The following is a 53,484-nucleotide window of genomic DNA, read 5'->3' on the forward strand; positions in this document are numbered from 1 at the left end:
ACAGCTCAGCATTCAGAAGCTCCATCAGTCCGCTTGGCAGCATCAAGGCCATGGATCTGCTCCTCAACTACAGCTACAGCTAGCCAGGGCAGGCGGACGCCCGTGCATTTGTCGCAAAGGCTACACATCTGTGTATGGAGCTTGCTGCGCGGCTGCCTGGGCCTGCTCAAGGCAAGCAGGAGTCGCGGCGGCGATGGCGAGGCCTTGGCTCCCAACCCCGCAGCTGGCCCGCCGCAGAAGCTCAGCTCTACGTTCAGTGGGTTAATCAGCCAACACTGTCAAGCACCATCTTGGCGTCAGGGAACACACATCAAAACCGCGACTCCCTGTCACGCTGAACCTGCGGTTGCTTCTCATGTTGACAATGGTTCAGGCCACGGTTGCCCCCGCGGCAGGACTGCGCATCGGTGAACTGGAAGCCCAGTACCCCATGTACTGCAAGGCGATGCGGATGTTGGTGCGTGAGGGAGCCTCTCTGGCGAAGGTCCAACGCACCCTCTGCTGGGAGCGGTTGTCCGTTCTGCATACCAGCCTGCCGCGGCACTACCGGGACCCTGCCCAACTGTTCTTCAATCTGCAGCGTGAACTGCGGGATCAACAGGCCCCTTCCGTCAATCAACCACAGCTCAACGCCGGGTCCTGATCGCAACACCGCTGCTGCCCAGGTTCCGCTCAGTCCATCCGTTGCCGCCTAGGGCCGCTCAATGGGTGGGAGCAGAGCGTCTGGAGCAGGACTCTGGGCCAGTGGCCGCAGCGAATCCGGTAGTGGCGGCCTGCGGCCGCAAGGAGGAGGCTGTGCTCGAGTGGTTCTGATCTCTCGAACGCGCTGTAGCCATGAAGCGACCTGGCCAGGCTCTGGCTTGTCTACCCCTGATTACGGTCCTGTCGATCGGCAGCGTGGGGCTCGTGCCCGCCGTGGCCCAGGAGCGGCCGTCCAGTGCACCCTCCGGTGCGGCGACAGCGCCACCCGCTGCATCGGGATTGAGCGACAAGGAGAAGGCACTACTGCAGAAGATCAACGCCCTCAAGGCACCACGCTGGCGCCCATTTGGCGCCTGCAGCTACGACTGGTCTGCCTGGAAGTTGATGGCGACTGGCGTGCGTACCACCAGCGTGCAATGCGGCGATACAACGACTGCCGGTCATTCAGCGGAGCCGGCGGCCACGAGCAACACGGCCAGCGTGGCTGTGCACTGCGACACCCTCAAGTTGAGCCTCAGAAATGGCGATCAGGCATGGAGTGCCTGGCGGCTGCCGTATTCCGTCGCTGAATCCAAAGAGCGCGGCGGAGAAGACTTGATGGTGGTGGCCTTATGTGCCAACGCCAAGCCAATCCCCACGCCCCAGCCGGCCACGCCACCTGCGGTTACCCCTACGACCAAACCCGCCATCAAGCCAGCGGCTACCCCGGCCCAGAAGCCCCCGACCTAAACGTCAGGACGCTTTCACGTACGGCGGCATAGGTGAATCCTCTCCAGCCTGACGGCCACGCAAGCCCGCAAGAGGCTTGATGCCTTGATGGATGACGTGGGCCAACGTGAGATCGCCTGGGCCCTGCGTGCAAAACAAGCACCAGAGCACAGCAAGGCGAATGGGCACGGCACCAGCTGGGTCGCGGAGGTGATCGCCCGATTCATCACCAGCCTGCGAACCACCCCACCGACGGCGACCATGTCACGGCAGGGGGGGTCAAGATTCCTATGACCCGCGTCACCGCGCCATTGTCTGGATCACAGGACTGGCATGTGCTGGGGCACTGGAGCCCGCCGGCGGATCGGCGCTCGCCGCTGGCGATCCTGCGGGAGCAAGAGCGCGATCGCATCCCCTGGCTCTTGCCCCTGCGCCACCAACGCATGGGGGCTGGGGTGTTCGAATTCTTCCGCGGTGGCGCAGCCTTCATGGCTGCCGATCTGGCCCGTTCGCCCCACTCCGGCCTGCTGGTGCAGCTTTGCGGTGACAGCCACCTGCTCAATTTCGGCTTTTATGCCTCGCCGGAGCGCTCGCTGCTGTTTGACATCGTCGACTTCACGGCTGGTCTAGAATCTTAGACCTTAACGATCTTATTGAGTAGCCTTGGGTTGACTACTGGGCGCCCATCTCGGTCCCTACTGACGAGATCCGCAAAGCGACTTCCGACGACCAGTTGATCAGTCTTGTAAACATAAGTTTGAAGGAGTTCGACGCCGGTTGTCTCATCAACCCCCTGCACCAAGGCTAAGAGAACTCCCTGACAGCGGTGCAATTCATCTAACCCAAGCTTTCGAATTGGACTAGACGCGTCAAGCCGATGGGTGAGTGTTGCTGTTTGGCTGAGCTGAGGTGTACCCGGGTTCAACAGGCTTAATGGCTTCAGTCGTCTCTGGATCAACCCTGGCTCGATCTCCTCATCAATAATCAATGTCAGGCTATAGTTGACATTAAGCCACTGACTCAGGTCGCTGGTGACAAATCGACAAAATAGGTGGCCATCATCGAGCTTGCTAATGCAGACGTGATGGCTGAATCGAAGGGGCGCCTCATGACTACTTAGGCGGGAGAACACGAGTGCCGTTAGAGTCGAGAGTGTGATCAGTCCAGCCACGAGTTCAACGACTGCTACTGCATGGGTATAGGAGGAGTCGGGATTGAGATTGGTGAATCCATTGGCAAAGAAGTTATCCACGGAGAAGGCCAGAGCCTTGGGTACACCCATGGCAGTCATCCCAACCAAATGGGGGCTATCGAACGCCAACAGCACCGCAAAGAAACCCACCTCCAAGGCATAAATCAACCCCATAGCAACAAAGAATAGAATCCATGGCATGCGGATCAAGGCCGCATGTGGTTGACGCCAGAGCTGCCACCAAGGGGTAAGCTGATGATCTTGGTGAATAAGGCGTCGTTGCAATAACATGTTGGATTGCATCATTTATCGCCATTCTAGAAGGCAAGCCAGCATTGACGCCACATGCTCTTCAGACCGTGTGGCTTCTAGGTGGCGATCTAGACAGGGAACATGGGTCACTCTCTCCACTGATCATTGACCAAGTGTTCATTTATTCAGTTGTTGCTACTTGATGGATGAACCGCTTGTCGCTATCACCCAGTCTTGGCCTGCGACTACAGAACGATTAACGCGCGGATGGGCTGGGTATTCCTATGTTGCCTTAACGCAGCACCAGTAATGATCCTGTACAAATGTCCTGAGAATTATGCAGGCTTGAGCCAGCCTGCCTCGAAGCAAATCGAGCAGACCATCTCCCTCCAATAGACCAGAAGACTGACAACGGCCTTGCACGACTCAATGCCCCTCAGGCAAAGGAAAGTGATCTTGCTAGAATACATCAACTAATTCTAATCCGCCAAGCCATGACACCCGGAGCCGGCCACAGCGATCTTCACGTCATCATCGAAAATCGACAAAGCCTTTCAGGCCAGGCTTACTTGGCCTTATTCAACAATAGCGATGATTGGATGAAGATGGATCGAGCTTGCCGTCAAGCATCGCAATCATGCTCCAAAGGGGATGGCAGCATTTTCATCACCCTCGCAGATCTACAGCATGGAACCTATGCAGCCTGCGTCCTACTTGATATCAATGGCAACCAACAGATGGACTTTAATATTATTGGCTACCCCACAGAGCCTTTCGCCTTCAGCACGCAATCCAGCATAACAACCATCATTGGCCCACCAGAATTCAACCAGGCGTCCTTCAGCCATGATGCTGAGATGAGCTTGTATCTCCAGCTATGACGAGTGTGTTCCTGCGACAGCCTGAGTTTTCTGCCTTAAAGCCTTATTGGCGAGTTATCGAGATTCTCGGCAGGTGGCCAGAGCAGCTCAACGGCCGGCTGCTGCGCAATGGACCAGCTCTATTCCGACGTGGAGATGTCTGCAAGTCACATTTATTGGACGGAGATGGCTTTGCGCAGTGCTGGACGATCTCACGGGGCAATATTGACCACAAGGGGGCATGGATTCAGACACACAAGTTTAGCGATGAACAACATGAGCAGACTTTTATCTACCCAGGCTTTTCAACAGGAGGCAGATCTTCAACCAGCTTAATCCTTCCTGACGCGTTCAACACGGCTAACACCAACCTGATCGCCTTCAACGGACAACTGCTGGCCCTATGGGAAGCTGGCTCGGCCCATGAGATCTGCCCGACCGATCTCTCCACAATTGGGCTCAAAACCTGGTCAGAAGAGACAGCAGGAGCGCCATTTGGCGCCCATCCCAAGTTCGATCGAGAAGGTAATCTCTGCAATATTGGCATCAGTGGCAATCGCTTGTTGGTGTATGTCATCAACCCCGCAGGTAGACTTCACAAGATCAGAGCACATACCGTCAGGCCGACGGCGATTGTCCATGACTTTTTGCTAACAGACCATTTCATCGGCGTCTGGCTGGCACCTCTCGAACTCGATCGACAGTGCTTGGCCGATGGCAGCACTCTGCTTGAGGCCATGGCTTGGCATGACGACAGGGGCTCGCAACTCCTCTTGATCGATCGCAAGACCCTTGACATTGAGCGGACCTTTCAGATGGGTTCTGAGCTCATCTTTCATTTCTGTAATGCCTGGGAAAGCACTAATGAGCTGATTATCCAATACATCAGGAGCCATCCCGATGCTTTGCAGCATCAACTGGAGTTCGCCGACGGGTTGCCTCAGACGGAGCTGAGATCAACAACCATTAGCCTTAACAATGGCAAGACGACGGAAGAACGTGGCCCTACATGCACCGAGTTCCCACAGATTGATCAACGATTTCGCGGTCGCACCAGCACTATCTGCTTTGGCCTTATCAGCTCATGCAGCCAACCCACAGCCATCTACGACGGACTATTCAGACACAGCTCATGCGACTCACAATGCCAACAGTGGTTTGCAGAGAGTGGTATCGAACTCGAAGAACATGTACATGTCCCCATGGATGACCATGCCCCTGAAGCATGTGGATGGCTCATCGGCACGGGTTATGATAACAAACGTGGCCAGAGTTTCTGTAGCGTGTTCGACTCAGAACACATCAGCCAAGGCCCGCTCGCCATCGCCTATTTGGATCGACCCGCTCCGCTTTGCCTACACGGCGAATTTCTAAGGGACAAATAATGGCAAGCCACCTGCAGGGAGGCCCCAGCTTCGGCGAATCTCCTCGAGTGGCAGATGGGCAATGGAGAAGTAATCGAGATCCCGAATTGGATCCACGGGACAACGATGACCTGACTGGATAGCGGTTGCAACATACTGCATGGCTTCTGGCGTTGACAAGGCGCCTGAATAGCCGATGAGACCAGCAGGGCTCTGATCGACTGATTGATCGAGATGATACTGGAGTAATGATGCTTCAAAGATACTGATCGTTCCCAAGAATGCCAGCGTCGCTTCGGGGGTTTGGCTGGATGCAGCGATGTAAGCCGCTGTAGCTATTTCTCCTAAAGGACTCACCGGTAAATTCGTGATCACATGAATCCAGTCGTGCAGAGCAAGCGTGGAGTGAGTGGCCCCAACTTCACCAGGAAAGCCAATATCCTGGGACTCCAGAAGTTGATACAGAGCCTGCCCGATCGATCGATCTGGACAATGGTTGAGATTTCGCCAACGCAGTGCCTCGGAAGGGTCTGGCTCCATGGTCAAGGCGATGGCCATGACGCCATGGTCTGCGATTTGACGCATTTGAGCTTCATTCTGCTTGGCTTTTCGACCGAACCAACTCAATCGGTACCAAGCGCGAGTTGCACGACGATGATGATGACGTGCAAGCTCACGCACGAGATCTATCGCATCATGATCGATGTCAAGAGCAAGGGCCCAGTGTTCGACGGAACGGCTCAGGCATTCCGAGATGGGATTTGATAACAACTCTAAGGAGACTAAGAACTCAACCAGCTCTTGGCGGCGCCCAACATCATGCCATTGAAAACGAAGCTCAGTCGGAACAATCCTGGATATTCGATCAAGATCAAAATCAAAATCCAAAAGCTTACCGACGATCACATCCAGCCATGTGGCCTGAATACGGGTTAGGCTTGCTCCAGATTCGCCAAAAACTGAGGCAATCGCTGATGCTGCCAAGGAGGCATCATCTTTTTTGATGTATCGAAAAAGCATTGCTGCAGAACGGTCGATTCGCGAAAAGATGGTTGTGATAGAGGGCAAATGCGCTCAATCAGGGAGACCCACACCATGCAGTTCTTCGACCTGGCAGGCATGCTTAAGCCAGTACTCCTGTCGCTTGACCATTATGTGCATCCAGTTGCACCACGGTGCCCTGCTGGGCAGCCTCGATGATGATGGTCTCGGCGAGGCGCAACGCCTCCGGCTAACCCATCACACTACCGCCACCGGGCGAAGTGTGCCCGCTGCTGCTCCTGATCAGTCCGGATCCGCACGGGGTCTGCATGCCCTGCAGCCAATGGTGTGAGGCCCCATAGCGCTCGATCATCCCCATCGGCCGCCGCCGGCTTCCACTTCGGTGAAGAACCCACGCAGCACACGGCGGTAGGCATCCGGCTGCTCGAGATGGCACAGATGAGAGGCGTTCTCCAACACCACCCACGTTGAGTGAGATTGGGCTGCCGGATTGTGCCGAGCTTTGGGGTTCCATCCCAGTGGTTGAGACTGCCGGTGCTGCCTGCCTGTTCATGGATTCAACGTTCTGACGGAAGGCGTGAACGAGCCACCGGGCAGTAGTCCAGGTGCCTGGCGGTAGCAGGGGCGCGTGAAGAGCTCGCTCTGGCTGTAACGCTGTATCTGCGGCACAGCGCCCGGTGCGGCGAAGCGGAACAGGATCAGTTGATCGAAATCCTCATTGGCGATTTCAGCCATCCCATCCCAGCCCAGACCACGGGCCAGTTCCGGCATGCGCCGGTGTTCCCAGAACAGCACCACGCGTTTGTTGGCGGCGTCTGTGGCCTGGCGCAGCCGTTGCCCCTGGTTGAACGAATCCATGCGCGAATCCTCATCGATCCGGATGTTCACCCCCGTGGCCACCGCCAGCGGAACAGCGCTCTGGTAGCTGCGGGCGTTCTTGCTGGTGATCGGATCGAGGAAGAAGGTGATGATGCGATCGGGCTTGCCAAAGCAGGCTGGGATCATGCTGGCCAGGGCAACGGAACGCTGGAAACCCAGTGGAGACAGGTTGTAATTGCCGTCGCCAACGTTCTTGTCTCCATGACGCACCAGGATCACCTCCAGGGCTGATGCTGCAGGCGTTGGCAGCAGCCCCAACACCAGCAGTGCCGCTACGCCCCTCAAACAGTTCAGACGACGGAGTGACGACACAGCTGTAGGGCGAAGCAACGGACATAGGGTGCCTCAGTCGGTGTTGATCGGCATGGCGGAAGAGGGGTTGACGTGACCCCCTTTGCTGCTCCAGTTCTCCCGCAGGCCGTAGCACCAGCCGGCGGGCCGCAGTCAGGCCGTGAGGCTTCCCAAGGACTATCGGTGCCAAGCAAGCGAGGTGGCTGTCAAGCACGTCGGCAATGGGGTGCTGCTCCTACCGGTTGATGATCCGTGCGCGGCATCCGTGAATCGACTGATCGCGGCCAGTGATCACTGGTTGAGTCAGCACAACCGCATTCCTGTGGACCTCTTGCTCTAGTCCCAGAGCCAGGTGGCGGAGAGGAGGCCCTGGCTCAGCCATGTGATTGCCCGGGCCCTGCTGCCCAAGCGGGTTCGATCCCTCAGCGATTAGTCAAACCGCCGCAGGATCGGATCGGGACGCCAGAGCGAGCCCAGCCCATGCAACAGTGCATCAGTGGTGCTCAGGCGCCGCGGCTGATGGAACCAGTGTTCGCTGCTGTAGATCAAGCCCAGCAGGGCGGCCTCGGTGTCGGCCGAGCACTCCTGGAATCGCAGCGCAAGCCGGGTGGGGCTGGCCGGCTCCACCTGGACGCGGATCGAGAGGGGAGGTTCCACCAGCTCGAGTTGTCCGGTTGTTGGCCGCAGGCCAGACCGCGGTTGCTGCAAGGTGAAGGTGGATCCCTCCTCTGAAAGGTCTGCGGTGGTTCCCCACCACTTCTGGCCAGCGACGCTGAGCGAGCCGATGCGTTGGATCGGGAAGCGATCGGTGGTGCTGCGGATGGGCTGATCCACGCACGCCAGCAGGGCGATGGCCAGAACCCCCGCGTTGTAGAGGTTCCACGTCACCATCAGGGTTTCGCCCTCGTAGGTCGGTCGCCAGTTGCCAAGGTCTGAGGCCAGTAGAGGCAGCACATACCGCATCAGGATGGCCAGGCCGAACACCGCCAGCATCAACAGGAGCGGCCAGCTCAGGGCGAGATTGAGGCGCTGCCGTGTTGTCGTGGTGCTCTTGCTCGTCACGATGCCGCCGTAGATCCAGAACGGGTGCCTGAGGATCTGCAGCAGGCGCCGTAGCCCCGGAACACAGAGCAGCGATTCGTACACCTCATTCCAGAACTGAAACTGGTGGTAGTTGCAAAGCCAGCTGGTCAGGCTGTGGAGCACCAGCACGAATGGCACGCCGTAGGCGACGTATTCCATCGGCGGCGCAGCGATCAACGTGAACCCGAACACCAGGCTGAGAAGGGGAAGCACGAGGTAGATCAGCCGCCACAGGGGCGTCAGTAGGCTGACCGCCAAGTTCACGTAGAAGCTGATCTGCTCAGGGTTGAGGCGGCTCCAGATCGGCAGCTCACGCGGCCTGAAGAAGATCTGGATGTTGCCCTGCATCCAGCGCAGGCGCTGGTCCAGAAAGTCGGCGAAGCTGCGTGGCACTTCGCCCATGCTCAACACCTCGTTGAGGTAGCGCACTGTCCAGCCCCGGGTTAGCAGCTTGGTGCTGGTCTGGTGGTCTTCAATCAGGCAGCTGCTCACATAGCCGCCGATCGATTCCAAGGCGCTGCGTCGCACCACATAGGAGGTGCCGCAGCAGATCACCGCGTTGGATCGATCGCGGATCACCTGCAGATAACGGAAGAAGTAATCCAGATCGCTCGGCATGACGACCTCAAGGCCGAGATTGCGGCTGTGGAACTCCGCCTGGAAGTAGTGCTGAGGGGTTTGCACCAGGGCCATCTTCGGATCGGCGAAGAAGCCCAGCGTGCGTTCCAGGAACCCGGCAAATGGCATGAAGTCGCAGTCGAAGACGGCGATGAACTCGGCGCTGGTGTGGGCCAGGGCATGGTTGAGGTTGCCCGCCTTGTGGTGGACGTTGTCGTCGCGGCTCAGATAGTTCACGCCAAGCTCGGCTGCCAGCGCGGCAACCTCGGGCCGGTGGCCGTCATCGAGCACGGTGATCGTGCGATGGGGATAGCGGAGGTTTCTGCAGGTGAGAATCGCCCGCCGCACCAGGCGCTTAGGCTCGTTGTAGGTGGGGATCCACACATCCACCGTTGGGGCGTTGTGCTGCACCCACGGCTCCAATTGATCCGCCTGGCGGCTGCGCATGCCCGGATCGAAGCGCAGGGCGGGCAGCAGTTGCAGGCCGGTGGTGAGGAGGTAGAGCAGCTCGGTGCCGAACAGCAGCACGCTGCAGGTGAAGCTCACTGGGTGGGCGGTGTTGAGCGTGGTAGCCCGCCAGAGGAAGTAGCGCAGCGCGAATGCCACCAGCACCAGTTCGACCACCGCATAACTCCAGCGCCGCCTTGGCAGCCAGAGGGTGGCCGCCGTGGCCATCCCGGCCAGCACCACCGGTGGAAGGGCATTCCGCCACAGATCCCCAATCTGGAACTGGCGGGGTAGCACCCGCAGGCTCAGGGGGTTGAACTGCGCTCCATCCAGCCAGCCGATGTCGGAGGTGGCCAGCACCAGGGCCCCGAGCAGCAGCGCTGTGGCCACCACCAGGAACGCCCAGGCGCCGGGGCTCACCCGGCGGGTACCCCCGCTCACTGGAAGATCACCCGGGCGGAGTAGCCCACAAAGCACAGCTTGCGCGGCGGTGCCGGAACATCGTTGTCGATCCGCACCCTCACCCGGCTTTCGCGGGCCAGATTGATCGGCAGCGGGGCGGGGTCGTCGTTCTGGCTCGAGAGACGGCCCACTCCTGAACGGATCAGATCCACCTGGCCGCGCAGATCCAGCTCTTCGCCGATCAGGTCAATGCGGGCGCGGCTGCCGATCCGCAAGCGCCTGAGATCCCGTTCCGACACATAGGTGGTGACCCAGCGGCTGGAGCAGTTCACCAGGCGCAGCAACGGTTGCTGGGGACGCAGCGAATCGCCTCGCCGCGCCTGGACCTGCCACACCACGGCCGGACCGGGCGCCTCGATCCAGACGGTGCTCTGTTTACGGAACAGGCTCTCGGCCGTCTTGAGCTGGGCCTGCAACCCCGTTACCCGGCGCTGGGCGCCGACCCGTTCGCCCTCGAGCTGGGCCAGTTTCAGGCGCACCTCCTGCAGACGCGGTAGCGGATCCGTGCCACCGCGGGTGCGCTCGAGGTTGAGATTGCGATCCGCCGCCTGCAGCCGGTTGATCTGGGCGCGGATTTTGGCCTCAATCGCCAGCCCCTGCTGCCGTTCCGACTCCAGGGTTGTCCGAGCCCGGTCGACCACGTTGGCTGCAACCGCCCCTGCCCGAAACAGTTCTTCCTGGCGCTTCAGGTTTCGTTCGCTGAATGCCAGTTCCTGCCGCTCGCGAGCCAGGTCCGCCCGAAGCTGGTCGAGGTCATTGCTGGTCCGCGCCGTTTCCAGGCGGCGTTGGTCGTCTGCATCCTGACGGAACTCCGTAGCCAGTCTGCGCTGCAGCGCCAATTGCTGGTCCACTTGCTCCAGCCTGGCCTGGGCCGTGGTGAAGGCCGTACGCACCTGCAGCACGTCGCCATTACTGGCTCTGGGATTCTCCACCAGGGCCAGGGGTTCGCCAGCCCGCACAGCCTCTCCGGCTCCCACCTTCAGATCCATCAACTGACCGCTGATGGGACTGGCCAGTTCGATGAAATCTGCATCCACCACCGCATCACGGGAACGGGTGGTGAGCACGTGCATCACGACGCCCACGGCCGCCAACAGCAAGCACCCCCCCAGACCAATCACCAGGGCATTGGCCCTGGAGCTGCGCTGCGGCGGTGGATCATTGGGCAACGGGCCCTGGTCTGCCGCAGGGGGCTGGACGAAAGGCATGGGGTCAATGGCCGTAGCGCACGTTCAGGACGCCATCACAGACTGAATCCTGCCAGGGCTGAACGGCATTGATACGGCTGCTGGTCCATGGCCGACAGGGTGCCTGCTCTAAGCCCTTCTGTCAGCCTATGGAGCGGATCAGGGGAGGGACTGCCAATGCAGCGGCCCCATGCAGTGAACCGATGAACCCCGAGCAAATTCAGAGCATTGCCGTGCTGTCCCTGGCGATGGTGCCGGTAGCCGTGCTCTGGTGGATCTGGATTCGGATGCTGCGCTGATCCGCGCCATATCACTGGGAGGCGGGGCCAGAGACTCCGGAAGCTCGGCCGAGACATTGGTTCACGCCTACGACCCTCGAAGGCCAGCCTTCGTGGTGAGATCCACAGCAAGTTCCCCAGCCCTGCGCGCGACTACATCTCAGATGGGCCTATTGACGTTCTAGCTTGTTGTTGTTTAGCGATGGCTGTCGCCAATCCGTCAATAGATTATAGGCTCACTTGGTCGATCATGAAAGTCAAGCAAGAAGAGTCGTTCTGTTGACGATCCAGGGGGATGGATGCGGTGATGTCGTAGAAGCGGCCAAGCTCCAGTTTCTCTCGATGCGCTAGCGCAAGCACCATCACCCACCAGATCGGAGTGAATGGCAGCGGGCAATCCAGAAGCACAAGTGCGGGTAACGCCGCTGCAGGCGATAGGCCCCCTCGCTAGTCATGGTGCCATGGCCTGCCAGACCCTGTGAGCGGCAGACTTCCACACAAAGGCGCAACGCCTGCGGCATGTTGACCATGAACTGGTTACTGCAAAGCCGTGTCCAGGGCGACCGCCACCACCCCCACGTCTGATCAGGCCCATGAGGTGCTTGCCGGTTCGGTGGAGCGCGTCACCTTTCACAATCCTGGCAATGGCTTCTGCGTCCTGCGGATCAAGGCCCGCGGCCATCGCGAGCTGGTCACCGTCATCGGCCATGCCGCTGAGATCAGCGCCGGCGAATGGATCACCGTCTCCGGTCACTGGCACAACGACCGCGAGCACGGCTTGCAGTTCAAAGCTGCCTTTCTGCGGGCTTCAGCGCCCACAACAGCCGAGGGCATCGAGAAGTACCTCGGCTCGGGCATGATCCGCGGCATCGGTCCGATCTATGCCGCCAAGTTGGTCGGCGCCTTCGGGGCGGAGGTGTTCGAGGTGATCGAGCAGGCCCCCGAGCGTCTGCTCGAGGTGCCGGGCATCGGCAAGGTGCGCGCCGGCCGTATCGCCCAGGCCTGGGCGGATCAGAAGGTGGTGCGCGAGATCATGGTCTTCCTGCACAGCCATGGCGTCGGCACGGCGCGGGCGGTGCGGATCTTCAAGACCTACGGCAACGACGCCGTGCAGGTGATGGCGGAGAACCCCTATCGCCTGGCGCGCGACATCCGCGGCATCGGCTTTCGCACCGCTGATGCCATTGCCAGCCGCCTCGGGATCACAGCCGATGCACCGATTCGCCTACGCGCCGGTCTCCAGTACGCGCTGCTTGAGGCCACCAACAGCGGCCACTGCGGTCTACCCACCGCCGAGCTGCTGGATCTGGCCGCTGTGCTGCTCACCCGTGAGGAGGCCGGCGGCACGGTCATCGCTCCGCAGCTGGTGCAGCTCGAGGCGGCCCTGGCGAGCGAACTGTCCGAGGCTGCATTGGTGGCGGACCAGCTCGCGGGGCAACCGGCGATCTTTCTCAGCCATCTGCACCGCGGTGAGGCGAGCATCGCTGAATCCCTGCGGGCCCTGGCTGAGGGGCAGCCACCCTGGCAGCGCAGTGACCTGGGGGCCATCGATCCCGCTAGGGCGATCCCCTGGGTGGAGCAGCGCCTGGCACTCACCCTGGCTGACAGCCAGCGGGAGGCTGTGGAGCAGGCCCTGAGCAGCAAGGTGCTGGTGATCACCGGTGGGCCCGGCGTGGGCAAGACCACCCTGATCAACGCCATCCTCCAGATCCTGGCCGCACGCCGACTGCGCATCCTGCTCTGCGCTCCCACCGGTCGGGCCGCCAAGCGCATCAGCGAAACCACAGGGCTCGAGGCCTCCACGATCCATCGCCTGCTGGAGTTCGATCCCACCGCCCATGGCTTCCGGCGTTGCGCAGATCTGCCACTGGAGTGCGATCTGCTGGTGGTGGATGAAACCTCGATGGTGGATGTGCCGTTGATGGCCTCCCTCCTGGAGGCCCTGCCCGAATCCACGGCGCTGCTGTTGGTGGGCGATGTGGATCAGCTGCCTTCCGTTGGCCCGGGTCAGGTGCTGAGCGACCTGATCACCAGTGGTGCACTGCCGGTGGCCCGGCTCACGCAGGTGTTTCGTCAGGCCGCAGCCAGTCGCATCATCACCACAGCCCACGCCGTGAATCAGGGGCGCATCCCCGATCTGCGGGCCCCTGCTGATCCGGATGGCTGCGACTTCTTCTACGCGCCGGCGGAGACAGCCGAGCAGGCCGTTGCCGTGATCCTGAAGCTGGTGAGCGAGCGGATCCCGCAGCGCTTTGGCTTGGATCCGATTCAGCAGGTGCAGGTGCTCTGTCCGATGGCCCGCGGTGGTTGCGGCAGCCGTGCCCTGAATGTGGAGCTACAACAACGGCTCAACCCCGATCCGCCCGAGCAGGTGGAGCGTTTCGGCTGGCGCTTCGCGCCGGGCGACAAGGTGATGCAGATCGCCAACGACTACGAGAAGGAGGTGTTCAATGGTGATCTGGGTACGGTGGACTCGATCGACCCCGACGCCAGTGAGCTCGGCGTTCTCTTTGACGGACGCAGCGTGATCTACGGCTGGGCCGAACTCGACAACCTCGTACCCGCCTACGCCTGCACGATTCACAAGAGCCAGGGCAGTGAGTATCCCGCCGTGGTGATTCCGCTGCTCACGCAGCACTACGCGATGTTGCAGCGCAACCTCGTCTATACCGGCATCACCCGTGGCAAGAGGCTTGTGGTGCTGGTGGGGCAGCGCAAAGCCCTGGCGATGGCGGTGAACAACCACCGCGGCAACAGCCGTCACACCAGGCTACGGGGGTTGCTCAATCCCTGATCACTCCCATCAACTTGGTCAGTGGTGGCCACAGCTCAGGACACGCCAGAGGAACGGCCAGCGTGGAACCGCACGACCAGCCGCCACATCACACAAGGCATCAGGGGCTACAGCAAGGGATGGCTTCTGTAGTCATGGCTACCAGAAAGTGGTCAGTCCGTTGCATACGGTTGGCGCAACAAGACCGGGTTGATGAGCGGCGCATTGAGCATGTCCCACAGGCCTTCATCCACGCTCCGCTGCGGGTGGTCTGATCAGGCAATCCAGCCCCTTATCCACTACCGGCAAGCCACTGCAAAAGGCGAGGCAGCAACAGTGACTCGCGCCGTCCAGATCTCTCCTGGTGGGATGGTGTCCTACAGAATCATCAACTGGTAAGCCTGCGCTGCCCGGGGCCCGGGGGGCCGCGGTCACCGCCCCGATCAGGGGTGTGTCGCAAGCCGGATGCAGCCAGCCGCTGAGGCAGAGGCTCAAACGGTGAGAGCTGCAGGGAATCCTGCCGGCTGATGGTGTTGATCGATGCGCGAGCAACAGTGTTCCAGGATTTCCTGAGCCACATTCAGGCCCGTGGCCTGCTCAAAACCAGCGAAACCGGGGGCGCTGTTCACTTCACACACGCTGTAGCCCTCGCCATCAAACAGCAGATCCACCCCAGCGATCTCCAGATTCACCGCGGCTGCACTGGCCAGTGCCAAGTCCTCGATGGCGCTGTTGAGGGGGAACGGCTCACCATCGCCGCCGCGGCTGATGTTGGCCTTGAAACTGCCATCGGTGCTGCGGCGACGCATCGCACCAAGCACGCGGCCGCCCACCACCCAGACCCGCAGATCTTCTCCGGGGCGGGTAGCGATGTATTCCTGCAGGATCAAAGGTTGCGTGCGATCAAGGCTGGAGACGAGCTCCATCAGATCGCGGAAGCTGCCTGGATCACGGCTGAGGTAAATCCCCTCGCCGTAGGAGCCCACCAGCAACTTGACCACACAGGGAAAACCGATCTGGGCCGCTACGAGCTGCGGGTCTACGGGGAAACGCACCAACATCGTGCGCGGGATCGGCAGGTTGCGCTGGGCCAGGAGCTGATGGGAATAGAGCTTGTCTTTAACCGCCTCAATCGCAGAGCTGGGGTTGATCACTGGTACCCCCAGGTGCTCCAGCTGCCGCAGGATCGCCAGTGAGAAATAGTCCGTTCCACTGCCGGTGCGCGGCAACAAACCATCAGGCAGCTCCACTTCAGCTCCGCAGCGGCGGATCGAGCGGCGCCCACAGCGACTCACCACCAGATCGATCTCCTGTGGTGCCACAGCCTCGAGCTGAATGCCGAGCGCTCTGGCCTCGTCCCGCAGCCGCGCTGATTCGTAGGGCTCCACCAGGCCGGAGGGCGGCTTCTGCAGGATCCAGAGAGGCATGGTGGCTGGTTCAGAGGCTCAGCCTGGCCTGCGTCGCGAGCGGAAAAGAGCGCTGCAGAACACAGCCGCACTCGTGCTGCGCACTGGCCAAACAGCCACCCCCGCTGCTAGGTGCCAGACAGGCCGAGACCACAGTGACAGCAGTGATCCCCAAGCCCTGACAGATGCCTCAAGCGGCGCCGCTCCCGGGCGATTATCAACCGACTGACGCAGTGCTTGGAGATGGCCGCTTCCGGAGTAGAGATGGGCGGCGGCGGCCTCTCCAATCTCGGCAGCTGGACCCTTGCCCAACTGCGTGATCTGGGCAAGCGGATCGGGCTGGGTGGCTACAGCCGCATGGATCAAACCGGGCTGCACACCGCTCCATCCGCCTCGGCGCAACAGGCTGGCTCTGGCGTTCCTGAGCTTGCCAGCCACATCACCTTCCTGCCGCGGGATCCTCAGTGGGCTTTCGTGTTCTGGGAGATCAGCACCAGCGATCAAGAGCGCGCCGCAGCGGCGGGCGGCACGCAGCTGGCGTTGCGGGTGGCGGATGTCACCGGGTTGCCCCTGGGCGCCGTGCATGCCAATTCCCTGCAGGAGCTGATGGTGGCAGCGGGAGCACGGGAGTGGCATCTGCCGATGCCGCTGAGCGATCGCGATTACCGCGTGGAACTGGGGTATCGCACCAAGAGCGGCGGTTGGTTCTCCCTCGCTACCTCGTCGGTGGCGCGGATGCCGGCGCAGGAGCCCACGGCCGTGGTGGCTGATGCCTTTGTGCCCTTCTCGCTGGAGGCGCCGATCGCGGCGATGCCTGTACCTGTGAGCAGGGGCGGCGTGGAGCATGAGCGGATGTATCAGCTCTCGAGCGCCACCAGCGCTGGACGCAGCCGCCGCGTCGGCTCCGAGGTGCTGCATGAGTGGAATCAGGATTCGGCCCGCAGCACTGGGCCGAACGACTCCGGCGCCGGTCTATGGGCCAGCGGCCGCAGTGAATCTGGGAGCGGCATGGTGAGGCCGCGTTCCTTCTGGCTGGTGGCCGATGCCGAGCTGATCGTCTACGGCGCCACAGAACCCACGGCCAGCCTCTCGATCGGTGATCAGCCGATCCCGCTGGAGGCCGATGGCACGTTCCGCCTGCATGTGCCCTTCCGTGATGGAGAACAGCTCTATCCGATCCGTGCGGTGGCGGCTGATGGAGAGCAGGAGCGCTCGATTCGCCTGGAGTTTGAGCGGCGCACACCTGAAGCACGGGTGAACCGCAAGGAGGACGCCATGCTCGAGTGGTTCTGATTCCAGGCCCTCAGCTCCTCATCGCTGGTGTAGCGATCTACGCCCTGAAGGCACTGCGCTGCCATGGCCAACGAGGGCGCCAAGTGAGCCTCGTGTCGGTCCCGATTTCCGCATTGGACACCGACATCTGACCTAGCCGATTGCCAAGATCAGGCTCAACAGACAGAGGCTTCCTCTGGTGCTCCTGCTCGAACTGAGCGAGGGTCAATCTGCTGAACATCGAATCGTTCATCTCAACACGTAAGAGAACCAGCACGTTCGCTTCGGGGCAGATCAGAGCTGCTGAGCATTCACCCACTGGGTGGCAGCCTTCTGCACCTTGCCTTTGCACGTCACTTCGCACGTTGTACAGATCTTGACCTTTGCTCTGGCTGTCTCGCTAGTTTCGCTGGGTGGCTCTTCTGGCTTAAGCCGCATCATCAATGCGGCCCTGCGGCCGGGCGCAGAACAACGCCACGGGGGAGTCGGGAGTGGAACCGCCAGAAGGTTGCTCGGGTGCTTCCGGATCGACCACTCCTCTGCGCAGATCAAACGCCAACGTGGCGCCCTGGAACCCCAGGATCCCGGTGGAGATCCAAACCACCAGCCGGCGGGACTCCATGGCGCGCATGCACGAACGACGCCAAAGGGTTCCGAGCTCAAAGCGGTAGCTACCATCGGTAGGCACCAGGTGGAAGAAAGGGTCATGGACACAGCAAAGCTGTTCTCCTCGGGCCGTAGTCAGGCCGTGAGGCTTCCCAAGGACTATCGATTTCAAGGAAGCGAGGTGGCCGTCAAGCACTTCGGCAATGGGGTGCTGCTCCTCCCCGTTGAGGATCCGTGGGCAACCCTGGAGGCTGGTCTGGCCAGCTTTGAGCCTGGCTTTGTGATCGAGCGCCACCAGCCAGAGGAGCAGCAGCGGGAAGCAATCCAGCCGTGATCCTGCTTGACACCAACATCTGCATCCACGTGATCAACGCCAGACCGCAGGCGGTTCTGGAGCGATTTCGGCAGTACCGGATGGGCGAGATCGGCATCTGCAGCGTGGTTGCCGCCGAACTGGCCTACGGCGTGGCCAAGAGCGGTTCTGCTCGCAACCGTCAGGCCCTGGAGATGGTTCTCGCTCCACTCGCGATTCTTCCCTTCGATGAGGCAGCGGTCTGGGTCTATGGCGACTTGCGGGCTGAGCTGGAGCGCAAGGGCACCCCAATCGAAGCGCTCGACACGATGATCGCGGCTCACGCCCTCAGCCAGCAGAGCACGCTTGTGACCAACAACACCCGTGAATTCGCCAGGGTGCCAGGACTGGTCCTGGAGGACTGGGTTCAGCCCTCCTGATCGGTGGGGTTCGCCTGCGCATGGCTGAGCCGGTCCGCCAACGCCAGGCACTGGTCCATCTCCTGCCAGAGGAGCTCGCACCGTTCTGCTGTGACGGAGAAGGAGCGGTGGTGCAGATCACGGCCGAGGTAGCGGAGGGCATCGCAGATGCGGCGCCAGTCGTCTGGGCTGAGCTGCGCGTTGGGAAGAGTCATCGCTCGATCCTGCCAAGGGCATCGCTCAGGGCCGGAACCCTCAGAGGTTCTCTGCTCGACTGACATGCCACTCACCCCTGAAGGCTGGACCCTGCTCAAAACCTGGGAAGGCTGCCGCCTGAGCGCCTATCCCGACCCCGCCAGTGGCGGTGCTCCCTGGACCATCGGCTATGGCCACACCGGGCCGGATGTTGTCCCTGGGCTGACGATCACGCAACAACAGGCCGATGCCTTTCTGCAGAAGGATGTGGCCTATGCCGCCAGCGCCGTGGAGCGTCTTCTGCCTGGCGTGGCGCTGCTGCCGGGCCAGCGCGATGCGCTGATCAGCTTCTGCTTCAACGTGGGGGCTGGAGCCCTGAACACCTCCACCCTGCGTAGGCGGTTGCTCGCGGGAGAGGCGCCGGCAGTGGTGATCTCCCAAGAATTGCCGCGATGGTGCAAAGGCCCCAATGGACCTGTGGAAGGTCTCATGCGCCGGCGCGCTGCAGAAGTCGCCCATGCCACTGGAGCCATCGAGCCGAAACAGGCAACACCTCCATCTCGCCAGGGAGTGATCCAGCTTCCGGTGCCCTATCTGAGCCAGAACGACAGCGCCACGAGCCAGGGCGACCGGATGTGTTTCTCCTCCACCTGCGCCATGGCTGCAGCCTTCCTGAAACCGGGCTGCCTCAAGGGCCAAGGGCAGCTGGATGATCAGTACCTGGCCCTGGTGCAAGGCCATGGCGACACCACTGAGGCCAGCGCCCAGGTGGCTGCGCTTCAGGAGCTTGGCCTGGAGGCCCGTTTCCGCACGGATGGCCGCATCGAACACCTGATCGAGCAGTTGCAGCGCGGCATTCCCTGCCCGGTGGGTTGGCTGCACAAAGGCCCTGTCTCTGCGCCGACAGGTGGCGGCCACTGGAGCCTGGTGATCGGCTGGGATCCAGCGACTCGCCAGCTATTGATGCACGACCCCAATGGCGAGGCGGATCTGGTGAACGGCGGCTACGTGAGCACGGCCATCGGCAGCGGCCAGGCCCTGCGCTATTCCGAGCGCAACTGGGGCCGCCGCTGGCAGGTGGAGGGCACCGGAACCGGCTGGTGGATGGAGATCAACCCTGCCTTCCTGCAGGTCGCTGGTCCGCAGTGACGACCCTCACCCCAACCTGGCCCAATGCTGGGCGATAGACCATCGCTCTCAGCTGAGGCGGCCGAAGCTTCCTACACCAGGGGCGCAGCACCCATCGCGCCCCTGCCCGGCTGCCTGGAGAACCCTCGGCGGATCGCCGGGGCTTCTCTGTTGGGGTCAGCATTCAGGAAATAGGGGTGGGATGCAACCGGTAGACATCAGCACCCAAGCAAACAAATAACAAGATGCGTTGTTCGACTATCGGAATCTCCGAGATGATTGGCCGGCAAGGTCGCCACCGTGAGTTGTATCGGGGCCAACAAGCGGATATCGGATCCACGTAAACTCCTGGCCGACCGCCGTTGATCGGCTGAGCCGTCAATGGCACAGCCGTTTCAAAAGAGCTGGCGAGTCAAGCCGGAGAGTCTTATGCTGAAACAGCGCTCCGACTCAAAATTGGTATCTGATCCGCCTATTCAGCGTTAGATGTACCACTGAGAGACTAGTGGCTTACTAACCGAGACTAATGGGGCGCACCCAAGGAGCTACGACACTACGAATGGGTTCCCATGGGTAAGTCCCTGAAGCTTGTTGCTTAGTTCATAATCAAATTCATCTTCTTCTGTCAATTCACCTTTTTCCCAGCAAAGTCGGAACACTACCGTCGCATCGCCATGTGCTGGGTGTGGCTTGAAATAGACCTCTATGCCCTCGTCGAGATCCTTTGAGATTGAAGGGAAATTAGCGAAATACTCACCCTCGTCAACTGATTCTTCAAGGCTAAAGTCATCAACTTCTATGAACGAGTCATGTTCACCGTAGGTCATGGCAATGCAGGAAAAAATCCTGCCGCAACGAGGTAGAAGAGGAGATTCCAGAGCTTGATCGATCGACTCGTAAACCGAAGCGGGTTCGTAATCGTTGCCTGATGAATCCTTGACCGAAACTAATGATGCAAGGCAGTCACCAAATGGATCAACGACGAAAAATACTCCCGAACATTGCGTTGAGCCCTCCCAAACAAACTCGGCAGCCCTGCAGCCACTTGTTTCGCTAACTAGCTTGACAAGATTTGATGAATTGCCAAGGAGATCATGCTTTGCGCTTTCGTAAAGCTTGCCATTCTCCTCGTCATATACGAATGTATCAGTGGCGACAATAAGCCAGCCTTTGGCGGGAGACTCTTCAAAAAGAAGCTTAGACACTGACGCAAGCAAGGCTGGGTACACGGCCACTATTGCAGTTCTCTGGTTCTAATGCAATACCAGTCTTTTCCATCTAATGACGCAATCCACCTGCCCAACCCCGCCAGAAGTATGCAGGTAACGCATATGCAGAGGGCATGGCTCATGTGGGCAGGTGATCGCTGGCGTTCACGAATACGGCAAGCGTGTCACCGACGCAGAATCAGGCCTTGAAGTGTTCGATGCTCCAACCTCTCACACGTTGATTCAGGCTGGCGGGTTGGCAGCCGCCGACGTCGTTGACACCGGGCATGGCGGCTCGCCGGGGCCCCATGAGTAGAGCCACCAGAGCGGTGGACACCTCCACTTTTTCGCACGAAAAAGGTCTTCCATCGGCCTGACATGCCAAAGGCTGGCAGGGCCGAGTGATGGCCAAGCCATTGAGCCCCAAGCCCACTGCTTACAGAACCCCGGAGCTGCTCCAGCCGATCCAGCTTCTGGATTTGTTGGAGCTGGGTGGCACCACCACCGCTGCAGCAAAGGCTCTCGGACTCTCGCAGCCCACCGTGAGCCGCCGCGCCCGGCATCTGGTGAAGGACTTGAACCTCAAATCCAATCCCGATCACCACGAACGGGCACTGCGTTACGGCGGCAGCGCCTGCCTTCAACTGCTGCGCCGTGCCTGTCAGGCCCATCGGCTGGAGGCCGGAGCCTGGCGGGTGGGGAGTTGTCCGTGGCATCAAGGTTTGCTGCAACCTCTGCAGCCATGGACTTCGCTGCCGGGGCGGTTTCGTCACCCCAGAACCTGGCGGGACTTGGTGGCCGCCCATGCCATCGATGCCGCCGTGGTGAGCGGCCTGGATCTTCGCCTCACCCTGCCAGAGCTGCAGCAGGCCGATCGCGATGGCGTCGATTGGAACGGCTGCCTGCTGCTGCCGATCAGTCGCTCACCCCTGGGACTCCTGATGCCTCCACACACATGAGGCTCTCCACAGCGCTGGAGCGAGGTGGCGGTTCCAGCGCAGCAGTTCGCCCCGGGCTTGGCCTCGGTGGTGCGGCAACAACAGTGGCAGTGTCTACACGCTGCCAGGTCCTGCCATGACGCCCATGCCTGGGGTCTCTGGCTGCATCAGCACAGCCGGCCAGTCCTGGCGACGCCAGCCTGGGCCCAGCACCTGAAACCGCACCTGCCCACATGGAACTGGCAGCCGTGGCCCCATGAGGCCAGCGAGCAGCACTGGTTGTTGGTCCTGAGCAGGATTTGGAACGAGCAGCCTTCCTTGCAGGCCTTGCTGGGCCAGGTGCGCTCAGCCATGGCCTGCAGTCATGCAGAAGCTGAATAACGCAGCCGGAAAGAAAGGGGTCAGCTCAATAAGCCGCCCCAGATCCGCAGCCGAAATGCTGCCGCACTGATGCAGTACTCACACAACACGTCACCCACGCAAGCCAATGCGCCTGATTTCAAACTCGCTGCGTCACCTGTTCGCAGCCGCCCTGATCCTGCCCTTGGTGGCCGTTGGGGCCAAGGCAGAAGAAACCACGCCAGCTCAGCCCAGCTCAGAGGCCCAGGGGTTTTACGCCACCTTGGGCGTTGGCGCAGCCTGGCCTCAGAACGTCACGGGAGATGCGACAGTGTTTGGCATTCCGGTGAACGGAAGTTACAACCTCAACGGCGGGTTTGCCGGTGAAGTTGGTGCTGGCTACGACTTCGGACCTGTACGCACTGAACTCACCTACAGCTACACCAACGCGACCTTGAGCAGCCTGTCTGTAACGGCCCTGGGCATCAATTTGGGCAGCACCTCCATCAACGATGGGGGCGTGAACACCAACTCGGTCTTGGCCTCAGCCTATGTGGACATCCCCACCCAAAGCCGCTGGGTTCCTTATCTGGGCGGTGGGGTTGGCTATACCAATGTGAGCTGGGGCTCCTATTCCGCCACTGCGTTTGGCGTAACGGTGAGCCAGGCTCCAGGCAGCCAGGGGGTGTTTGGCTATCAGGGCAAGGTGGGCGTGAGCTACCTCGCCAGCAAATCCACAGATCTCTTCGTGGAAGCCACCTATCAAGGCACAGCGGGTTTCACGGTCGACAGCGTGAACTATGACCCGCTCAGCAGCTGGGGGGCAAGGCTGGGTGCACGCTATCGGTTCTGAACAATCAGCTCAGGAACTGCCGCCGCTTGTACAAGAGAACAGGATCGTGCTGAGGAACTGTCGCTGCTCTGGGCAACGACAGTCGACTGATGCCCCGCCGTCTCCGCTGGAAGAGCGGCACATCCTCGATTTGCTCGAGCTGGCCAGTTCCCAGCCCAAGCCGGCCCCGGCAATGCCTGAGGCGGCTGTGGGTTCAGATCAGCGAGGCTCAAATGATGCAGGATCCGCATAGAAGGCAGAGCTGATTGCCGTTTCAGAGGCTTCGGATTGGCTGCGGGAGACAGCAGGTTGATGCAGACTGGATATGAGCTGCCTTGCCTACGAAGCCAGAGCGATGAGAAAGGTGGGTCAGCTGTACTGATGGACGTCTTCTCCTTTTGCAACCGGGTCGTCGAGGACTACGGGCAGTTCAGCCGCAGCTTTACCCAGATCAAGGCACCGGATCTGCAGGCGTTCGTGGACGGAAGCTATGGCAAGGGCGAGTACTGGCCCTCGCCGCTGATCCAGCTCAACCCCAGCTTCGTGAGCGGCGGGGCCATCGGCGAGCTGGTCGAGGCTGGGCTGCTGCACCCCGAGTGCAGCAGGATCTTCCGCTGGGGCAAGGACAACGGCCCGGGGCAGGAGCTGCAGCTGCACCGTCACCAGCGGGAGGCGATCGAGATTGCACGCCGAGGCGGCAGCTTTGTCGTCACATCAGGCACAGGTTCCGGTAAGTCGCTCGGTTACATCATCCCGATCGTGAATCGGGTGCTGGAGGCTCGCGAGGCGGGTGATCAGCAGAGGCGTATTCGGGCGATTGTGATCTACCCGATGAACGCGCTGTGCAACAGCCAGCTGGAGGAGTTGCAGAAGTATCTCGGCCTTGGCTATCCCGATGGCCCCAGAGTCACCTTTGCGCGTTACACGGGTCAGGAGAGTGATGAGGAACGGGAGAAGATCAAGAACGATCCTCCCGACATCCTGCTCACAAACTATGTGATGCTCGAGTACATCCTGACCCGTCAGGATCCCCTCGATCAGAAAGTCATCAGCGACGCCAAGGGCCTGGAATTTCTGGTGCTCGATGAACTGCACACCTACCGAGGCCGCCAGGGTGCGGATGTTGCGCTTCTGGTGCGGCGGGTTCGTCAACGGCTCAACGCCGATCTGCTCTGCATCGGCACCTCGGCCACGATGGCCTCTGAGGGCACAGCCAAGGAGCGCAACTCTACCGTGGCGCACGTCTCCAGCAAGTTGTTTGGCGCGGCGATCCCCAGCGAGCAGATCGTTACCGAGACACTGCAGCGCTGTACAGGCGGTGATCTTCCAAGCGCTGAGGAGTTGAAGCAAGCGTTGCAGGCTGACCTCTCCCCACCAGCAACGCAGATTTGGACAGCTGCTGATCTGCGCGAACACCCCCTGGCCCGTTGGGTTGAGCTGGAGCTGGGCCTAGAGAGAGAAGACGGCCTGGCGGATGGCAAATGGGTACGCTGCAAGCCGCACACCTTGCAACAGGCCAGCAAAACGTTGGCCGAGCAGACCGGACTCGACGATGAGCAGATCCTGGGCAGCTTGCGGGATTTCCTGCTGGCCGCCTACCAGGTGGAAGTCGGTCCGAACCGCCGCTTTTTCGCCTTTCGCCTGCATCAATTCGTCTCCGCTGGCGGAGATGTGCATGCCACCCTGCAAGCCCCTGGTCAGCGGTACCTGTCGCTGAAGGCGCAGAAGTATCAACCCAATGTGGGGCGCCAGTCCCTGCTGTATCCGGTGGTGTTCTGCCGCAGCTGCGGGCAGGAGTTTCACCCGGTTTGGGCCCATCTGAACAACCGGATCCCTGTTCAGATCGATCCCCGCGAGTTCTCGGACGAATCCAGCCTGCGCGAGCGGGACGTGGTGAATGGTTATTTCATGCCCGACGCCGAGGGCACCTACAACGTCGATGACCTGGAGAAGGCCAACTTCCCCGACGGCTGGCTGGAGCCTGACCGCAACGATGAGCTGGTGCTCAAGCGCACGTATCGGGAGTTTGCGCCGGTGCCGGCCCGCTTCCGCTCCGATGGCGGTGCCAGCAGTGATGGGTTGCCCGGCTGGTTCCTGAAGGGGAGCTTCCGTTTCTGCCCATCCTGCGGGGTGGAGCACGGGGTGCGCAGCAGCGAATTCCGCAAGCTCTGCGGACTCAATTCCGAGGGCCGCAGCTCAGCCACCACCACCTTGAGCCTTGCGGTGCTCCGGCAACTGCTGAGCTTCCCGCCGGAAGAAATCCCCGATCAGGCGCGCAAGCTGCTGGCCTTCAGCGACAACCGCCAAGACGCCTCACTGCAGGCCGGGCATTTCAACGACTTCGTGCGGGTGCTGCAGCTGCGAGCGGGATTGGTGGCCGCCCTCAACGCCCAGGGCGAGAAAGAGCTGAGCCTGGAGACGTTGGCCCAGGAAACGGAGAAGGCGCTGCGGCTGGAAGCAGAGGACTTCATCGCCATCCCCAAAGTCAAACCCAACGTGGAGCAGAGCAATCGCCGTGCCCTGCGTGGTGTGTTGGAGTATCGGCTGATCGTTGATCTACGCCGCGGCTGGCGACTCACCAATCCCAACCTCGAGCAGTTGCGGCTGCTGGAGGTGGATTACGCCGAGCTAGTGAACTGCGCGGAAGACCAGGCGGACTGGGGGCAACGCCATCCGCTGCTCGCCCAGGCCAGCAGCGAGGAACGCTTCCTGATCTGCCATCGGCTGCTGGAGGAGCTCCGGGAACGGTTGGCGATCGACTGCGATGCCCTGGTGCAGGAAGAGTTCGAGCGGCGCAAAAAAGCAGCTGCCGATCTAGAGGAGGTGTGGAGCATCGGCAGCGACGAGAAGCCTGAGTTAGCCCGCAGCATCGTCACCAGCCCAGTCCCCCAGGAACTGAAAAACCGTGGGGTCGAGGGCCTCTCGCTACGGGGTGAATTCGGCCGTTGGCTGAAAGCGCGTGAACGCTGGCGCTCGGTGGAAGACCTTTACCGAGGCTTCAAGTGGAAAGACGACCTCTACCAGGAGGTGGTGGGGCACGTCCTGGAGATGCTCACGGCTTGGGGCCTGGTGAAACAGGTGGAGGTGCGACTGGGCCGTAAAGCCAGCGAAGTGATGCAGGGCTGGCGGCTCAACAGCACGGCCCTGCGTTGGACACTGGTGGATCCCGAGGCCGAACCCCAGGACCGCTACCCCAAACGGCTGATGGAGGCTCGCCAGAGCAGCGGTCGCCGTGGGCCGGTGAACCCCTACTTCCGTCGCCTCTACGCGGATCTGGCCAATTTGATCGCCACAGAAGGGCGACCTTTCCTGCAAACGCTGTTGGCCCGGGAGCACACCGCCCAAGTGGATGCAGGGGAACGGGAGCGCCGGGAAGACGCCTTCCGGAGCGCGGCGCTGCGGCTGATGTATTGCTCGCCAACGATGGAGCTGGGCGTGGACATCTCCTCGCTCAACACCGTCTACATGCGCAATGTGCCGCCCACTCCGGCCAACTATGCGCAGCGCAGCGGCCGCGCGGGTCGTAGCGGTCAGCCTGCGCTAGTGCTCAGCTACTGCGGCGCCACTTCCCCGCACGATCAGTATTTCTTCGCGGATCCGGTGCGGATGGTGGCGGGTGCCGTCAGTGCCCCAACGCTGGAGCTGGCGAATGAGGAGTTGCTCAAGGCCCATTTCCGGGCGTTGTGGCTGGCGGCCACGCGACAACGCCTGCCTGGGAAGGTGAAGGAACTGGTGGACATCAGCGCGCCAGGGCGTCCGGTTCAAGCCGAGTTAATGGAGGCCCTCTCGAAGGATGAGGCCTATCGCACCGCCCAGGCTGACTGTCAGGCCATTGTCGACGACCTACTGGAGAAGCAGTGGCTGGGAGCCACGCCACCGCCCTGGCTGACGGGCAGCTGGCTGGAATCCCTCACCCGCGGCGCTGCCCTGGATTTCGACGCAGCACTCAGCCGCTGGCGTGAGCTGCTCGAAGCGGTGGACAGCCAGATCAACCAGGCCCTGAAGGATCTGGGCAATCACGCCCTGAGCGAACGGGAACGCCAGGCAGCGGATACACGCCTGCGGGCGGCACGGATGCAACAACAACTGCTGCTCGCCGACAAACCCGGCAGCCGCAACACCAACAACGACTTCAGCACCTACCGCTACCTGGCCAGCCAGGGCTTCATGCCTGGCTACAACTTCCCGCGACTACCGCTGATGGCCTACATCCCGGGCAGCCGCGAGCAGGTGGGCGGCGGCACCTACATCACTCGCCCCCGCTTTGTGGGCATCAGTGAGTTCGGCCCCCACTCGCTGATTTATCACGAGGGCAACACCTACAAGGTGAAGGGGGCCCTGCTCGGCCTGCAGGACAACGCCATGGCTGCCGGTACGGCAACTTTGGCCACGCAGGACGCGCTCGTATGTGGTGCCTGCGGCCATGCCCACCTCGGCGATGCCGCTGAATCAGAGTTGTGCTGCCACTGCGGCACACCGCTCAAGCTGCACCCCGAAGGCAAAGCGGTGCGGATCCCCAGGCTCTATCAAATCGAGCAGGTCACTACGAAGAGGGCTGATCGGATCACCTCTGACGACGAGGAGCGCCAACGGCTCGGCTATGAGCTGATCACCACGTACGAATTCCCCAAGGAAAACGGCGTGGTGAAGGTGGCCAAGGCCCAGGTGAGCTGTGGTGGCCAGCCCCTGCTGGAGATCAGCTATGCGCCGGCTACCCAGATCAGCCGCGTGAACCTGGGCTGGCGGCGGCGGGAAAACAAGAACGACATGGGCTTCCCGATCCACCCGATCAACGGGCAGTGGGGCGGGGAGAAGGATCTGCGCGGCGATGCAGCTGAAGACGACGGTCCTGAGGTGGGTTTCGTGAAGATCACGCCCTATGTGCAGGATCGCAAGAACGCTCTGCTGGTGCGATTCCTGGGCGAGTGGCAGCCACAGCAACTGGTGAGCATCAAGAGCGCGATCAAGCGAGGCATTGAGGTGGCCTTCCAGCTCGATGGCAGTGAGATCGCCGCCGAGCTGATGCCGAATGAGGAATCAGCCACAGCCCTGCTGCTCTACGAATCCGCCGAAGGGGGTGCCGGTGCCCTTAGCCGGCTAGTGGAGAGCGCCTCGGCATTGCAGGCTGTTGCCAAAACGGCGCTGGATATTTGCCATTGGCGCTGGGATGGGGAGATGCCGGCGTTGGAAGCCCAGCTGGTGAATGCCGATCCCGAATGCGAAGCCGGTTGCTATCGCTGCCTGCTCGGCTACCACAACCAGCGTGATCACGATCTGATCGATCGCCAGCTGCCCGAGCTCAAGCAATTGCTGCTCAACCTGGCGCGGTGTGAGCTCCTGGGCCAGGGCGGCGTGGATGGGCGCAGCGCCATCTTGGAGCGCCTCAAGGGCCTAGCTGGAAGCGGGCTCGAGAAGCTTTGGCTCGACACGCTCTACAACCACGGGCACCATCTTCCGGACAATGCCCAGCAGGAAGTGCCTGGCCACTTCGTGACGCCGGACTTCACCTACAAGCAGGCCTGCGCCGTGGTGTTCATCGATGGCCCCCATCACGAGCAGCCTCTGCAGCAACGGCTGGATCAGCAAAAGCGGCAAGCGTTGATCGATGCAGGCATCACCGTGGTGGTGTTCATGCAAGACACCACCAGCTGGCCGGCGTTGTTGAGCGAGTATGGCTGGTTGTTTGGGGAGGGGCGAAGAAGCGCAGTTGGTGAGAAGGCTCCAGATGCAACGTCCGGCAGCCTCGGTGAGGCCTTTGATGCGGTCTTTGCTCAACACAGTGATCTGCTCGGAGGTGGCCAATGACCCTCACGCCAATTCAGGCCCCCGTTGGCGACATCCCCAGCCCCGGCTCGATCGTGAAGGTGCGCGGGCGCGAGTGGATCGCCCTGCCCCAGAGCCAAAGCGAAAAGCACGAGCAGGTGCTCAAGCTGCGCCCGCTCGGCGGCGGTGACCAGAGCATCGCCACGCTGTATTGGCCGCTGGAGGGAGCGGCCGTGAAGCCGGCCAGCTTTGATCCACCAGATCCCAGTCAGAGCGGATCCCAGAGCTCGGCACTCCTGTTGCGCGATGCCCTGCTGCTCAAGCTCCGCGCCGGGGCTGGCCCCTTCCGCAGCCTGGGCAACGTGGCTCTGGAGCCAAGGCCCTATCAGCTGGTGCCGTTGCTGATGGCGCTCAAGCAACCGGTCACCCGGGTGCTGATCGCCGATGAGGTGGGCCTGGGTAAGACCGTGGAGGCGTTGTTGATTGCCCGGGAACTGCTCGACCGCGGTGAGATCCGCCAGATCACGGTGATCTGCCCGCCGCACCTGTGTGAGAAGTGGCGTGCCGACATGCAGGGACAGTTCAACCTCGCTTCTGAGGTGGTGCGGCCAGGCACAGCTCAGAAGCTGGAGCGGGGGCTACCGGCCGGAAAGTCGATCTTCGATGTGATCCCGTTCACGGTGGTGAGCCTTGATTGGATCAAGAGCGATCGCAACCGCGAGGGCTTCCTCCGCAGCTGCGGTGACTTTGTGATCGTGGATGAGGCCCACACCTGCGCGGCCCGCAAAGGGGGAGGGCGCCAGCAGCGCTACGAGCTGTTGCGGGGCCTGTCGCGGAAACCCGATCGCCACCTGGTGTTGCTCACGGCCACCCCCCATAGCGGCGACCAGGAAGCCTTCGACAACCTGTTGGGCCTGCTGGATCCCAAGTTCGAGGGGCTCAGTTCCATGCCCGATGGCGAACGGCGGCGTGAGCTGCGGTTGGATCTGGGTAACTACTTCGTGCAGCGCCGCCGCCAAGACCTCAAGGAGGAATGGGGCACGGGCGGCGCCGACTTCCCGGATCGTGAAACCCGAGAAGCCGTCTACACCCTCAGCGGCGATTGGGGTGAGCTGTTCAACGACGTGCTCGCTTATGCGCGCGAGCTGATCCGACGCACTGCTGGCGACACCAAGCGGCGCCAACGCATGAGCTGGTGGGCGGCACTCGCCCTGTTGCGCTGCGTCAGCAGCAGCCCTGCAGCTGCCTCTGCCTCCCTGCGTACCAAGTTGTTCAACCTCCAGAACACCAGCGGCGACGAAGCCGAGCAAGGCGGCGACGACTTCGATGATGACCTCGAAGCCATGGCCCAGCTCTCGGTTCTCGATGGCGCCGAAGAAGAGTTCAGCGGAGAAGAAGCGGCCCCTGGCGCCGATCTCGCCATCGCAGAAGACGCTGAGCACCTGCAGGATCTGATTGCCCGGGCCAACCTGCTGCGCGGCAAGGCTCATGATCCCAAGCTCAAGCAGCTGATCAAGGATCTCAAGGCGCTGCTGGCAGAAGGCTTCCGGCCCGTGGTGTTCTGCCGCTTCCGCCCTACCGCTCACTACCTGGCCGAGCAGCTCGCCGAGGAACTGCCCAAGCGGAGCCACGTGGTGATGGCCGTCACCGGCGACCTGCCTCCCGAGGAGCGGGTGCTGCGCATCCGCGAGCTGCAGGACGAACTCGCCAGCGGCAAGGTGCCGGTGTTGGTGGCCACCGACTGTCTGTCAGAGGGCATCGACCTGCAGCACACCTTCGATGCGGTGGTGCACTACGACCTCTGCTGGAACCCCACCCGTCACGAACAACGGGAAGGCCGGGTTGATCGCTTTGGTCAGGCCCGCAGCGCCGTGCGTGCACTGATGTTGCACGGCGGCAGCTCCAACCCGGTGGACGATCGGGTGCGCACGGTGATCCTTGAGAAAGAGAAAACGATCCGCAAGGAGCTGGGGGTGAGCGTGCCGATTCCCGGCAACGCCAACACGATCACCCAGGCGGTGCTCAGCAGCATCCTCGGCGAAGTGGCCCAGGAGCAGCAGCTGGGGCTGGATCTAGGGCTCGTCGAGCTGGATGGCGATCAGCAGCTGGGGCTGGAAGCCGTGATCGATGCGCAGTGGCAGAGCGCCAAGGAGAACGCCAAGGAAACGCGCACGATCTTTGCCCAGCGCAGCCTCAAGCCAGAAGAAGCGCTGAGCGAATGGGAGCGCACCCGCGAATCCCTCGGTAGCGATGCCGCCGTGGAGCGCCTGGTGGTGAATGCGTGCCGGCGGTTGAACCTGCCGATCGGGGCCCTGGGAGCTAACAGCGGCTGTTGGGAGCTCGACCTCACGCGGCTGGAGGACAAACACCTCCCGTTGCTGGAGCGACTACGCAACCATGACCTCGACGGCCGCCTGCGCCTGTGCTTCCGCTCACCCGCCCGCGATGGCGCCCAGCTCCTGAGCCGCTCCCACCCCCTGGTGGTGGAGCTGGCTGATTTTGTGGCCGAGCGGGCGCTCAGTGGCCTGGAGCCTGAACTGGCGGCGCGCGCCTCGGCCATCCGTACCAAGGCGGTGCCATCCCGCACCCAGCTGCTTGTGTTGCGGCTCCGCCACCAGCTGCATCAAGACCGCTGGACTGGCAGTGGCTACGAGGCACTGCCCGATCTGTTGGTGGAGGAGTGCCTCACCGTGCGGGTGAACGGCGATCAGGTGGAGCCGCTGGAGGGATCCGCTGCGCTGGAGCTGCTGGAGGCGCCACCCGCGCGCAACGTTGCGACTGGAGAACGAACGCGCTGGCTCACGGAAGCCGTGGCTGGTCTTGATGCGCTGCAGCCTGCGTTGCAAGCACTGGCAGAACGCCGAGCCCAGCTGGCAGAAGACGATCACCGCCGCGTACGCGAGGCCTCGCTGCGCAGCAGGGAAACCCTTCGGATGCGCTTCAAGTGCGAACCCGCCCCTGCCGTGGATGTGATCGGCCTGTTTCTGCTGCTACCAGCTCCAGTCCTATGAACTTGGTTTTACCGCCACATCCGGAAACAGCTCCAGCAGCTTGCGATCAAACGTCAACAGCGGGCACTCCAATTGCTGGGCGAGCAGCACGAATTCAGCGTCGTAGCTGGAGCAGCCGTAGCTGTGGGCCAGCTCAAGGGCCTCTGCACTCTCGATGGCCATGGTTTGCGGCAGAAACCGCTGTTCCGCATCGCGGAGATGGAGAAGGGCCTGATCAAGATCCAGCAGGCCTGCCCTCAGGTATTTCAAGTGAATATGGCGAAACTCGTAGACCCATAACCCCGGCAGCCGCCACTCGGGATCGGCGATCCACCAATACGCAACGGCTTCGGCGTGGGAGCTGGGCAGAAACAGCTCGATCAGCACGTTGGTGTCGACAACAACGCTCAGGGCTGCGGCCTCTGCACGGGGGCCACTGGTTCGAGCTCACGTGGATGGCTATCTCGACCGATCGCCGCAATGATCTCCTCGCTGGTCAGTGGCGGCCCCTTGAAATGGCTGCGCAGTTCAGCGAAGTGGTCGAGTTCAGCCTGAATCTCTTCTGGGGTGCGTTGGTCGAGCTGCGCAGCGCGGGCAGCCCCCGGGAAGCGGGCCTGAATCTCGCGGATCCGTGCCAATGCCGCCTCCTGATCAACGGCGGCGGGCACGACGGCCGCATCCGCCAGCTCCAGGGCGGCGATGGTTTCGTTGTTGAGGCTGCGGCGGTGCCGTTTGGCGCGCTCTTTCAGGCGCGCCACCAGGTCGTCGGGCACGTTGCGCAGCGTGAGCGTGGCCATCGGCCCAGGCCTCCAGGAGCAAAGACAACAAGCTGACAGCAGTCTGACAGCACTTCGCCTTCTCTGAGCCCCTGCCTCGCTTCCTCCCATGGCCCGCGCCACCGCCACCGTCACCTTTCAGGCCCTGGAGCTCAAGGGCAGCTTGCTGCCGGCCTCACTGCTCGAAGAGGTGTCCAAGTTCAACCGCCCCAAAGAGCTGTTGCTGGACCCCCACGACTACGGCTTGAGCCGCGGGGAACGCCTGCGGGATCGCATCGATGCGGCCTGGGTGCTCACCAAGGAGCTCTGGGAGGACTACGGCAACCTGAAGGAACGGGCCGGTGCGAGTACTGCTGGGCTGCATTTCGGGCTGCGGCTGCTGCGCGAGGTGTTCGGATGGAGCGGTGTGGAGCCTTGCAGCGGGTGGCAGCAGGGCGAGTCGCGCTATCCGATCACCCACCGGGCCTTTGATGGCGCCGTGCCCTTGATCCTGCGGGGCATCGACGCGGGCGATCTGGATCGCGGCAGCAAGCAGTTCGGCCAAGACGACCGCAAACGCTCACCCCACAGCTGCCTGCAGGAATGCCTCAATGCCGACGACACCGCCAACTGGGGCGTGCTGCTCAGCGGCGATGGGCTGCGTCTGCTGCATGACAACCCCTCGCTGGTGAAACCCGCCTACCTGGCGGCCGACCTGGAATTAATGATCGAGGGCGAGCGCTTCGATGAGTTCTCGGTGCTCTGGCTGGTGCTGCATGCCAGCCGCTTCCAACACCCCAACACGGGCAGCTGCGTGCTCGATGACTGGAAGCAGAAGGCAGAGGAATCAGGCGAGCGGGTTCTAGGCGCCCTGCGCAGCGGGGTGCAGAGCGCATTGGAGTCGCTGGGTTCGGGATTCCTCAACCACCCCGCCAATGGGGATCTGCGCGATGCACTGTTCAAGAACCACACCCTGAACAACCAGCAGTTCCATGAGCAACTGCTGCGGCTGGTGTATCGGTTCCTGTTCCTGTTCACCGCAGAAGATCGGGATCTGCTGTTCCCTCGCGAGGTCGACAAGGGTGACCCGCGCCGCCGGATTTATCGCGAGGGCTACAGCGTTAGCCGGCTGCGGGAGCTCGCGATCAAGCGCAGCGCCTATGAGGGCGACTACGGCGATCTGTGGGAGCTGCAGCGGCTGGTGTTCCAGCAACTGAGCATCGGCAACTCCCCGCTGGGGCTGCCCGGCTTGGGCGGCCTGTTCAGCCTGGAGCAGTGCCAAGACCTGCAAGGTGCTGAGCTGTGCAACGGGCCATTGCTAGAGGCGATCAAGGCAATCGGCTGGTTCGACGCTGGCGGCACCTTCACCCGGGTGCGCTACCGCGACCTCAACACCGAAGAACTCGGCAGTGTGTACGAGGGATTGCTGGAGCTTCACCCTCAGCCCGAGCCCAAAGGAGTGTCATGGGAATGGCGTTATTCGGGAGGAGCAGGCAGCGACCGCAAAACCACCGGCAGCTACTACACCCCGGATGCCCTGGTGCAAGAGCTGATCAAGAGCGCCCTGGTGCCCGTGATCGACGACCGGCTCAGCAAAGCCGTTGGGGCAGCTGAGCAGGAAAAGGCCCTGCTCAACATCAAGGTGATCGACCCCGCCTGCGGCAGCGGACACTTTTTGCTGGCCGCCGCACGGCGACTGGCGGTAGCCCTGGCCCAGGTGCGCGCCGGCGACGATCAACCCAGCGAAGACGACCGCCAGCACGCCCTACGCGATGTGGTGGCCCACTGCATCTATGCGGTGGACAAGAACCCGATGGCGGTGGAGCTCTGCAAGGTGGCGCTGTGGATCGAAGCGATTGATCCGGGCAAACCGCTCAGCTTTCTCGATGCCCACATCCAGTGCGGCGATTCGTTGGTGGGTGTGTTTGACCCTGAGGTGCTGGATGAGGGCATCCCCGATGAGGCCTACAAGCAGCTGACGGGTGATGACAAAACGGTGTGCTCCAGCCTGAAGAAAGAAAACGCGGCAGCGCGCAAAACCAGCAGCCGAGGGGGATCCAACCGAGGCATTCAGGGCAGCTTTGATCTCAGTGGAGCCAAGCCACGTAGCCGCAGTCAGGAAGCACTACAAGCCATTGAGGCGATGCCGGAGACAACGCTGGCTGAGAGCGCTGCCAAGCAAGCGGCTTATGCGAACTGGCTCGAGCACAGCGGGCAAGATCCAGAGGCCTTGGCGGCGGATCTGTTCACCGCCGCGTTCTTTCTGGCTAAAACAAGTAGCTCACGCGCCACGGTGCCGACGACAGAGCACTTGCTGAGGCTTTTGGGCGGACAACTTGTTGAAGAGGCAATGGAAGAGGCCGTTGTGCAAGCTTCCCAGAACTTCCGCTTCTTCCATTGGCACCTGCGCTTTGGCGATGTGATGGCGCGAGGTGGTTTCGATTGCGTGCTGGGCAATCCGCCATGGGAGCGGATCAAGCTGCAGGAGAAAGAATTCTTTGCGGCGCGCTCTGAGGCCATCGCCACGGCGCCCAACAAGGCTGCGCGAGAGCGGTTGATCAAAGCCCTCAGCAGCTCAGATGCCAGTGAGGCTGATCGGCAGATGGTTGAGGAGTTTGGGCTGGCCAAACGCGAGGCTGAAGGCAGCGGAATGTTCATTCGAGGGAGTGGTCGCTACGCACTCACAGCAGTCGGAGATTTGAACACCTACGCGCTATTTGCCGAGCACTTTCTAAGCCTAATTGGTCCTCGTGGGCGCTCGGGTTTTATTGTGCCATCGGGGGTGGCCACGGATTACTCTTGCCGAAACTTCTTTCAGGCCCTTTCTCTCGGCAAAAGAATTATTTCATTCCTCGCCTTTGACAATACTCTTAGAATATTTCCATCGGTTCATATTGACACGCCCTTTTCTTTGGTAACACTAGGCCTCTCCGACTCAGACCCTGACTTTACTCACTATATCCTTCGCGTAGATCAACTTGCCGATCAGAGGCGGCATTTCAAACTGGGGAGTAATGAAATCAAACTAATCAACCCCAATACTCGCACTTGCCCAGTGTTCCGCAGCAAGATGGACGCGGAGCTGACCAAGAAAATTTATAATCACCTACCTGTTCTCATGGACGAAGGACTGGGTGAGCAGGGGAATCCGTGGGGCATCAAGTTTATGCGAATGTTCGATATGTCAATGGATAGCCATCTTTTCTTCAGTGAGCCAGCTGCAAGCCGGCTGCCACTTTACGAAGCCAAGCTTATCCATCACTTCGATCATCGCTGGGCCACCTACGACGCCAATGGCTCCAGCCGGGATGTGACGCTGGCTGAAAAGCAGAATCCAGATTCCGAGGTATTTCCACGCTATTGGGTGGAAAGGGGAGAAGTGGGCGCCAGGCTCAAGGCTCAGGGGTGGGATCGCCAGTGGTTAATGGGGTGGAGAGGCATTACTAATGCTACGAATGAAAGAAGCGTAATTGGATCAGTTTTTCCGATTAGCGGAGTTGGCAACAGCTGCCACCTAGTCATTCCAAGCCACTCGGTAGAAGCCAAAAGAATCACATGCCTCGTTGCAAACATCTCGGCACTGCCTTTCGACTATGTCGCCAGGCAGAAGATAGGAGGCACAAACTTTAACTTCTTTATACCAATGCAGCTTCCGGTCCTGCCGCCAGCTCAATATGATGCCAAGTCATTGGAATACATCCAATCTCGCGTACTTGAGCTGACCTATACCAGTCAGGCCCTCAGGCCCTGGGCCAAAGATCTGGGCTTCGAAGGTCAACCATTTGCCTTCGATCCTGAGCGTCGCGCCCTGCTTCGCGCCGAACTCGATGCCTATTACGCCCATCTCTACGGTCTATCCCGTGATGAGCTGCGGTACGTCCTGGATCCGGCTGATGTGATGGGGCCCGACTACCCCAGCGAAACCTTCCGTGTACTGAAGAGCAATGAGATCCGGGAGTTTGGTGAATACCGCACCCAGCGACTGGTGCTGGGAGCGTGGGATCGGTTGTTCGGAGGATGAGCCATGCCTGATTCCTCCCCGTGCGATTTCTGGGTGAAAGGATATGAGCGTCTCGTTAAGCAGGGATGGTTCGCATCGCTCACGGCATTGGCCTACAGCCAACGGGGCGACGTCCTTGCAGTAGCAGGGGGTTGTGGCCAGTTGCTACTCGTGAATCTCCAGACCCTAGAAAAATATGAGCCCAAGAAGCTGGAATCGGGCATCCGTTGTTTGTGCTTTACGCCGCGAGGGCAATTGTTTGTCGGACTTGACAACGGCAGTGTTGTTTCCCTGTCCACCCGAGGGGCACAACTGCTCTCTAGCAAGATCAGCCGCAAGCCCATTACATCGATCCTCTGGTCTGCCGACTATGGACTGTTCGTGGCGGCAGAGGATCGTCAGCTGCGCCGCTTGGCTCCGTCCACACTGGAAGAGATCGCGATATCGAAAAAACTTCGCTGGGTGAGTCATGATCTGGCACTGATTGAACAGGATCATCAGTTGGTCGCTGCAGGCAGTGACAACAACCTTCATCTGATCGACCCCCAACTCCTTGCTCCCTTACTGGTCATCCACGCCGGCACAGCCCGTCAGACCCGCAACAGTTCAGGACACGGACAATTGGTGACAGCCGGCCAAGATGGCACGGTCACCATCCTCGATGCTTGCACTCACAGCCATCGCTGTGTGTTGCCGATTGCCAATGGTGAACTCGCGGGAGTTCAGATCGCGACTGCTGAACCGGCATTGTTTCTGGCTGATCAACAAGGCGTGGTTCAGGAGTGGGATCTCCAGGCCCTTGAGCCTTTATCGGCACTACAGGTCGATGTCAGCACCAAGGCACTGACAGTCAGCGGGTCGGGTGATGTTCTAGCTGTCTGCACAGATCGCTCGGTGCAGGTGTTCCTGCGAGCTTCGCAACTTACCGAGCTGGCTTGCTATCAGCAGGAGCTTGCAACGCGCCGGTCCTTCCTGAGTCGAATCGAGCAGTTCTTCCGTCGTCTTTTTGGTCGCCCCCTGCGTGCGATCCCTCCTCCTCCGGAGCTCCCGGCAGCGCTGGCACAAGCCGCGCTCCAAACCGATCCCGAGATCCGTGAAATCGAGCGAACCACCTCTGAAGCCTTAGTCCAGGCCTATCGCGGTGTCGCTGCTGCGGCGCGCAAGGTCGACTGGAAAGCGGTGGGACAGACCATCGACAAACAACAACGCCATCAGCTGGAGGTCCAGCGCCTCGAACTGCGGCGCCTGAGAGAGGAGCGGCTCAGCAAAACCCTGGAAGAAGCGCAGCGGCGCCGTCAATTTCATCAGCAACAACTGCAAGCCCGTGAGCTGGCCATTCGCCAGGCCAAGGCCGAAGAGCGTTCCAAGAAGTTCTGGGAGGGAGTCGGCCGTCTGATAGGCAACATGGCTTCCACGGCCGCCAGCTCCGCGGCGGCAGGCACTTGGGTTAGTTCCTACACCCGTCGCGACGGCACCCGGGTGCGCGGTTATCGGAGGCGATAACGATGCCCGTCATCTCCATCCCCTCTCGAGCTGCCATTCACAAAGCGGTCGCTGCCCTCCACGCCGATGGAGCCCTGCATCCAAACGGCGACACGGTGTTCCTCACCTTCGCCGACATCCCTGCCATGGATGTATTGGCGTTTCTCGGCGCTTGGGGGCTGATGGCCAGAAGCCATGGCTCCACGATCAAGCTGCGCGGCGAGGCCAAAACACTCGCTGCCCTGCAGCTCCATGGATTTCATCGGCTGCTCGATATTCCACCCTCCAGCACGAACGCCAACGTTCAACCGGCTAAGGCACCCGCCGTTGGCGTGTTGCCCCTCACGCCGATCGCCACGGAAGAGCAGCAGTTCCAGGCCGTTGATGCCATCTGCGCCATCGCCCTGGCCGCCGTCGACAACGCCGCCGCCTTTATCCCAGCCCTCGAGTGGCTGGCCAACGAGATCCTCGGCAACATCCTCACCCACGCCGCAGCTGAAACGTCCGGCGTGGTCTGCGCCCAATACCGCCCCAAGCAGCAGCGCTTCGATATCGGCATCTGCGACATGGGCCGTGGACTGCTCGGCTCTCTGCAGCCCACCTTCCCCGAGGTGCGTAGCTACGGCCTGGCAATCGACAAGGCGATTGAGCGAGGCGTCACCCGCGATCCCGCCATCGGCCAGGGCAACGGCATGGCCGGCTCCTACGAGATCGTGCGCCTCAACGGCGGCACCTACCAGATCTGGACAGGCGACGTGGTCTACGAGTGGAACATGGGCCGTCGCAAACCCCAGTTCCAACCCATGCCGGCTGTGTTCGGCACCGGTGTGATGTTCTCGCTCGACACCAGCAAACCTGTTGATCTTGCCAGTACCTGGATCGCCTCTGCCACCGGCGCCGAGTGCCTCTTCCTCAACACCCAAACCGAAGCCGCCAGCGACAGCGGCCTCAATGTGGCCGCTGAATGCCTCCACACCGGCGGCCGCGCCCCCGCCAAGCTGCTGCGCCGCAAGATCCAGAGCCTCCTGCCCGCCATGGATGGCGAGCCGCTGATCCTCGATTTCTCCGGCGTCAAATCCGCCGCCAGCAGCTTCCTCGATGAACTCCTGGGTCGCCTGGCCGCAGAAGACCCACGCGGTCAGGCGATCTTCGACGGGCCGGTGCGCATCCAGGGCATGACGCCCACCGTGCAAGCCATGGCCAACGTGGTGGTGGCACAGCGGTTGGGGGGCCCCATTGATCGCACTACAAACGCGGAAGACTGATGGCCGTCAGCGTTTTTCGCCACGCACGGGCGCTGGAGCTGCTCCTCCTGCCGGGCGCGCCGCAGATCCAGGCGCCGTGCGGCTGATGCCGAGCCAAGCATTCAGAATCCCCGCAGGGACCCACGGTCTCTGGTTGTTGCGGCCTCTACCCCCATGGCTCAGCCCCCCGCCGCTGAAGCTGTTCTCAGCCAGTTGCGCCACCACTGGGCCGACTGGCACCAGCGCTACCACCTCAAGGCGATCGGCCTGTTTGGTTCGGTGGCCCGAGGGGAGCAGCGCCCAGGCAGCGACATCGACATCTGGGTGGAGCTTGAGCCCCTCACCCCGTATGCCCTGGTGCATCTCAAGCAGGAGCTCAATGCCCTGCTGCCGGCCCCTGTGGACGTTGTGCGTTTACGTCAACGCATGAACCCGGCGCTGCGGCAGCGGATCGAACGCGAGGGCGTGGCGGCATGACTCCTCAACAGCGCGAGCTTCTGGGCGGCCTCCTGAAAGCCATCTCGCGCATCGAGCGTAAAAGCCAGCCGCTGCTCGCTGATCCGTCTCTCCTCGATTCAGAAGTAGGACAAGACGCCCTGGATGTGATCTGCATGCAGTTCATGGCTGTGGGTGAGGGTCTCAAGCGCTTCGAGCGCCATTGGCCCGGTTTGCTGGCGAATCAGTTTCCGCAGGTTGATTGGAAGGGCGCCATGGGCTTTCGCGATGTGATCGCCCATCAGTACTTCGATCTGGATGAAGAACAGGTGTTGCTCATCTGTGAGCAATCACTACCGGAGATGGCCGCTGCAGTACGGCGGCTAGCAGAGGCGTAAGGCATGCCAGCTGTTTTGTTGCCTGCGCGCGCCACCATTCAACAAGCGGTCGCAGCTCTCCTGCTTCGCTGACGTCCCGGCGATGGACGTGTTGGCCTATCTCGGCGCCAGGGGCCTAATGGCCAGACATGAAGGCACCACGATCAAGTTGCTAGGTGATTCTGACGTGACCCCCTCAAGCAGCTCCGCGAACCATCAGCCCACCAAGGCCCACACCATTGGCGTCTTACCCCTTTTTTTCGGTTGCCACAGAAGAGCAGCAGTTCCAGGCCGTCGATGCCATCTGCGCCATCGCCCTGGCCGCCGAATGCCTCCACACCGGCGGGCGCCAGCCCGCCAAGCTGCTGCGCCGCAAGATCCAGGGTCTTCTACCTGCCATGGATGGCGAACCACTGATCCTCGATTTCTCCGGCGTTAAATCCGCCGCCAGCAGCTTCCTCGACGAGCTACTCGGCCGTCTCGCGGCAGAAGACCCGCGTGGCCAGACCATCTTCGAGGGGCCTGTGCGCATTCAGGGCATGACCCCCACCGTGCAGGCCATGGCCAGGTGGTGGTGGCGCAGCGGTTGGCCTAAAGCGCCCCAGGTGAGCCGCTCAGCTGAGATCCAGTACAGTCCAAGTGGTGCTGCACACCGGCCCGCAGGCCATGCCGCAGCTGGTGATCTCAAAGGCCACCCAACCCGGCTTGTCCACGCTCTTCAGGAAAGCAACGACGTCGACGCCTTCGTCTGCAGCATCCTGAATGGCGATGTGAGCAGCCCATTGCGGCTGGAGCTCTGCCGACAAGAGCTCTGGCTCCTCCGGCACTTCGTGGCACCAGAAGCCACGCACCGTCGAGGCGTTGGGCTCCCCCGGGTCCTTGAACACGGGTTGCCCGGTGGCCGGGCAGAAGAAATTCCAGTCGTCTCGTTCCAGTTGAATCACCTGCATGGCTCGATGGCATGTTGATGCCACTGTTGCTTCATAGAGCTGGTCTGCGGCATTTGGCCGTGCGAAAGACGAGGATGGGTCGGCTTCGCAATAACCATGACGGCAGCAGGGCCCAGCTCTTCCCCTGACATCGCCGCTGCACAGGCAGCCCGCACCATCGCGCTACAGATGATCGAAGAGCGTGGTCGTGGTGCGGTGCTCGTTGGGGTGGCGCGGGTGGATGCCGCCTTAGAACATCTGCTGCAGGCGGTCATGACCCCGTCAACCGCCAAGAGCGATGGCCTGTTTCTTCCGGAGCGACCTCTGGGATCGATCGGCGCCAAGGTCGCGCTGGCCAGCCAGCTGGGGCTGATCGATGGGCAGGTGGAGCGAGCTCTGAACGTGTTGCGCAAGCTGCGGAACGCCTTTGCCCACTCAGCGGAGTCAGCCTCGCTGGGGGATCCAGCCCACAGTTCGCGACTGTCCGAGGTGTACGCAGACGCGCGGAGCAACCCGCTCTGGGTACCCCTGGAAACGGTCTTGGCCGCCCAGCCGCCCTCTGCCCACGGACCGCTGGAGCCTGCACTGCGGGACTACATCCTGCTGATCACGATCCTGGTGGCCTTCCTGGAAGCCACAGCCCAGCAGCTCCGCCCGCTCCAGCCGCCGGTGGTGATGGGCTTCTCGGGCGTCAGCCGGGTGAACGTCGCCAACCAGGAGTAGCCCTCAGAGCGGCACCCCATAAGGCTTGCCGCGCAGGCCTCTTCATGGTCCTGCGCTGGCTCCGCCATGGCCACGATTTGCCTTCCCGCTCACACCCCTGTTCACGTGCATGCCGCCCGGCGGCTGCACGTCTCGGCCAACAGCGATGGCTTGCTGCTCTGGCTCAGCCAGGGGACCCACTGTTGGTGACGGCCGCGGATAAAGCCCACAACGCCGGCGACATGGTGCTTGATGCGCGGCGTGATCCGGCGATGTGGAGCAAGTTCAATGCCGGGCTAGAGGGATCCGCCTGGTACCTGATGCGCATGCACCAGCAGCTCAAACGCCAGCTGCCTCAAAGCCGCTCGGTTGAGAGGCTGGGGGAAGCCGTTAGTGAAATCCTCGCGATGGACAGCTACAAGCGTCTCGTGCCAGAGGGGCTTGCCCCGGCGGTCTGGGCAGCGGGGTTTGCGGAGCGCTTGGTGTCGCAGGCGTGATTCCCTTGGCATTACCGCTGGCGGCCGTTGCCCTGCTCGCCCAGACCCGCACCGCCACCGTGCTCTCCACCGGCGATGGCGACACCCTGCGCGTGCGGGAAGGCAGCCGCACCCTGAACGTGCGCCTGGCTTGCATCGATGCGCCGGAAACCAGTCAGGCACCCCAGGGCGCCAGTGCCCGGGCCCAGCTCCAGGCACTAGCCCCGTTGGGATCAGCTGTTGAGCTCCGCATCAAAGCCACCGATCGCTACGGCCGCGCCGTGGCCGAACTCACCCGAGGCGGCCGCAACCTGAACCAAGCCCTGGTGGCTTCCGGTGCAGCGTTTGTCTACTGGCAGTACATCCAGGGCTGCGTCCGGCAGACCTACAGCCGCCTGGAAACCGAGGCGCGGCTCAAAGGGCTAGGAGTGTGGGGCGTGAGCGGCGGTGTGCAGCGGCCGTGGGAGTACAGGTCCCGCCAACGAAAGCCCAGCTCAAGCTCTTCTGCGCCATCGGGCCGGCGTTACACCTGCAAGCAGATCGGCTCCTATGCCCAGGCGCAGGTGTTGCTGCGGCAGGGGCACCGTTATCTCGATGGGGATGGGGAGGCCTGTGAAAGCCTGAAGGGGTAGCGGCAGTGCCGGAGCGCCCGCTGCAGGGCAACGTCGGCCTCCACCTCAGCCACAAAACGCTCCAGCTCAGACCAGCTCATCGGAGGAAAGCCCTGGGTCCTTCACCATGCCAAGGGCGTCTGCAGTGCGCCAGGTTCCATGGATCACAGTCCGCCAAACCCACTGCGAGCACTGAGACAACCGGCCGGAGTTACCGGCCGGCGGGAGGCGGAGCCTCCCTGCAGCGCCTCAGATCACCGAGACGGTGGTGCCTGGGGTGCCCTAGACATCACAGGCCAGAACTCCATCAGCAGCCAGGGCCAACCTTCCCGGCTCAGCTGGCAGGACTTGAACCAAGCCAGTTGGGCCGGTGGTTGAGCACGGCGGTGCAGAACTGCAAAAGCTCCTGCGGTGTCATGTCGTGCTTGGCGTCATTCGTGCGCCAGGCGCAGATCACGAGGTCGGGTTCTGGTTGGTTGGTGCGGTGATCAATGGTTGGGAGCATGGCGTAGCGCTTCTTGTGCTCGCCCTTGCCCGTGGCCACTTCACGGTTGTCGTAGGTGCCGATCAGGTCCCAGTCGAGCCACTCTCCTGTCCAGTGGTCGCGTCCCTGCGATGCCACCACCGCTTCATGGATCGCCAGCCGGTACTGCTGCACATTGCCAGCGCCGCCGCGTTTCTGGTCTCGCTTGGACAGTGTCACAGCCTTGCGCTGCACCCAGCCGGGGTAGGTGGCCTTCGAGGCGTCCGGCATCCAGTCAGGAGCGGGGGTGTTCATCGAGGCTTGGTGCTCATGGACAGAGACCGTTTCACTGCATCCTCATCCCCAGAGTTCTGATCGAGATCCTGATCGGCAGCGTTCGGCGGGCCAGACCAAGACCCTTCCGAACCCGGGTGCGCGGGTATCGGAAGCCATAGCCGTGCCCGATCTCCAGGCCGAGGGTGCCTTCGAACCCAACGGCGACACGATCAAGCTGCGTGGCGAAGCCAAAACCCTCGCGGCCCTGCAGCTTCTGGGATTCCACCAGCTGCTCGACATCCCACCAACCAGCACAAACGCCAACCTTCAGCCCGCCAAGGCACACACGGTGGGAATACTGCCGCTTTCGCCCATCGCCACAGAAGAGCAGCAGCTTCAGGCCGTCGACGCCATCTGCACCATCGCCTTGGCCGCCATCGACAACGCCGCCGCCGAAACCCTAGGTCTGCCCAGGCGCCAGTGGGTTCTGGGTGCCCTGAGACGCCCGATCAACACCGATCATGCAGATCACCAGATATCTGGCCTTGGCTTCACTGGCATCGTGTAGCCCACAATCAACCCACCTTCTCCCGTTCGGAAGGCGTAGGTGGGTGGTGATGAGTGACCTTTATCGGCCTTGAACCACCTGCGATTGCGGAAGTAGTGATCCCCGGTTGGGCGTGATGGTGCAAAGGGCTGGTGGTCAGCCCCGCCAGGAGGGAGAGCATCAAGGCCTATGGCCATGAGCGGATCACCTTGGGGTGACGACACTGCAGCCAGAAGCCGCGATGATGGCTGCATGGCTCCTTCATCGCCTCCCACCCTGGACGAGCTGCGCCGGTTGGCTCCGGTGCTGCAGAACATCACGGCAGCCCATGGCGGGCTGGGCCTTCAGGTGTTGGCTCGGTGGTTCACGGTTCAGCGGGACCGGGCAGCGACCACGATCTGCTGGTGGAGTTCCCCAACAGCCCCAGCTTTGAGCAGTTCATGGATCTCAAGCTGGCGCTGGAGGATCTGCTGAGCGTTCCTGTGGATCTGGTGACCCGCCGGGGTCTGCGGGCTGAGCTACGCCAGCGCATCGAAGACGAGGCCATCCCTCTTGCCTGACCGCCAGGGCAGCCGTGACTGGACGCTCTTCCTGGGCGACATGCAGCACTTCTGTTCATGCACCTCAGGGCTGGCCCTGCCCCCGACCGCTCACCGAGCTTCCCAAAGCGAGTCCAGCCAGGATGCTCAGCCCTTGGTTCACCGCCTCATCAATGCGGCCCTAGGGCCGAGTGCAGAACAGCGCCACAGGGTGCTCGGTTATTGGTCTGGCGGAGGGTCGCTGTGGCTGTCGCTCCAGCGCCGCCAGCCCATGGGCTCGCACGTACAGCCAGCTCAGGGCGGTGCAGTTGAGCAGGTCAAACGCCAGCGTGGCTCCCTGGAAGCCAAGGATCCCGGTGGAGATCCAAACCACCAGCCGGCGGGAATCCATGGAGCCTGACGACGAAGAGCTCCATAGGGTTCCGCAGCGTTGACCTGGCCGTGGTGGCTCAGCTTGGCGATGTCCATAGACTGAGTCCAGGCTTTGTTCGGGCGATGCGACTCTCGGAACTCCAGGCCCTGACCCCCAGGCTGCAGGCGATCGCTGATCGCTAGGGCGCCTCCAACCTGGCTGTGTTCGGATCGGTGGCCCGTGATCAGGCCACCGAATCCAGCGATGTGGACCTGCTGGTAGATCTGCCTGCGGGCACAAGCCTCTTTCAGCACGCTGAGCTCAAGCAGGACATCGAAGGCTTGCTGCAACACAACGTGGATCTGATCCGCCGCCGCAACCTCAAGCCAACCCTGCGGGAACGGGTGGAAGCCGAGGCGGTGCTTCCGGCATGACATCCCGTGACCAGGATGCACTCCGAGACATCCTCGGCGTGATGGAGCGAACCGACTATCTGCAGGATGCCTTGATCCGCTGCATCGAAGTATTGGGAGAAGCGGTCAAGCGGCTTAGCCCGGAGTTGCGCGAGCAGAACAGTGATCTCCCCTGGCGCGGGATGGCGGGAATGAGAGATCTCCTGATTCATGCCTATGACCGGGTGGATCTCGATGAGGTCTGGTAGGCCTACCTCCAGTTCCCAACAATTCGTCAACGCATCGAGAAGATCCTCAGAGCGGCTGAAACCGACTGATCGGCATCCGAGAGCCCACTCGAGGATCTCGACGCTTTTCGCTCCCAGCGATTGCCCCTCAGGCGCCGGAACCCTATGGAATCTTCGCCGTTTCCCTGTGGCATCGATTCCCGCCCAAACGATCCAGCTACGCCATGGCCGCTGCCTTCCTCGAACCTGGCTGCCTGACGAGCAAAGGCCAGGCAGATGATCACTACCTGGCGTTGGTGCAGCGGTATGGCGACACCACTGATGCCAGCGCCCAGGTGAAGGCGATTCAGAACCTTGGGCTGCAGGCGCGCTTTCGAACAGATGGCCGCATCGAACACCTGATCGAGCAGTTGCAGCGCGGCATTCCCTGCCCGGTGGGTTGGCTGCACAAAGGCCCTGTCTCTGCGCCGACAGGAGGCGGCCACTGGAGCCTGGTGATCGGCTGGGATCCAGCGACTCGCCAGCTATTGATGCACGACCCCAATGGCGAGGCGGATCTGGTGAACGGCGGCTACGTGAGCACGGCCATCGGCAGCGGCCAGTCCCTGCGTTATTCCGAGCGCAACTGGGGCCGTCGCTGGCAGGTGGAGGGCACCGGAACCGGCTGGTGGATTGAGATCAACCCTGCCTTCCTGCAGGTCGCTGGTCCGCAGTGACGACCTTCACCCCAACCGTTGCCAATGCTGGGCGATAGACCATCGCTCTCAGCTGAGGCGGCTGGAGCTTCCTCCACCAGGGGCGCAGCACCCATCGCGCCCTTGAACGACTGCCTGGAGAACCCTCGGCGGATCGCCGGGGCTTCTCTGTTGGGGTCAGCGTTCATGACAAGTTGACGGGATGGCCCTCACGGCTGGCAGTAGCACCCAAGCCAATCAAGGGCAAGATGCATTGATCGACTATTGGAATCTCCAAGATGATTAGGGAGGGTCTGGATAACCCAGAAAACTGCTCACGGTTGGGGCTGAGACTCATGTCCCTCCCTTCACGGACATTTCCCAACAGGCAGTTGTCCAGGCCCTCCTTAGATCCAAAGGGCAGGCCCAAGAGTTACATTAGTACGGAAGCTGGCCAAAGGTAACCTCATTGGTGGGTCTCATCTTCAGCATGGGTATTGTTGTCTAGAAGACGTTTCCTATTTTGCCCGTTCGTTGAGGTCGCAGGTGGCCAGGAACGCCAGCCCGCGGCTGAGCAACTCATGCAGCAGCAATTCTGACTCCGGCATCGTGAGTACCTGATCACAGGCTCCCTTCTCCTGTTCGCTGAGCTCCACATCGAGCTCTTCGATCCAGGCGACTTGATCGAGTTCAAACTCAGCAATCACTAGGGCATCCAGCAGCTGCGTCAGGGGGAGCGTTAGCTGGCGAACCGGCAATAGCAGAAGCTGGGCCTCCAGCCCCAGTGGGCTGAAGCTGGCGCTCGTGTAATCCAGCAGGGTGATGTGCAGGCCCACAAGTAGCTGCCAGCGCTGGCGCAGGTTGAGTGTGGTGAAGAACAGGTGATCCTGTCGATACAGCTCCTGCATCAACGGTTGTTCAACAGCGCTCGCTGGACAATGCTCAAGTTCAGCCTTCCACCGGTCGAGATCGTTATGCGTCATGGCTGTGCTCAGTCGAGGTCCACGCTTTCCAGCAACATGCGGCAGCGCATCAGCCGGTCGGCATCGATGGCCCAGCTCACGATTTGGGTGTGCTTGGCTTCACTGTCCGCCTGCATCTCTTCCACAACGTTGTCGTGGAACTGCTCGAGGTGGCGCACCAGGGTCAGGGCGATCTGCTGATCCTCATAGGCGTTGGTGTTGAGCGTCTCGATCTGCTCCAGCACCTGGCTCACCTTGGGGCTCGTGGGTTCGGCGCGCTTTTCCTGGCGTTCAGGCTTCTTCTCCTGCATGGCAATCAGCTGTTCAGGGCTGTCGGGGATGGCAACGGCCGGCGTGGCGGCCTGGAAGCGGTAGCGGCCGTTGGCGCCCTTGGCGTCATCGGCGGAGGGGTTCAGAGGCGGCTGGTTGCTCGGGCTCATCAGGGTCTGGGCTGAACTACAACCAGCGTTGCCGATGCAGACCTTCAGTGCCCCTGCTCTGATGCGAACGAGGGGGATGCGGCGCTCAGCGCAGAGGTTCCAAGGTCCTGCTACACCATCCCGAAGCGCTCTGCCACTTGCGCCCAACGCAGGCTGCCCTGGCGAGTCAAGGCTGCGAAAACCGAATTGGGCTGCTTGTTGAGGTATTCAGGCACCACACCACTGGCGAGGAACGCGGTGATCTGCGGCCGGCTGGGCATGGCAGCGGTGGCCAGGCTGCTGTGGGCTGCGGTCTGTTCCAACAGCGCTCGCAGTCGCTCTTCGGTCCAGTAGGTGCGACCGTTGTCGCCCACCAACTGACCCTGGTAGGTGAGGCCCACCTTCGCGGCCACCGCCCCCTGGCCGCCGAGCCGCTGCACCGCACCCTTCACAGCGGTTGGAAGCTGCAACTGCTTCGGCATCAGCCCCGGGGCGCCAAGCACCACCGCGTAGCGATGCAGGAATTCAGCGATGGCATCCTCGCGATGCCAGTAGCCGATCCCGGCGTCTTGCTCAGCATTGGCGATCACTCTCAGATGCAATTCCCATTCCGCCTCGGGCACCTCCAGGGCGAGTGATGTGTAGAGATCCAGCCGCTGATTGAGATTCAGCGCCATCACAGCCTCGCCAGCTGAGATTGATGCGGATGTTGATTGTCCGATGATCGCGTCGCCTGGATCGGTATGAAACGGCAGCCGGCCGAGGGTCTGCAGCCACGGCCGAAGCGCGTCGATCAGCCGTTGCCGCTCCTGATGCTCGCGACGGCCGGCCAGCCGAGCGGCAAGCTCGCGCGGGGTAAGCCCGGCACACTCACCAAGGCGCCGGAAGCGCTGCCGCACCGCCTCACGTGAGATCGGCGGGGAGAGTTGCTCAGCGATGGTCTGAAGCGTGTCCCCCGCGGCCAACCGGAGGAACCACTCCAAAGCTCTATCGGCTTCGATAGCCCGCTGCAAGTCTTGCAACCAGCGTTGGGCCCCGCTCACTGAGTGGAACTGATCGCTGTACGCCTGGAGCAGAACCGCTTGCAGGCCCTCGGCGGCCAGCTGCCGGTTGGCAGCACCGCTGCCGATAGCCGCGATGTCCATGAATATGCAGCGCAGCTGTTGCAGCTCCCGGCTGCGGTGGCTCAGGCCGCTGAAGTGCTCAACGGTGAGTGAAGCCAGCTCCTCCAGCATGCGTTGGGCACCGGGTAGCTCCGCCGCTGCGCCGCCGATCAGAGCGGAGGCTCGCTCCAACCACTGCTGATTCTCCTGAACCTCCTCGAAACGTGGCTGTTCCGGCTGAGAAGACCATCGGTCCGCTGAGAAGGGGAAGAGTGCTGCCATGGCGTCGGCGAAGGCTGAGGCTGGCGGCGGGGTGAGCGGCTCAGCGGGTTGCGGTGGCATGAACAGATCGAAGGCTCGTTGGGGCGTGAACAGTTCGGCCGCAGGCGCTGTCAGGGGGAAGGGAAGTTGCAGCCGTTCCAGTCCATCGCGCAACTCCTGCAACCCATTGCTCCCCACGCCGCGCAGGCCCAGCACCTGCTCTTCATCCAGACCGATCAGATCACTGAGCTGGTGGTGGCCGTTGCGGCGCAGGCTGTTCTCCAGCCGCAGGCTCATGCCCAGCAGGGCAATGTCGTGGTGGGATTCGCGTGATGCCTTCTCAGTACAACCGTGGGGGCTGCGACTCTGCTCGTAGACGTGCAGCGCTGGCAACTTCAGCGCAAGAACCGGCTGCAGCGTTGCCACGGCACGCAGCAGCGAGGGGTCGGCGGCCGGATCGATTTGCCCCCGCTCGAGCACAGGTTGGAGCTCGCGGCACCGCTGCGGTTCTTCGCACAGCCCCAAGACGGTGATCAACAGCTCGCGGCGCTGAGCTGGACGGAGGCCAGCCAGGTTTCCCCGCAACTGATGGCTAGACAGGAAGATGGAGTCGTCCCACCCGAGGCTGCACCAGCAATCGCGCAGCTGCTCGATGGCGTTGCTGACCATCGTGAGCGCAAGGCCAGCGGTGTGCGAATCGAGGCAGGTCATGGGAGGCCGTTGGGTATGCGGACAGTGAAAACGCAACGCCGCACCTGCGAGAGGGTTGCGTGCGAATGACAGTGCCGAGCCCAGACTGCAGATCCATGCAGACTGAGGAGCTGCCCACAGCGCGGTCATGCCAATCCTCAACGCTTTTGATGCTGCCCCGGGGCGAACAGTGGAGGTGGTGTGGGGTGATCTGTTCGCCGAAGCGATTGATGTGGACCTCCTCGTGATCTCCGCCTGGGTTGACCACTATGAGCCTGATCCTGGGTCGATGGTGGCGGTTCTTCTGGAGCGCTGTGGCCTGAAGGTGGGAGATCTGCGGCGTCAACTGGATTTCAGTAAGGAACCAATGATTCGAGGGTGGGTCTCGTATCCCCTTGAACGGCTTAAGCCCCCACCGCGGTGGCCGGACCAGTCGATGACCCGCTTCAAGCGATTGGCGGTGGTTGAAAGCCTGCGCGAACCCAAGCAGGAGAGCACGGAAAAAACCGTATTCCGCCAGCTTTTCTGTTTGCTGGCGCTGATGCCGCTGCATGACATCGAATGCACGAGCGTGGCGACACCGCTGCTGAACACCGGCCGCCAAAAGGCGGAGCCTGAGCAGCTCTATCCCGCCATGATGCGCGCCGTTGGCAATGGCTTTCGGCATGTACCCGACCTGCACAAGCTGGTGATCTTTGATCTGAAGCGGCAACCCCTGGATCTGCTGTGCTCACAGATTGACAACAAGCTGGGACGCAACTCTCTGCAGAGAATCAGCCTCAATCAGGACCACCAAGAGCAGCTCAAGCGGTTGTTGCAGACCGTTGAGGCCTTCCAGGAGAAACATGGTGAAGTGGCAAATGATCCGGCGCTACGTGGCTACTTCACCAACATCATCCAACAACTGCGTGGCAAGGAGGTCACTTTGGTGACCTTGGCGATTGAGGGGCGGAAGGTGCTTGAGGCGCTGGTCGCCAAGCGCTTGCGCGGGCGTGGTCGTGAATTGAACCTCTACAGCAAGATCAAAGTGCTCTCGAAGGATGCGGCCGTGAGTGCCTGGTCGGCCAGTGCCATGCACACGGTGCGTACGTTCGGGAACTGGATGGGCCATGCACCCCAGGATGAGAACACGGATGTGATGCCTCAGCGTGGTGTTGAAGCCAGCGACATGCTGTTGATGCTGTATGCCCTGCAGCGGGTTCTCAGCGATTACCCCTGGCCGATCGGCGCCAAATCCAAACCTTATGTGAAGCGTCTGCCGCCGAAGCCCATCCCGCCGATGCACTGAGCCACTAGCCCAGCCAGCCGTCATTCGCACAGCTGCCTCGCAGCTGGTGCCCGCATCCCGGAGGCTTGCTGTAGTTGCATCCCAACCACGATGACCAGGCAGAGCGAAGGCTGGCTTTCGATCAGTACCGAAGGCTTTGCGGCGATGAATGCGGCGCGGCCGGCTGAGCACCTGATCAAGGAGCTGGTGCAGAACGCCCTGGATTCGTTTGTGGAGGGTGAATCGGGCCAGATTGCGCTCCGCTACGGCATCGAGGCTGAAGGTTTCGTGGTGGAGTGCCGCGATAACGGCTCGGGTATCAGCAACCTCAGCGATCTGAAGGTGGTGTACCTCACCCACAAGACCGATAGCCATCTCAAACGCGGCCGCTTCGGCCGGGGGTTCAAGGAGGCGCTCTGCATTGCGGAGCAGGCCAGGGTGGTGAGCGGCGGCCAGCAGCTGGCGTTTCTGCTGGAGCATGGGCAGCGGGTCACCCGCCAGGAACCCGCGCTGGATCAGGGCTGTGGCACCACGGTGTGGATGCGGATGCCTTGGCCGGCGGAGACGCGTGAGCGGCTGGATGCCTACTTCGCGCAGTTCCTGGTGCCGCGGGGCATCGAGCTGCTGGTGAACGGTGAACGGATCAGCGCCAGGGCGGTGGAGCATCAGGTGCAGGCCAGTATCACCACCGAGCTGTATGACCCAATCAGCCAGAGCTGGAGGAAACCGAGCCGGGCCACCCGCATCCATCTGGTGCGCACCAAGCTGGACGAGACGCCCACCATCTATGAAATGGGCATCCCGGTGGCGGCTGTGGACTGGACCATGCCGTACCACTGCGATGTGCAGCAGCGGGTGCCGATGAATCCCAACCGCGATGCGGTGGCGGCCGGCTATCCGGTGAAGCTGCATGTGGCCTGCCTACCCCTGTTGCTGGAGCAGATGGATGAGGCCGCTTTGAAGGATGAGTGGGTGGGCCACGCCGGCCGCCGCTGTGAGAGTGAGGTGCAGAAGCGGATCATTGCCCGCGCCTTCGGGGAGAACATCGCCCGCTCGGTGCCAAGGATGGGCGAGCGCCATTTCGATGAGGATGCGCGCGAACTGGGTGTTGAGGTGGTGAACACAGCGCAGGCCAGCAGCGGTTTCCGCGACATGCTCAAGGTGTTCGTGCCCTCAGCCCGGGAGGTGGTGCGCCGCGATGAACTTGCCAAGGCGAAGCGCGCCGACAGTGAGAGTTTTTCCATCGAGGTAGCCAGGCAATCGGGCGATGTGCGCCAGCAGTGGCTGGAACGCCAGGGGGGAGCGGAAGCGGTGGGGCGCTGCCTGGAGTTTGCGGTGTGGTTCTGCCAGCAGCTGGTGGACACCTGCCCCGGCCGTGAGAACCGCGTCAGCGGCCAGCTCACCCTCAATCACGAGGCCGGCGTGACCCTCTATGCCCACTGGAGCACCATGAATGTGCTCACCTTGGCGCTGGATCAACCCTGCTTCTGGCAGAACCCGCTGGGCCCTGAATCACTTCAGGTTCTGATCCACGAGGCCGCGCATGCACTGAACATGCACCACGGCCTGGAGTTCCGCCAGGAGCTGGAACGCCTGGCTGGCATTGCCGCCAGCCTGATGCTGCACCGGGGCGCAGAGATCCGCGAGCGGTTTTCGGATCTACTGGGCACCGGCTCTTGCAATCTCAGCAGGTCAGGATCCTTTGCCCATTCTGGTTCGTAACGCATCAGCATCTGCAAGAAGCTGACGATCTGCGTCGCAGGGAGCCTCAACGCTGTTGAGGCTTGACTGCAGCTGGTCCAGCAAGGTGAGTGCTTCTGCATCCCGACCCAACTTCAGCAGGACCAGGGCCAGTTCAATCCTCATTGAGCTTAAATGTGGCCACTCTGACAGCCACATTCAGTGCCTCGACCATGAGCCGAGCGGCGGCGTCACGGTCATCGCCAGCGAGCAGGTGCTGCCAGAAATCCCACCAGCTTGCTGGCCTCTTCCAGTGTTTTGGCCAAACCGCCCAGGGCTCGGCCGATGCCGAAATCACGGGCTTCGAGCACCCGCTGACGACCGGCCACCAGCTCGCGGAACAGGGCTTCTGCTTCCTGCAGCTCCCCGGTTTCGCGCAGGTCGATCGCCAGGGCGTTGATTGAGGTGAGGGTGCTGGGATCTGCATCGCCATTGTGCTGGCGGCACCAAGCAAGTGCGCGGCGGCGCAGGGGGATGGCTTCTGCGCGCCGCCCCTGCTGGGAGAGCAAGTCTGCCAGGTTGTACACGGCGGTGAGGGAGTCGGGGTGCTCGGGCCCCAGCACCCGCTCACAGCCCTCCAGGCAACGGCTGTAGTAGGCCGCCGCCTGCTCGTAGTCGCCCTTGTTCCGGTAGAGGTTGCCCAGATTGCCGACGGTGGAGAGGGTGAAGGGGTGCTCGGGCCCCAGCAGCCGCTCACAGGCCTCCAGGCAACGGCTGTAATCAGCCTCCGCCTGCTCGTAGTCGCCCTTGCGCTGGAAGAAGCCTGCCAGATGGCCGACGGTGGAGAGGGTGGAGGGGTGCTCGGGCCCTAGTAGACGCTCTTGTGCCTCTAGGCAACGGCTGTAGTAAGCCTCCGCCTGCTCGTAGTCGCCCTTGCGCTGGAAGAGGCCTGCCAGATGGCAGACGGTGGAGAGGGTAGAGGGGTGCTCGGGCCCTAGTAGACGCTCTTGTGCCTCTAGGCAACGGCTGTAGTAGGCCTCCGCCTGCTCGTAGTCACCCTTGCGCTGGAAGAAGCCTGCCAGTTTGCCGACGGTGGAGAGGGTGGAGGGGTGCT

46 protein-coding genes are annotated in these 53,484 nt (G+C 61.9%); 30 read left to right on the forward strand and 16 right to left on the reverse strand.

Annotation, left to right across the window (positions count from 1 at the left end; genetic code table 11):
- Window positions 1–355 precede the first annotated feature (355 nt).
- The 3 genes from KBZ14_RS13190 to KBZ14_RS13200 all read left to right on the forward strand — a co-directional run bounded on the left by KBZ14_RS13190 (window position 356) and on the right by KBZ14_RS13200 (window position 2,048).
- On the forward strand, window positions 356–643 hold the full coding sequence (locus KBZ14_RS13190; protein WP_315856150.1) for a DUF3136 domain-containing protein: 288 nt from the start codon (window positions 356–358) through the stop codon (window positions 641–643).
- Window positions 644–834: 191 nt separating this feature from the next.
- The gene (locus tag KBZ14_RS13195; RefSeq protein ID WP_255118805.1) at window positions 835–1,431 is read left to right on the forward strand and encodes a hypothetical protein; all 597 of its coding nucleotides are present in this window, start codon (window positions 835–837) and stop codon (window positions 1,429–1,431) included.
- A 269-nt stretch (window positions 1,432–1,700) separates the two neighbouring features.
- On the forward strand, window positions 1,701–2,048 hold the full coding sequence (locus KBZ14_RS13200; RefSeq protein ID WP_255118806.1) for a DUF2252 family protein: 348 nt from the start codon (window positions 1,701–1,703) through the stop codon (window positions 2,046–2,048).
- On the opposite strand, the gene KBZ14_RS13205 is transcribed toward KBZ14_RS13200, so the two are convergent.
- On the reverse strand, window positions 2,045–2,887 hold the full coding sequence (locus tag KBZ14_RS13205) for a hypothetical protein (RefSeq protein ID WP_255118807.1): 843 nt from the start codon (window positions 2,885–2,887) through the stop codon (window positions 2,045–2,047). The two genes, KBZ14_RS13200 and KBZ14_RS13205, sit on opposite strands and share 4 nt — an antisense overlap.
- Window positions 2,888–3,348: 461 nt before the next feature.
- Between KBZ14_RS13205 and KBZ14_RS13210 the strand changes: the two genes are divergently transcribed.
- Together KBZ14_RS13210 and KBZ14_RS13215 are read left to right on the forward strand one after the other, a co-directional pair.
- On the forward strand, window positions 3,349–3,735 hold the full coding sequence (locus tag KBZ14_RS13210; RefSeq protein ID WP_255118808.1) for a DUF2141 domain-containing protein: 387 nt from the start codon (window positions 3,349–3,351) through the stop codon (window positions 3,733–3,735).
- Complete coding sequence (locus KBZ14_RS13215; protein WP_255118809.1) at window positions 3,732–5,099, forward strand: carotenoid oxygenase family protein; 1,368 nt, start codon at window positions 3,732–3,734, stop codon at window positions 5,097–5,099. Before KBZ14_RS13210 ends, KBZ14_RS13215 begins: the two co-directional genes overlap by 4 nt.
- On the opposite strand, the gene KBZ14_RS13220 is transcribed toward KBZ14_RS13215, so the two are convergent.
- The 4 genes from KBZ14_RS13220 to KBZ14_RS13235 form a co-directional block, all read right to left on the reverse strand.
- A complete protein-coding gene (locus KBZ14_RS13220) occupies window positions 5,085–6,146 on the reverse strand; it encodes a hypothetical protein (RefSeq protein ID WP_255118810.1) in 1,062 nt (353 codons plus the stop codon). The genes KBZ14_RS13215 and KBZ14_RS13220 overlap by 15 nt on opposite strands.
- Before the next feature lie 483 nt (window positions 6,147–6,629).
- Window positions 6,630–7,244 carry a histidine phosphatase family protein gene (locus KBZ14_RS13225; protein WP_255118811.1) on the reverse strand — a complete coding sequence of 205 codons (615 nt, stop codon included), beginning with the start codon at window positions 7,242–7,244 and terminating at the stop codon, window positions 6,630–6,632.
- A 435-nt stretch (window positions 7,245–7,679) separates the two neighbouring features.
- Window positions 7,680–9,839 (reverse strand): glycosyltransferase, encoded by a 2,160-nt coding sequence (locus tag KBZ14_RS13230; RefSeq protein WP_255118812.1) that lies wholly within the window; start codon window positions 9,837–9,839, stop codon window positions 7,680–7,682.
- Entirely contained in the window at window positions 9,836–11,068 is a 1,233-nt protein-coding gene (locus KBZ14_RS13235; RefSeq protein ID WP_255118813.1) for an HlyD family secretion protein, read from the reverse strand. Before KBZ14_RS13235 ends, KBZ14_RS13230 begins: the two co-directional genes overlap by 4 nt.
- 807 nt (window positions 11,069–11,875) lie before the next feature.
- Between KBZ14_RS13235 and recD2 the strand changes: the two genes are divergently transcribed.
- Window positions 11,876–14,119: an SF1B family DNA helicase RecD2 gene (gene recD2, locus KBZ14_RS13240; RefSeq protein ID WP_255118814.1), complete on the forward strand. Its 2,244-nt coding sequence runs from the start codon at window positions 11,876–11,878 to the stop codon at window positions 14,117–14,119.
- A gap of 470 nt (window positions 14,120–14,589) precedes the next feature.
- On the opposite strand, the gene KBZ14_RS13245 is transcribed toward recD2, so the two are convergent.
- Window positions 14,590–15,525, reverse strand: coding sequence for an ATP-grasp domain-containing protein (locus KBZ14_RS13245; RefSeq protein WP_255118815.1), 936 nt, complete (start codon window positions 15,523–15,525; stop codon window positions 14,590–14,592).
- Window positions 15,526–15,747: 222 nt separating this feature from the next.
- Between KBZ14_RS13245 and KBZ14_RS13250 the strand changes: the two genes are divergently transcribed.
- The 3 genes from KBZ14_RS13250 to vapC all read left to right on the forward strand — a co-directional run bounded on the left by KBZ14_RS13250 (window position 15,748) and on the right by vapC (window position 18,114).
- Complete coding sequence (locus tag KBZ14_RS13250) at window positions 15,748–16,797, forward strand: DUF4912 domain-containing protein (protein ID WP_255118816.1); 1,050 nt, start codon at window positions 15,748–15,750, stop codon at window positions 16,795–16,797.
- A gap of 685 nt (window positions 16,798–17,482) precedes the next feature.
- Entirely contained in the window at window positions 17,483–17,716 is a 234-nt protein-coding gene (locus tag KBZ14_RS13255) for an antitoxin (RefSeq protein WP_255118817.1), read from the forward strand.
- Window positions 17,713–18,114, forward strand: coding sequence for a type II toxin-antitoxin system tRNA(fMet)-specific endonuclease VapC (gene vapC / locus KBZ14_RS13260; RefSeq protein ID WP_255118818.1), 402 nt, complete (start codon window positions 17,713–17,715; stop codon window positions 18,112–18,114). The genes KBZ14_RS13255 and vapC overlap by 4 nt, the downstream gene beginning before the upstream one ends.
- On the opposite strand, the gene KBZ14_RS13265 is transcribed toward vapC, so the two are convergent.
- Entirely contained in the window at window positions 18,102–18,308 is a 207-nt protein-coding gene (locus KBZ14_RS13265) for a hypothetical protein (RefSeq protein ID WP_255118819.1), read from the reverse strand. The genes vapC and KBZ14_RS13265 overlap by 13 nt on opposite strands.
- Window positions 18,309–18,372: 64 nt before the next feature.
- Between KBZ14_RS13265 and KBZ14_RS13270 the strand changes: the two genes are divergently transcribed.
- Window positions 18,373–19,437, forward strand: a complete 1,065-nt coding sequence (locus KBZ14_RS13270; RefSeq protein ID WP_255118820.1) for a glycoside hydrolase family protein — start codon at window positions 18,373–18,375, stop codon at window positions 19,435–19,437.
- Between the two features lie 524 nt (window positions 19,438–19,961).
- On the opposite strand, the gene KBZ14_RS13275 is transcribed toward KBZ14_RS13270, so the two are convergent.
- A complete protein-coding gene (locus KBZ14_RS13275) occupies window positions 19,962–20,651 on the reverse strand; it encodes a hypothetical protein (RefSeq protein WP_255118821.1) in 690 nt (229 codons plus the stop codon).
- A gap of 377 nt (window positions 20,652–21,028) precedes the next feature.
- Between KBZ14_RS13275 and KBZ14_RS13280 the strand changes: the two genes are divergently transcribed.
- From KBZ14_RS13280 to KBZ14_RS13295, 4 genes are all read left to right on the forward strand, one after another.
- A complete protein-coding gene (locus KBZ14_RS13280) occupies window positions 21,029–21,583 on the forward strand; it encodes a helix-turn-helix domain-containing protein (RefSeq protein ID WP_255118822.1) in 555 nt (184 codons plus the stop codon).
- A gap of 466 nt (window positions 21,584–22,049) precedes the next feature.
- On the forward strand, window positions 22,050–22,754 hold the full coding sequence (locus KBZ14_RS13285; protein WP_255118823.1) for an outer membrane protein: 705 nt from the start codon (window positions 22,050–22,052) through the stop codon (window positions 22,752–22,754).
- A gap of 360 nt (window positions 22,755–23,114) precedes the next feature.
- Window positions 23,115–28,538: a DEAD/DEAH box helicase gene (locus KBZ14_RS13290; protein ID WP_255118824.1), complete on the forward strand. Its 5,424-nt coding sequence runs from the start codon at window positions 23,115–23,117 to the stop codon at window positions 28,536–28,538.
- Window positions 28,535–31,507 (forward strand): DUF8741 domain-containing protein, encoded by a 2,973-nt coding sequence (locus tag KBZ14_RS13295; protein WP_255118825.1) that lies wholly within the window; start codon window positions 28,535–28,537, stop codon window positions 31,505–31,507. The genes KBZ14_RS13290 and KBZ14_RS13295 overlap by 4 nt, the downstream gene beginning before the upstream one ends.
- Here the strand turns inward: KBZ14_RS13295 and KBZ14_RS13300 are convergent.
- Both KBZ14_RS13300 and KBZ14_RS13305 read right to left on the reverse strand, forming a co-directional pair.
- Window positions 31,502–31,897, reverse strand: coding sequence for a type II toxin-antitoxin system VapC family toxin (locus tag KBZ14_RS13300; RefSeq protein ID WP_255118849.1), 396 nt, complete (start codon window positions 31,895–31,897; stop codon window positions 31,502–31,504). The two genes, KBZ14_RS13295 and KBZ14_RS13300, sit on opposite strands and share 6 nt — an antisense overlap.
- Window positions 31,894–32,283 (reverse strand): FitA-like ribbon-helix-helix domain-containing protein, encoded by a 390-nt coding sequence (locus tag KBZ14_RS13305; protein WP_255118826.1) that lies wholly within the window; start codon window positions 32,281–32,283, stop codon window positions 31,894–31,896. Before KBZ14_RS13305 ends, KBZ14_RS13300 begins: the two co-directional genes overlap by 4 nt.
- A 367-nt stretch (window positions 32,284–32,650) precedes the next feature.
- Here KBZ14_RS13305 and KBZ14_RS13310 point away from each other — a divergent pair, with 367 nt between their 5' ends.
- The 9 genes from KBZ14_RS13310 to KBZ14_RS13350 all read left to right on the forward strand — a co-directional run bounded on the left by KBZ14_RS13310 (window position 32,651) and on the right by KBZ14_RS13350 (window position 42,518).
- Window positions 32,651–36,262, forward strand: coding sequence for an Eco57I restriction-modification methylase domain-containing protein (locus KBZ14_RS13310; RefSeq protein ID WP_255118827.1), 3,612 nt, complete (start codon window positions 32,651–32,653; stop codon window positions 36,260–36,262).
- Between the two features lie 3 nt (window positions 36,263–36,265).
- Window positions 36,266–37,744, forward strand: coding sequence for a WD40 repeat domain-containing protein (locus tag KBZ14_RS13315; RefSeq protein WP_255118828.1), 1,479 nt, complete (start codon window positions 36,266–36,268; stop codon window positions 37,742–37,744).
- Between the two features lie 2 nt (window positions 37,745–37,746).
- Entirely contained in the window at window positions 37,747–38,988 is a 1,242-nt protein-coding gene (locus tag KBZ14_RS13320; RefSeq protein WP_255118829.1) for an STAS-like domain-containing protein, read from the forward strand.
- A 153-nt stretch (window positions 38,989–39,141) separates the two neighbouring features.
- On the forward strand, window positions 39,142–39,444 hold the full coding sequence (locus KBZ14_RS13325; RefSeq protein WP_255118830.1) for a nucleotidyltransferase family protein: 303 nt from the start codon (window positions 39,142–39,144) through the stop codon (window positions 39,442–39,444).
- Window positions 39,441–39,800: a HepT-like ribonuclease domain-containing protein gene (locus KBZ14_RS13330; protein ID WP_255118831.1), complete on the forward strand. Its 360-nt coding sequence runs from the start codon at window positions 39,441–39,443 to the stop codon at window positions 39,798–39,800. Before KBZ14_RS13325 ends, KBZ14_RS13330 begins: the two co-directional genes overlap by 4 nt.
- 218 nt (window positions 39,801–40,018) lie before the next feature.
- The gene (locus KBZ14_RS13335) at window positions 40,019–40,747 is read left to right on the forward strand and encodes an STAS-like domain-containing protein (RefSeq protein ID WP_255118832.1); all 729 of its coding nucleotides are present in this window, start codon (window positions 40,019–40,021) and stop codon (window positions 40,745–40,747) included.
- A gap of 78 nt (window positions 40,748–40,825) precedes the next feature.
- The gene (locus KBZ14_RS13340) at window positions 40,826–41,431 is read left to right on the forward strand and encodes a hypothetical protein (protein WP_255118833.1); all 606 of its coding nucleotides are present in this window, start codon (window positions 40,826–40,828) and stop codon (window positions 41,429–41,431) included.
- A 185-nt stretch (window positions 41,432–41,616) separates the two neighbouring features.
- Complete coding sequence (locus tag KBZ14_RS13345) at window positions 41,617–41,907, forward strand: hypothetical protein (RefSeq protein ID WP_315856151.1); 291 nt, start codon at window positions 41,617–41,619, stop codon at window positions 41,905–41,907.
- Window positions 41,904–42,518 carry a thermonuclease family protein gene (locus tag KBZ14_RS13350; RefSeq protein ID WP_255118834.1) on the forward strand — a complete coding sequence of 205 codons (615 nt, stop codon included), beginning with the start codon at window positions 41,904–41,906 and terminating at the stop codon, window positions 42,516–42,518. The genes KBZ14_RS13345 and KBZ14_RS13350 overlap by 4 nt, the downstream gene beginning before the upstream one ends.
- 313 nt (window positions 42,519–42,831) lie before the next feature.
- On the opposite strand, the gene KBZ14_RS13355 is transcribed toward KBZ14_RS13350, so the two are convergent.
- Window positions 42,832–43,251 carry a hypothetical protein gene (locus KBZ14_RS13355; protein ID WP_255118835.1) on the reverse strand — a complete coding sequence of 140 codons (420 nt, stop codon included), beginning with the start codon at window positions 43,249–43,251 and terminating at the stop codon, window positions 42,832–42,834.
- Window positions 43,252–43,417: 166 nt separating this feature from the next.
- Between KBZ14_RS13355 and KBZ14_RS13360 the strand changes: the two genes are divergently transcribed.
- On the forward strand, window positions 43,418–43,804 hold the full coding sequence (locus KBZ14_RS13360; RefSeq protein ID WP_255118836.1) for a hypothetical protein: 387 nt from the start codon (window positions 43,418–43,420) through the stop codon (window positions 43,802–43,804).
- A gap of 338 nt (window positions 43,805–44,142) precedes the next feature.
- Window positions 44,143–44,343 (forward strand): nucleotidyltransferase family protein, encoded by a 201-nt coding sequence (locus KBZ14_RS13365; RefSeq protein ID WP_255118837.1) that lies wholly within the window; start codon window positions 44,143–44,145, stop codon window positions 44,341–44,343.
- A 160-nt stretch (window positions 44,344–44,503) separates the two neighbouring features.
- On the opposite strand, the gene KBZ14_RS13370 is transcribed toward KBZ14_RS13365, so the two are convergent.
- Entirely contained in the window at window positions 44,504–44,713 is a 210-nt protein-coding gene (locus KBZ14_RS13370) for a hypothetical protein (RefSeq protein ID WP_255118838.1), read from the reverse strand.
- Window positions 44,714–44,895: 182 nt separating this feature from the next.
- Between KBZ14_RS13370 and KBZ14_RS13375 the strand changes: the two genes are divergently transcribed.
- From KBZ14_RS13375 to KBZ14_RS13385, 3 genes are all read left to right on the forward strand, one after another.
- Window positions 44,896–45,108: a nucleotidyltransferase family protein gene (locus tag KBZ14_RS13375; protein ID WP_255118839.1), complete on the forward strand. Its 213-nt coding sequence runs from the start codon at window positions 44,896–44,898 to the stop codon at window positions 45,106–45,108.
- Between the two features lie 41 nt (window positions 45,109–45,149).
- On the forward strand, window positions 45,150–45,335 hold the full coding sequence (locus KBZ14_RS13380; protein ID WP_255118840.1) for a HepT-like ribonuclease domain-containing protein: 186 nt from the start codon (window positions 45,150–45,152) through the stop codon (window positions 45,333–45,335).
- Between the two features lie 203 nt (window positions 45,336–45,538).
- Window positions 45,539–46,030, forward strand: a complete 492-nt coding sequence (locus tag KBZ14_RS13385; protein ID WP_255118841.1) for a C39 family peptidase — start codon at window positions 45,539–45,541, stop codon at window positions 46,028–46,030.
- Between the two features lie 476 nt (window positions 46,031–46,506).
- Here KBZ14_RS13385 and KBZ14_RS13390 read toward each other — a convergent pair whose 3' ends face one another.
- The 3 genes from KBZ14_RS13390 to KBZ14_RS13400 form a co-directional block, all read right to left on the reverse strand.
- Window positions 46,507–46,971, reverse strand: coding sequence for a hypothetical protein (locus KBZ14_RS13390; RefSeq protein WP_255118842.1), 465 nt, complete (start codon window positions 46,969–46,971; stop codon window positions 46,507–46,509).
- A gap of 8 nt (window positions 46,972–46,979) precedes the next feature.
- Window positions 46,980–47,390 (reverse strand): hypothetical protein, encoded by a 411-nt coding sequence (locus KBZ14_RS13395; RefSeq protein WP_255118843.1) that lies wholly within the window; start codon window positions 47,388–47,390, stop codon window positions 46,980–46,982.
- A gap of 110 nt (window positions 47,391–47,500) precedes the next feature.
- Window positions 47,501–49,444, reverse strand: coding sequence for a DNA-directed RNA polymerase subunit alpha C-terminal domain-containing protein (locus KBZ14_RS13400; protein ID WP_255118844.1), 1,944 nt, complete (start codon window positions 49,442–49,444; stop codon window positions 47,501–47,503).
- Between the two features lie 175 nt (window positions 49,445–49,619).
- Between KBZ14_RS13400 and KBZ14_RS15865 the strand changes: the two genes are divergently transcribed.
- Together KBZ14_RS15865 and KBZ14_RS13410 are read left to right on the forward strand one after the other, a co-directional pair.
- Entirely contained in the window at window positions 49,620–50,711 is a 1,092-nt protein-coding gene (locus KBZ14_RS15865; RefSeq protein WP_255118845.1) for a DUF4145 domain-containing protein, read from the forward strand.
- 90 nt (window positions 50,712–50,801) lie between these two features.
- Window positions 50,802–52,412 (forward strand): ATP-binding protein, encoded by a 1,611-nt coding sequence (locus KBZ14_RS13410; RefSeq protein ID WP_255118846.1) that lies wholly within the window; start codon window positions 50,802–50,804, stop codon window positions 52,410–52,412.
- A gap of 215 nt (window positions 52,413–52,627) precedes the next feature.
- Here KBZ14_RS13410 and KBZ14_RS13415 read toward each other — a convergent pair.
- On the reverse strand, window positions 52,628–53,484 hold an 857-nt coding region (locus tag KBZ14_RS13415; RefSeq protein ID WP_255118847.1), incomplete at its 5' end, for a tetratricopeptide repeat protein.

The organism is Synechococcus sp. HJ21-Hayes (assembly GCF_024345835.1).
Classification (GTDB): domain Bacteria; phylum Cyanobacteriota; class Cyanobacteriia; order PCC-6307; family Cyanobiaceae; genus Vulcanococcus.

Coding starts and splice junctions, on each gene's coding strand:
- KBZ14_RS13190 (WP_315856150.1), top strand. CDS start 356: ATGTTGACAATGGTTCAGGCCACGGTTGCCCCCGCGGCAGGACTGCGC.
- KBZ14_RS13195 (WP_255118805.1), top strand. CDS start 835: ATGAAGCGACCTGGCCAGGCTCTGGCTTGTCTACCCCTGATTACGGTC.
- KBZ14_RS13200 (WP_255118806.1), top strand. CDS start 1,701: ATGACCCGCGTCACCGCGCCATTGTCTGGATCACAGGACTGGCATGTG.
- KBZ14_RS13210 (WP_255118808.1), top strand. CDS start 3,349: ATGACACCCGGAGCCGGCCACAGCGATCTTCACGTCATCATCGAAAAT.
- KBZ14_RS13215 (WP_255118809.1), top strand. CDS start 3,732: ATGACGAGTGTGTTCCTGCGACAGCCTGAGTTTTCTGCCTTAAAGCCT.
- KBZ14_RS13235 (WP_255118813.1), bottom strand. CDS start 11,068: ATGCCTTTCGTCCAGCCCCCTGCGGCAGACCAGGGCCCGTTGCCCAAT.
- KBZ14_RS13245 (WP_255118815.1), bottom strand. CDS start 15,525: ATGCCTCTCTGGATCCTGCAGAAGCCGCCCTCCGGCCTGGTGGAGCCC.
- KBZ14_RS13250 (WP_255118816.1), top strand. CDS start 15,748: ATGGCCGCTTCCGGAGTAGAGATGGGCGGCGGCGGCCTCTCCAATCTC.
- KBZ14_RS13255 (WP_255118817.1), top strand. CDS start 17,483: ATGGACACAGCAAAGCTGTTCTCCTCGGGCCGTAGTCAGGCCGTGAGG.
- KBZ14_RS13265 (WP_255118819.1), bottom strand. CDS start 18,308: ATGACTCTTCCCAACGCGCAGCTCAGCCCAGACGACTGGCGCCGCATC.
- KBZ14_RS13270 (WP_255118820.1), top strand. CDS start 18,373: ATGCCACTCACCCCTGAAGGCTGGACCCTGCTCAAAACCTGGGAAGGC.
- KBZ14_RS13280 (WP_255118822.1), top strand. CDS start 21,029: ATGGCCAAGCCATTGAGCCCCAAGCCCACTGCTTACAGAACCCCGGAG.
- KBZ14_RS13285 (WP_255118823.1), top strand. CDS start 22,050: ATGCGCCTGATTTCAAACTCGCTGCGTCACCTGTTCGCAGCCGCCCTG.
- KBZ14_RS13290 (WP_255118824.1), top strand. CDS start 23,115: ATGGACGTCTTCTCCTTTTGCAACCGGGTCGTCGAGGACTACGGGCAG.
- KBZ14_RS13295 (WP_255118825.1), top strand. CDS start 28,535: ATGACCCTCACGCCAATTCAGGCCCCCGTTGGCGACATCCCCAGCCCC.
- KBZ14_RS13305 (WP_255118826.1), bottom strand. CDS start 32,283: ATGGCCACGCTCACGCTGCGCAACGTGCCCGACGACCTGGTGGCGCGC.
- KBZ14_RS13315 (WP_255118828.1), top strand. CDS start 36,266: ATGCCTGATTCCTCCCCGTGCGATTTCTGGGTGAAAGGATATGAGCGT.
- KBZ14_RS13320 (WP_255118829.1), top strand. CDS start 37,747: ATGCCCGTCATCTCCATCCCCTCTCGAGCTGCCATTCACAAAGCGGTC.
- KBZ14_RS13325 (WP_255118830.1), top strand. CDS start 39,142: ATGGCTCAGCCCCCCGCCGCTGAAGCTGTTCTCAGCCAGTTGCGCCAC.
- KBZ14_RS13330 (WP_255118831.1), top strand. CDS start 39,441: ATGACTCCTCAACAGCGCGAGCTTCTGGGCGGCCTCCTGAAAGCCATC.
- KBZ14_RS13340 (WP_255118833.1), top strand. CDS start 40,826: ATGACGGCAGCAGGGCCCAGCTCTTCCCCTGACATCGCCGCTGCACAG.
- KBZ14_RS13355 (WP_255118835.1), bottom strand. CDS start 43,251: ATGCCGGACGCCTCGAAGGCCACCTACCCCGGCTGGGTGCAGCGCAAG.
- KBZ14_RS13370 (WP_255118838.1), bottom strand. CDS start 44,713: ATGGATTCCCGCCGGCTGGTGGTTTGGATCTCCACCGGGATCCTTGGC.
- KBZ14_RS13380 (WP_255118840.1), top strand. CDS start 45,150: ATGGAGCGAACCGACTATCTGCAGGATGCCTTGATCCGCTGCATCGAA.
- KBZ14_RS13385 (WP_255118841.1), top strand. CDS start 45,539: ATGGCCGCTGCCTTCCTCGAACCTGGCTGCCTGACGAGCAAAGGCCAG.
- KBZ14_RS13390 (WP_255118842.1), bottom strand. CDS start 46,971: ATGACGCATAACGATCTCGACCGGTGGAAGGCTGAACTTGAGCATTGT.
- KBZ14_RS13395 (WP_255118843.1), bottom strand. CDS start 47,390: ATGAGCCCGAGCAACCAGCCGCCTCTGAACCCCTCCGCCGATGACGCC.
- KBZ14_RS13400 (WP_255118844.1), bottom strand. CDS start 49,444: ATGACCTGCCTCGATTCGCACACCGCTGGCCTTGCGCTCACGATGGTC.
- KBZ14_RS13410 (WP_255118846.1), top strand. CDS start 50,802: ATGACCAGGCAGAGCGAAGGCTGGCTTTCGATCAGTACCGAAGGCTTT.